56 protein-coding genes (1 of these 56 only partly in view) are annotated in these 57,419 nt (G+C 67.5%); 28 read left to right on the top strand and 28 right to left on the bottom strand.

From position 1 onward, the window contains the following. Positions 1-75: 75 nt before the first annotated feature. The gene (locus tag NRB20_RS24280) at positions 76-570 is read right to left on the bottom strand and encodes a MarR family winged helix-turn-helix transcriptional regulator (protein WP_319945329.1); all 495 of its coding nucleotides are present in this window, start codon (positions 568-570) and stop codon (positions 76-78) included. An 82-nt stretch (positions 571-652) separates the two neighbouring features. Between NRB20_RS24280 and NRB20_RS24275 the strand changes: the two genes are divergently transcribed. The 7 genes from NRB20_RS24275 to pcaC all read left to right on the top strand — a co-directional run bounded on the left by NRB20_RS24275 (position 653) and on the right by pcaC (position 8,479). After that, on the top strand, positions 653-1,405 hold the full coding sequence (locus NRB20_RS24275; protein ID WP_153412892.1) for an IclR family transcriptional regulator: 753 nt from the start codon (positions 653-655) through the stop codon (positions 1,403-1,405). A gap of 113 nt (positions 1,406-1,518) precedes the next feature. Next, positions 1,519-2,979 (top strand): aldehyde dehydrogenase family protein, encoded by a 1,461-nt coding sequence (locus NRB20_RS24270; RefSeq protein ID WP_153412890.1) that lies wholly within the window; start codon positions 1,519-1,521, stop codon positions 2,977-2,979. A gap of 125 nt (positions 2,980-3,104) precedes the next feature. Further along, on the top strand, positions 3,105-4,280 hold the full coding sequence (locus NRB20_RS24265; protein ID WP_153412888.1) for a 4-hydroxybenzoate 3-monooxygenase: 1,176 nt from the start codon (positions 3,105-3,107) through the stop codon (positions 4,278-4,280). Continuing rightward, positions 4,277-4,993 carry a protocatechuate 3,4-dioxygenase subunit beta gene (gene pcaH / locus NRB20_RS24260; protein ID WP_153412885.1) on the top strand — a complete coding sequence of 239 codons (717 nt, stop codon included), beginning with the start codon at positions 4,277-4,279 and terminating at the stop codon, positions 4,991-4,993. The genes NRB20_RS24265 and pcaH overlap by 4 nt, the downstream gene beginning before the upstream one ends. Further along, positions 4,986-5,555, top strand: a complete 570-nt coding sequence (gene pcaG, locus NRB20_RS24255) for a protocatechuate 3,4-dioxygenase subunit alpha (RefSeq protein ID WP_153412883.1) — start codon at positions 4,986-4,988, stop codon at positions 5,553-5,555. Before pcaH ends, pcaG begins: the two co-directional genes overlap by 8 nt. An 81-nt stretch (positions 5,556-5,636) precedes the next feature. Then, positions 5,637-8,099: a 3-carboxy-cis,cis-muconate cycloisomerase gene (gene pcaB / locus NRB20_RS38370; protein ID WP_319945328.1), complete on the top strand. Its 2,463-nt coding sequence runs from the start codon at positions 5,637-5,639 to the stop codon at positions 8,097-8,099. After that, positions 8,096-8,479 carry a 4-carboxymuconolactone decarboxylase gene (pcaC, locus tag NRB20_RS39360; protein WP_319945327.1) on the top strand — a complete coding sequence of 128 codons (384 nt, stop codon included), beginning with the start codon at positions 8,096-8,098 and terminating at the stop codon, positions 8,477-8,479. The genes pcaB and pcaC overlap by 4 nt, the downstream gene beginning before the upstream one ends. Positions 8,480-8,486: 7 nt before the next feature. On the opposite strand, the gene NRB20_RS24240 is transcribed toward pcaC, so the two are convergent. After that, on the bottom strand, positions 8,487-9,230 hold the full coding sequence (locus NRB20_RS24240; protein ID WP_153412881.1) for an SDR family oxidoreductase: 744 nt from the start codon (positions 9,228-9,230) through the stop codon (positions 8,487-8,489). A 149-nt stretch (positions 9,231-9,379) separates the two neighbouring features. Between NRB20_RS24240 and NRB20_RS24235 the strand changes: the two genes are divergently transcribed. Then, positions 9,380-9,952, top strand: a complete 573-nt coding sequence (locus NRB20_RS24235; RefSeq protein WP_227833836.1) for a TetR/AcrR family transcriptional regulator — start codon at positions 9,380-9,382, stop codon at positions 9,950-9,952. Between the two features lie 269 nt (positions 9,953-10,221). Beyond that, on the top strand, positions 10,222-11,784 hold the full coding sequence (locus NRB20_RS24230; RefSeq protein ID WP_153412877.1) for a mucoidy inhibitor MuiA family protein: 1,563 nt from the start codon (positions 10,222-10,224) through the stop codon (positions 11,782-11,784). On the opposite strand, the gene NRB20_RS24225 is transcribed toward NRB20_RS24230, so the two are convergent. Then, positions 11,785-13,278 carry an amidase gene (locus tag NRB20_RS24225; RefSeq protein WP_153412875.1) on the bottom strand — a complete coding sequence of 498 codons (1,494 nt, stop codon included), beginning with the start codon at positions 13,276-13,278 and terminating at the stop codon, positions 11,785-11,787. Between the two features lie 1,182 nt (positions 13,279-14,460). On the opposite strand from NRB20_RS24225, the gene NRB20_RS24220 reads away from it, so the two are divergent. The 5 genes from NRB20_RS24220 to NRB20_RS24200 all read left to right on the top strand — a co-directional run bounded on the left by NRB20_RS24220 (position 14,461) and on the right by NRB20_RS24200 (position 19,708). Beyond that, positions 14,461-15,702: a CoA transferase gene (locus NRB20_RS24220; RefSeq protein WP_153412873.1), complete on the top strand. Its 1,242-nt coding sequence runs from the start codon at positions 14,461-14,463 to the stop codon at positions 15,700-15,702. 157 nt (positions 15,703-15,859) lie between these two features. Beyond that, positions 15,860-17,014, top strand: a complete 1,155-nt coding sequence (locus NRB20_RS24215) for an acyl-CoA dehydrogenase family protein (protein WP_319945368.1) — start codon at positions 15,860-15,862, stop codon at positions 17,012-17,014. A 60-nt stretch (positions 17,015-17,074) separates the two neighbouring features. Next, entirely contained in the window at positions 17,075-17,821 is a 747-nt protein-coding gene (gene fabG / locus NRB20_RS24210) for a 3-oxoacyl-ACP reductase FabG (protein WP_153412871.1), read from the top strand. Further along, a complete protein-coding gene (locus tag NRB20_RS24205; protein ID WP_153412869.1) occupies positions 17,821-18,690 on the top strand; it encodes an FAS1-like dehydratase domain-containing protein in 870 nt (289 codons plus the stop codon). The genes fabG and NRB20_RS24205 overlap by 1 nt, the downstream gene beginning before the upstream one ends. Positions 18,691-18,805: 115 nt before the next feature. Further along, complete coding sequence (locus NRB20_RS24200; RefSeq protein ID WP_153412867.1) at positions 18,806-19,708, top strand: aminoglycoside phosphotransferase family protein; 903 nt, start codon at positions 18,806-18,808, stop codon at positions 19,706-19,708. A 60-nt stretch (positions 19,709-19,768) separates the two neighbouring features. Here NRB20_RS24200 and NRB20_RS24195 read toward each other — a convergent pair whose 3' ends face one another. The 4 genes from NRB20_RS24195 to NRB20_RS24180 form a co-directional block, all read right to left on the bottom strand. Continuing rightward, complete coding sequence (locus tag NRB20_RS24195) at positions 19,769-20,206, bottom strand: hypothetical protein (protein ID WP_153412866.1); 438 nt, start codon at positions 20,204-20,206, stop codon at positions 19,769-19,771. Positions 20,207-20,208: 2 nt separating this feature from the next. Beyond that, positions 20,209-20,415 carry a DUF397 domain-containing protein gene (locus NRB20_RS24190; RefSeq protein ID WP_153412864.1) on the bottom strand — a complete coding sequence of 69 codons (207 nt, stop codon included), beginning with the start codon at positions 20,413-20,415 and terminating at the stop codon, positions 20,209-20,211. After that, positions 20,405-21,379, bottom strand: coding sequence for a helix-turn-helix domain-containing protein (locus tag NRB20_RS24185; RefSeq protein ID WP_153412862.1), 975 nt, complete (start codon positions 21,377-21,379; stop codon positions 20,405-20,407). Before NRB20_RS24185 ends, NRB20_RS24190 begins: the two co-directional genes overlap by 11 nt. A gap of 376 nt (positions 21,380-21,755) precedes the next feature. Next, complete coding sequence (locus NRB20_RS24180) at positions 21,756-22,652, bottom strand: LysR family transcriptional regulator (protein ID WP_153412860.1); 897 nt, start codon at positions 22,650-22,652, stop codon at positions 21,756-21,758. 132 nt (positions 22,653-22,784) lie between these two features. On the opposite strand from NRB20_RS24180, the gene NRB20_RS24175 reads away from it, so the two are divergent. After that, entirely contained in the window at positions 22,785-23,831 is a 1,047-nt protein-coding gene (locus tag NRB20_RS24175) for an alpha/beta fold hydrolase (RefSeq protein ID WP_319945326.1), read from the top strand. A 17-nt stretch (positions 23,832-23,848) separates the two neighbouring features. Here the strand turns inward: NRB20_RS24175 and NRB20_RS24170 are convergent, their stop codons facing one another. After that, positions 23,849-24,619, bottom strand: coding sequence for an AAA family ATPase (locus NRB20_RS24170; RefSeq protein WP_153412856.1), 771 nt, complete (start codon positions 24,617-24,619; stop codon positions 23,849-23,851). Between the two features lie 117 nt (positions 24,620-24,736). On the opposite strand from NRB20_RS24170, the gene NRB20_RS24165 reads away from it, so the two are divergent. From NRB20_RS24165 to NRB20_RS24145, 5 genes are all read left to right on the top strand, one after another. Next, entirely contained in the window at positions 24,737-25,180 is a 444-nt protein-coding gene (locus NRB20_RS24165; RefSeq protein ID WP_153412854.1) for a MarR family winged helix-turn-helix transcriptional regulator, read from the top strand. Further along, positions 25,177-26,871, top strand: coding sequence for an MFS transporter (locus tag NRB20_RS24160; protein ID WP_153412853.1), 1,695 nt, complete (start codon positions 25,177-25,179; stop codon positions 26,869-26,871). Before NRB20_RS24165 ends, NRB20_RS24160 begins: the two co-directional genes overlap by 4 nt. An 80-nt stretch (positions 26,872-26,951) precedes the next feature. After that, positions 26,952-27,926 carry an isopenicillin N synthase family dioxygenase gene (locus tag NRB20_RS24155; protein ID WP_153412851.1) on the top strand — a complete coding sequence of 325 codons (975 nt, stop codon included), beginning with the start codon at positions 26,952-26,954 and terminating at the stop codon, positions 27,924-27,926. Between the two features lie 88 nt (positions 27,927-28,014). Beyond that, entirely contained in the window at positions 28,015-28,947 is a 933-nt protein-coding gene (locus NRB20_RS24150; RefSeq protein WP_153412849.1) for a LysR family transcriptional regulator, read from the top strand. A gap of 153 nt (positions 28,948-29,100) precedes the next feature. Next, on the top strand, positions 29,101-29,583 hold the full coding sequence (locus NRB20_RS24145) for an acyl-CoA dehydrogenase family protein (RefSeq protein WP_227833818.1): 483 nt from the start codon (positions 29,101-29,103) through the stop codon (positions 29,581-29,583). A 64-nt stretch (positions 29,584-29,647) separates the two neighbouring features. On the opposite strand, the gene NRB20_RS24140 is transcribed toward NRB20_RS24145, so the two are convergent. Next, positions 29,648-30,208, bottom strand: a complete 561-nt coding sequence (locus tag NRB20_RS24140; RefSeq protein WP_153412847.1) for a cupin domain-containing protein — start codon at positions 30,206-30,208, stop codon at positions 29,648-29,650. A 180-nt stretch (positions 30,209-30,388) separates the two neighbouring features. Here NRB20_RS24140 and NRB20_RS24135 point away from each other — a divergent pair, with 180 nt between their 5' ends. Next, complete coding sequence (locus NRB20_RS24135) at positions 30,389-31,300, top strand: sigma-70 family RNA polymerase sigma factor (RefSeq protein ID WP_319945325.1); 912 nt, start codon at positions 30,389-30,391, stop codon at positions 31,298-31,300. Positions 31,301-31,394: 94 nt separating this feature from the next. On the opposite strand, the gene NRB20_RS24130 is transcribed toward NRB20_RS24135, so the two are convergent. From NRB20_RS24130 to NRB20_RS24110, 5 genes are read right to left on the bottom strand one after another with little or no spacing between them, the layout of a single operon-like run. Further along, positions 31,395-32,864, bottom strand: a complete 1,470-nt coding sequence (locus tag NRB20_RS24130; RefSeq protein WP_153412845.1) for an aldehyde dehydrogenase family protein — start codon at positions 32,862-32,864, stop codon at positions 31,395-31,397. Positions 32,865-32,913: 49 nt separating this feature from the next. Next, complete coding sequence (gene hmgA / locus NRB20_RS24125) at positions 32,914-34,218, bottom strand: homogentisate 1,2-dioxygenase (protein ID WP_153412843.1); 1,305 nt, start codon at positions 34,216-34,218, stop codon at positions 32,914-32,916. Continuing rightward, positions 34,215-35,285: a hypothetical protein gene (locus tag NRB20_RS24120; protein ID WP_319945324.1), complete on the bottom strand. Its 1,071-nt coding sequence runs from the start codon at positions 35,283-35,285 to the stop codon at positions 34,215-34,217. The genes hmgA and NRB20_RS24120 overlap by 4 nt, the downstream gene beginning before the upstream one ends. A 37-nt stretch (positions 35,286-35,322) precedes the next feature. Then, on the bottom strand, positions 35,323-36,600 hold the full coding sequence (locus NRB20_RS24115; RefSeq protein WP_153412841.1) for an oxygenase MpaB family protein: 1,278 nt from the start codon (positions 36,598-36,600) through the stop codon (positions 35,323-35,325). Between the two features lie 60 nt (positions 36,601-36,660). Next, the gene (locus tag NRB20_RS24110; protein ID WP_227833817.1) at positions 36,661-37,809 is read right to left on the bottom strand and encodes an alpha/beta hydrolase; all 1,149 of its coding nucleotides are present in this window, start codon (positions 37,807-37,809) and stop codon (positions 36,661-36,663) included. 129 nt (positions 37,810-37,938) lie between these two features. On the opposite strand from NRB20_RS24110, the gene NRB20_RS24105 reads away from it, so the two are divergent. From NRB20_RS24105 to NRB20_RS24090, 4 genes are all read left to right on the top strand, one after another. Beyond that, complete coding sequence (locus tag NRB20_RS24105; RefSeq protein WP_153412839.1) at positions 37,939-38,652, top strand: hypothetical protein; 714 nt, start codon at positions 37,939-37,941, stop codon at positions 38,650-38,652. Next, on the top strand, positions 38,649-39,281 hold the full coding sequence (locus NRB20_RS24100; RefSeq protein WP_153412837.1) for a hypothetical protein: 633 nt from the start codon (positions 38,649-38,651) through the stop codon (positions 39,279-39,281). Before NRB20_RS24105 ends, NRB20_RS24100 begins: the two co-directional genes overlap by 4 nt. A 52-nt stretch (positions 39,282-39,333) precedes the next feature. Beyond that, positions 39,334-39,597, top strand: a complete 264-nt coding sequence (locus tag NRB20_RS24095; RefSeq protein WP_153412835.1) for a hypothetical protein — start codon at positions 39,334-39,336, stop codon at positions 39,595-39,597. A gap of 74 nt (positions 39,598-39,671) precedes the next feature. After that, on the top strand, positions 39,672-40,340 hold the full coding sequence (locus NRB20_RS24090) for a phosphate signaling complex PhoU family protein (protein ID WP_153412833.1): 669 nt from the start codon (positions 39,672-39,674) through the stop codon (positions 40,338-40,340). A 302-nt stretch (positions 40,341-40,642) separates the two neighbouring features. On the opposite strand, the gene NRB20_RS24085 is transcribed toward NRB20_RS24090, so the two are convergent. From NRB20_RS24085 to NRB20_RS24045, 9 genes are read right to left on the bottom strand one after another with little or no spacing between them, the layout of a single operon-like run. Continuing rightward, positions 40,643-41,989, bottom strand: coding sequence for an MCE family protein (locus NRB20_RS24085; RefSeq protein ID WP_153412831.1), 1,347 nt, complete (start codon positions 41,987-41,989; stop codon positions 40,643-40,645). Further along, a complete protein-coding gene (locus tag NRB20_RS24080) occupies positions 41,986-43,113 on the bottom strand; it encodes an MCE family protein (protein ID WP_227833816.1) in 1,128 nt (375 codons plus the stop codon). The genes NRB20_RS24085 and NRB20_RS24080 overlap by 4 nt, the downstream gene beginning before the upstream one ends. Beyond that, positions 43,110-44,342, bottom strand: coding sequence for an MCE family protein (locus tag NRB20_RS24075; RefSeq protein ID WP_194289988.1), 1,233 nt, complete (start codon positions 44,340-44,342; stop codon positions 43,110-43,112). Before NRB20_RS24075 ends, NRB20_RS24080 begins: the two co-directional genes overlap by 4 nt. Continuing rightward, positions 44,339-45,370 carry an MCE family protein gene (locus NRB20_RS24070; RefSeq protein ID WP_153412828.1) on the bottom strand — a complete coding sequence of 344 codons (1,032 nt, stop codon included), beginning with the start codon at positions 45,368-45,370 and terminating at the stop codon, positions 44,339-44,341. Before NRB20_RS24070 ends, NRB20_RS24075 begins: the two co-directional genes overlap by 4 nt. After that, positions 45,367-46,404, bottom strand: coding sequence for an MCE family protein (locus NRB20_RS24065; RefSeq protein ID WP_153412826.1), 1,038 nt, complete (start codon positions 46,402-46,404; stop codon positions 45,367-45,369). Before NRB20_RS24065 ends, NRB20_RS24070 begins: the two co-directional genes overlap by 4 nt. After that, entirely contained in the window at positions 46,401-47,573 is a 1,173-nt protein-coding gene (locus NRB20_RS24060; protein ID WP_153412824.1) for an MCE family protein, read from the bottom strand. The genes NRB20_RS24065 and NRB20_RS24060 overlap by 4 nt, the downstream gene beginning before the upstream one ends. Before the next feature lies 1 nt (position 47,574). Next, on the bottom strand, positions 47,575-48,423 hold the full coding sequence (locus tag NRB20_RS24055; protein WP_153412822.1) for an ABC transporter permease: 849 nt from the start codon (positions 48,421-48,423) through the stop codon (positions 47,575-47,577). Further along, entirely contained in the window at positions 48,420-49,244 is an 825-nt protein-coding gene (locus NRB20_RS24050; RefSeq protein ID WP_153412820.1) for an MlaE family ABC transporter permease, read from the bottom strand. Before NRB20_RS24050 ends, NRB20_RS24055 begins: the two co-directional genes overlap by 4 nt. Then, positions 49,244-51,043, bottom strand: coding sequence for a multicopper oxidase family protein (locus tag NRB20_RS24045; RefSeq protein ID WP_153412818.1), 1,800 nt, complete (start codon positions 51,041-51,043; stop codon positions 49,244-49,246). The genes NRB20_RS24050 and NRB20_RS24045 overlap by 1 nt, the downstream gene beginning before the upstream one ends. Before the next feature lie 199 nt (positions 51,044-51,242). Between NRB20_RS24045 and NRB20_RS24040 the strand changes: the two genes are divergently transcribed. Further along, positions 51,243-51,902 (top strand): TetR/AcrR family transcriptional regulator, encoded by a 660-nt coding sequence (locus tag NRB20_RS24040; protein WP_319945323.1) that lies wholly within the window; start codon positions 51,243-51,245, stop codon positions 51,900-51,902. A 58-nt stretch (positions 51,903-51,960) separates the two neighbouring features. Further along, on the top strand, positions 51,961-52,605 hold the full coding sequence (locus NRB20_RS24035) for a dihydrofolate reductase family protein (protein ID WP_153412816.1): 645 nt from the start codon (positions 51,961-51,963) through the stop codon (positions 52,603-52,605). A gap of 42 nt (positions 52,606-52,647) precedes the next feature. Here the strand turns inward: NRB20_RS24035 and NRB20_RS24030 are convergent, their stop codons facing one another. The 4 genes from NRB20_RS24030 to NRB20_RS24015 all read right to left on the bottom strand — a co-directional run bounded on the left by NRB20_RS24030 (position 52,648) and on the right by NRB20_RS24015 (position 55,804). Continuing rightward, entirely contained in the window at positions 52,648-53,007 is a 360-nt protein-coding gene (locus NRB20_RS24030; protein WP_153412814.1) for a hypothetical protein, read from the bottom strand. A gap of 147 nt (positions 53,008-53,154) precedes the next feature. After that, positions 53,155-53,337, bottom strand: coding sequence for a hypothetical protein (locus tag NRB20_RS24025; protein ID WP_153412812.1), 183 nt, complete (start codon positions 53,335-53,337; stop codon positions 53,155-53,157). Between the two features lie 114 nt (positions 53,338-53,451). After that, complete coding sequence (locus tag NRB20_RS24020; RefSeq protein ID WP_153412810.1) at positions 53,452-54,174, bottom strand: nucleotidyltransferase domain-containing protein; 723 nt, start codon at positions 54,172-54,174, stop codon at positions 53,452-53,454. 1,015 nt (positions 54,175-55,189) lie between these two features. Beyond that, positions 55,190-55,804, bottom strand: coding sequence for a hypothetical protein (locus NRB20_RS24015; RefSeq protein ID WP_153412808.1), 615 nt, complete (start codon positions 55,802-55,804; stop codon positions 55,190-55,192). A gap of 61 nt (positions 55,805-55,865) precedes the next feature. Here NRB20_RS24015 and NRB20_RS24010 point away from each other — a divergent pair, with 61 nt between their 5' ends. Next, a complete protein-coding gene (locus NRB20_RS24010) occupies positions 55,866-56,252 on the top strand; it encodes a hypothetical protein (RefSeq protein WP_153412806.1) in 387 nt (128 codons plus the stop codon). Between the two features lie 308 nt (positions 56,253-56,560). On the opposite strand, the gene NRB20_RS24005 is transcribed toward NRB20_RS24010, so the two are convergent. Beyond that, on the bottom strand, positions 56,561-57,419 hold the final stretch of the coding sequence (locus tag NRB20_RS24005) for a non-ribosomal peptide synthetase (RefSeq protein WP_153412804.1). It continues 17,417 nt past the right edge of the window; only the last 859 of its 18,276 coding nucleotides appear in the window; its start codon lies beyond the right edge, outside the window; it ends in the stop codon at positions 56,561-56,563.

The raw sequence follows: 57,419 nt of genomic DNA, 5'->3' as shown, positions 1-57,419 counted from the left end.
GCCACCTCGAACATTCCGGACAGGCGAGGTCACCGACCGTTGAACAGCACGGTCACCTCCCGACAAGCGCGTCGCCTACTCGTCGATAGCCGAGGTAGCCGAGATGCCCCGGGAGGCGGCCTCGGCGGTCAGCGCGGACACGCCCTGCCGAAGCGCGGCACGAAATTCCGTCCCCCGGCGTGTGGTCATCTCGGCGAGCAACCCGGATTCGATCTCCGCGATGTGCGGCGCGACCTGGTCGAGCAGTTCACGCCCCCGCTCGGTCAGCGACGCGACCAGCACCCGGCGGTTGCCCGGATCGCGATCCCGGCTGATCAGCCCGCGATCCTCCAGCGCGCGCACCATGACGTGCATGGTCTGCGGGCGCAGGAACGCGCGGCGGGCCAGTTGCGCCGAGGACAGCCGACCGCGCCGTTCGAGCACCGTCAACGCCGTGTACTGCAAGGTGGTCAGCCCGAGCGGGCGCAGCGCGTCGTCCATCACCGCCCGTACGGCCAGCTCCAGCTGTTTGATCAGGTACAGCGTCGAGGGCGGGGCGGCCGCGTCGGGATCGTCGTTGGCTGCGGTCACGGAGGTCATCTTCGCATCGCGGCGCGGCGGCTAGGGTGTCCCGTATGGCGCGGGAGCCGATCGACCGGGTCGCGGGCGGCTGATGGCCAGGTCACCCAGCGGCGAATCCGTACTGTCCCGGGCGGTGCGGATCTTCGAGGCGTTCGACGCCGACACCCCCGCCATCGGTGTCTCCGAACTCGCGCGACGCACCGGTCTACCGATCGCGACCACCTCGCGCCTGGTCAACGAGCTGATCGGTTACGGCTGGCTGCGGCGCGACGCCGATCGCCGCATCCGCATCGGCGTGCGGATCTGGGAACTGGTCTCGCGCGCCTCCCCCACCCTGGGCCTGCGCGAGATGGCGATGCCGTTCATGCAGGATCTGCACGCGGTGATCGGCAATCACGTGCAACTGGCGGTCCTGCAGGACAGCGAGGTGCTCTACATCGAACGCCTCTCCGCGCCCGGTTCGGTCCGCAATCTGAGCCGTTACGCCGGACGGCTGCCCCTGCACGCCTCGGCCCCGGGCCTGGTGCTGCTCGCGAACGGCCCACTGGAACTTCAGGATTCGATCCTGACCCGGCCACTCGATCGGTTCACCCCGAACACCGTCACCGATCCGAAAGCATTGCGCGCCTTCCTCGGTGAGATCCGCCGCACCGGAATCGCCTTCTGCCCAGGACATCTCGACGCGACCACCACCTCCATCGCCGCACCCGTGCGCACGGTGCGCGGACTCGTCGTCGCCGCGCTCGCCACGATCGTCCCCAACGACGACGCGGCCCGCAGCATCGCTCCCGCCGTGCAGGCCACCGCGCGCGGCATCTCCCGCGCCCTGGGCGCGGATCGCTGAATCTCATCCATTCAATGGGAATGTGGTAGTGGCACGGGACACACCCTCGCCATGCTGTCACCAATGACCAGGCCAAACCCGGCGGCGGGTGGCGGCGACAGAATCGAGAAACCATGCCCATCACTCGTGATCTGCTCATCGGCGGCACGGACCGGCCCGCCCGCGGCGGCCGGACCACCACCGTGACGACGCCACACACCGGAGCCGTCCACGCCACCGTCGCCGCGGCCGAACCCGACGACGTGACCGCCGCGATCACGGCCGCCGACAACGCATTTCGCGACTGGGCCGCACTGAGCCCCTTCGAACGACGCGCGATCTTCCTGCGTGCCGCCGATCTGCTGGAGGCCAGGACCGAGCAGGCCGTGCAGACCATGGCCGGGGAGGTCGGCGCGGCCGCCGGGTGGGCCGGATTCAACGTGTGGCTCGCCGCGAACACCCTACGCGAGGCCGCCGCCGCGATCACCGCCCCGCGCGGCGAGGTACTCACCACCCAGCAGCCCGGCATTCTGGGCCTGGCGGTGCGGCAACCGGTCGGCGTCGTCGCGGCCTTCGCGCCCTGGAACGCCCCGATCATCCTGGGCATCCGCGCGCTGGCCGCACCGCTCGCCGCCGGGAACACCGTGGTCCTCAAGCCGAGCGAATTCGCCCCGCTGGCCAGCGGACTGTTCCTGGCCGACGTGCTGCGCGAGGCCGGACTGCCCGACGGCGTGTTGAACGTGATCACCAACGATCCCGCCGACGCACCCGTCATCGCCGAGACCCTGATCGCCGACGACCGCGTCCGCGCGGTGAACTTCACCGGCTCCACCGCCGTCGGCCGCATCATCGGAACCCTTGCCGCACAACACCTCAAGCCCGCCGTGCTCGAACTCGGCGGCAAGAATTCGGTGATCGTGCTGGCCGACGCGGATGTGGACTACGCGGTCACCGCGGCGGCATTCGCGATGTGCAACAACGTCGGTCAGATCTGTATGTCGGCGGATCGGCTGCTCGTGCACGAGTCTCTCGCGGAGGAGTTCACCGACAAACTCGCCGCCGCGGTCGAGGCACTGCCCGCGGGCGATCCGGCCGATCCGACGACCGTGATCGGGCCGCTGATGAGCCCGGCGGCCGCGTCCCGGGTGGCCGCGCTGGTCGCCGACGCGGTCACCGACGGCGCGAAACTCGTTGCGGGAGGCGGTGATCCGAACGGTGCGCACTATCCGGCGACGCTGCTCACCGATGTCCCCGCCCACGCGCGGCTCCACCACACCGAATCCTTCGGCCCGGTCTGCGCGATCGACACCTTCGAGACCGACGACGAGGCCGTCGACAAGGCGAACGACACCGAGAACGGCCTGTCCGCGGGCGTGATCACCGAGGACACCTCGCACGGCCTGCGGGTGGCCGCCCGGCTGCGCACCGGCATCGTGCACATCAACGATCAGACCGTCATGGACGAACCGCAGGCCCCGTTCGGCGGCTTCAAGAGTTCGGGCTACGGACGTTTCGGCGGACGCTGGGGTATCGAATCCTTCTCCAACACAAGGTGGCTCACCATGGCCACCGACCACGCCCGGTTCCCGTTCTGAGCCGTGCGCACCACCCGTACCCCCGCACCCCGGCGACGGATCCGCCGCCGGCGAACCAGTCAGGAATCGATCATCCTCAGCAATTCCCCTGCCCGGCACCATATTTCGAAGCGAAAGGACGATTCATGCGCACTCGCGTAGCGATCATCGGCGCTGGACCCGCCGGACTGTTCCTGGCGCAGCTGCTCGACGCGGCCGGAATCGAATCCGTACTCGTGGAGCGGCGCAGCGCCGAATACGTGAAATCCCGTATCCGCGCGGGCATTCTGGAGTCGGCGTCGGTGCGGCTGCTGCGCGAGGCCGGGGTCGGGGATCGGATCGCGCGGGACGGGATCGAACATCGCGGCATCCATCTGCAATGGCCGGGCGAGCGGCGGCATCTGGATTTCGTGGATCTGACCGGGAAATCGGTGTGGGTGTACGGGCAGACCGAGGTGACAAAGGATCTGATGGCCGCGCGGGAGCGGGCGGGGCAGGCGGCGTTCTACGAGGTGTCCGATGTCGAATTGCACGATGTCGAGTCCGATTCTCCCGCAGTGACTTTCACCGATGCCGAGGGGCGGGCGCAGCGGATCGACGCCGAGATCATCGCGGGCTGCGACGGATCACACGGTCCCAGTAGGCATTCCGTCCCGCGGCAGCATCGCCGCACGCTCGAGCGCACCTACCCGTTCGCCTGGCTCGGCATCCGCGCCGACGTCGCCCCCTCCACCGACGAGCTGATCTACGCCTGGCATCCGGACGGTTTCGCGCTGCACAGCATGCGCTCACCCACCGTGAGCCGCTTCTACCTGCAAGTTCGCCCCGACGAGGACCTCGCCGACTGGAGTGACGACCGGATCTGGGACGCGCTGTCCACCCGCTTGGGCCTGGACGGCTGGACGCTGCACCCCGGCCCGATCACCGAACGCAGCGTGCTGCCCATGCGCAGCGTGGTCACCTCCCCGATGCGCCACGGACGCCTGTTCCTGGCCGGCGATGCCGCCCACACCGTGCCGCCGACCGGCGCGAAGGGGCTCAATCTCGCCATCGCCGATGTCGCGCTGCTGTCCCGTGCCATCGCCGAATGGCTCGGCGCCGGTGATACCCGGCTCGCGGACGCCTACTCCGACACCGCGTTGCGCCGGGTGTGGCGGTGCACCCACTTCTCGTGGTGGATGACCACGATGCTGCACCGGCACGGCGACGAGTTCGATGCCGGGCTGCAACTCACACAGTTACAGCGCGTCGCCCAATCTTCCGCCGCCGCAACCGAACTCGCCGAGAACTATTCCGGAATCCCCATCGAAGGACTGCCATGACCACCCCGCTCACCGGCTACCGGCCCGACCCGCCCGGCACCCATCCCCCGCTGGACTCCCCCGAGTACCGCTCGACCGCGCTGCGGCATCCCGATCAAGCGCTGATCCTGTTGCCGCACACGCTGACCGAGATCACCGGCCCGGTGCTGGGACACGACGCGGTGCGTCCCGGGGAACACGATCTGACCTTCCAGCATCGCGGCGAGCCGATCGGGCAGCGCATCGTCGTGTTCGGGCGGCTGCTCGACGGGGACGGCCGCCCGATCCCCGATTCGCTGATCGAGATCTGGCAGGCCAATGCCGCGGGCCGCTACCGGCACATCGGCGACCGCTGGGACGCGCCGCTGGATCCCAATTTCGACGGTGTGGGGCGCACGCTGACCGACAAATTCGGCCGCTACGAGTTCGTCACCATCCAGCCCGGCGCGTATCCGTGGGGTAATCACCACAATGCGTGGCGGCCCGCGCACATCCACTTCTCGGTCTTCGGGCGGGCGTTCACCCAGCGCCTGGTCACCCAGATGTATTTCCCCGGCGATCCACTCTTCCACCAGGATCCGATCTTCAACTCGACTCCGGAAGACGCACGGCCCCGGCTGATTTCGCGTTTCAGCCTGGAACGCACCCGGCCGAACTGGGCGCTGGCCTTCGAGTTCGACATCGTACTGCGCGGGCGCGAGCAGACCCCGTTCGAGGAGCCCCACCATGACTGAATCCACCACCGAACTACCCACCACCCCGTCGCAGACCGTGGGGCCCTTCCTCACCATCGGCCTGGACTGGGGTCGCGCCGGAACCCTGGTCGTCCCCGAGGGCACGCCCGGGGCGTTCTGGATCCGGGGCGAGATCTTCGACGGTCACGGCGATCGGATTCCCGACGCTCTCGTGGAGACCTGGCAGGCCGCGCCGGACGGGCGTTTCGATCACCCCGAGGATCCGCGCGGACGCCACCCGGGCTGGCGCGGGCTGGGCCGCAGCGACACGCGTCTCGGCGAGTTCGCCATCCACACAGTGCTTCCCGGCCCGGTGCCCACGCGCGACAGTCGGCCGCAGGCTCCGCACATCGATGTGTCGGTCTTCGCGCGTGGCATGCTGCACCGCGTCGTCACCCGGATCTATTTCCCGGATACTGCCGAGGCCAATGCCGCGGACCCAATCCTGTCCACCGTGCCGGAGGATCGTCGAAACACTTTGTACGCCACCCATTCCCCCGACGGCTATCGCTTCGACATCCGTTTGCAGGGCCCCGGGGAAACGGTCTTCTTCGATGTGTGATCGGGTGGAGAACTCCGGACTCACCGGTTCGATCACCCGGGCGAGCCGGTCTGCCCACGAGCGCGGGAACAGGAGCTGACGGTGTCCGAACTCTTCGATCCGATTCTCGCGGCCGGGCCGGTGCAGGCGGCGGTCTCCGATGTGGCGTGGTTGCAGGCCATGTTGGATGCCGAGGCGGCGCTGGCGCGCGCGGAAGCCGAGGCGCGAGTGATACCCGCGAAACACGCGAAGCGGATCGCCGACGCCTGTGCCGCGGAATTCTACGATGCTGTCGAAATTGGTAGGGCTGCAACAGGTATCGGCAACCCGGTGGGACCGCTGGTGAAGGCGCTCACCGCTCGGGTGGCCGAATCGGATGCCGCCGCTGCCGGGTCGGTGCATCGAGGAGCGACGAGTCAGGACATTCTCGATACCGCCGCCATGCTCGTCGCGCGCACAGCACTGCGAGAACTGCTCGGGCAGTTGGAGTCCTGCGCGGACCGGCTGGCGCTGTTGGTCGCCGATCACGCGTGCACACCGCAGGTCGGGCGCTCGCTGTTGCAGCAGGCGGTACCGATCACCTTCGGATTCACCGCGGCGGGTTGGCTCTCGGCCATCGACAGCGCGTCGGAGCGAGTCAGCGAGGTCCGCGACCATCTGGCCGTCCAATTGGGCGGCGCGGCAGGAACTCTCGCCTCCCTCGACACCGCCGGACCCGACGTACTGGCCGCCTTCGCCCGGCACACCGGCCTGGCCGAGCCCGTCCTGCCCTGGCACACCGACCGCACCCGGATCGCCGACCTCACCGGGGCCTTGGCCACGACCTGCGGCACGGTCGCCAAGATCGCCCGGGACATCACGCTGCTGGCGCAGACCGAGGTCGGCGAGGTCGAGGAGGTCGCCGAGGGCATCGGCGGATCATCCACCATGCCGCACAAGCGCAACCCGATCGCCGCCGTCCTTGCCACGGCCGCGGCCGCGCAGGCCCCCGGACTCGCGGCGACCCTGTATTCCACTGCCGCACAGGAGTATCAACGCGCCGCCGGTTCCTGGCACGCCGAATGGCACCCCCTCACCGAACTGCTGCGCACCACCGGCACCGCCGTCCACTGGCTCGACACCAGCCTCACCCGGCTGCGACCACACCCCCGCCGAATGCGCGAGAACCTCACGGCCACAGGCGGACTCCTGATGGCCGAACGCATCACCACCGCCCTCACCCCCGCGATCGGACGCCTCGCCGCCCACGAGGCCGTCACCGAATGCGCCCGACGGCACACTGCCACGGGAGCCGACTTCACCCAACTCCTCACCGATCACCCTGTCCTGCAACAGCATCTGGACCGTCGCCGCATCCAGTCACTCCTCGCCCCCACCGGATATCTGGGCAGCGCAACGACATTCATAGATCGCGCCCTGGCTGCCCATCGCCGACGACCGGTCAATTCCCCGGCACGTGCCACCGACGAACACCGCCACGTCGATCACACAGCCGACACCGCCCGGCAACGCGGCATCTCCGCAACCACACCGGAGGTCGCCGACCGCATCCCAGTACGCCGGACAATTACCGACCAGCCCGGACCGCCAACGGAACCTGCCGAGATCTCCCACCGCGCCGATACCTCCACGCGGTCTAGCGAGGCGCATCACCGCAGCGATCCAGTGGCCGACCAGCCCGGACCGCCAACGCAACCTACCGAGATCTCCTACCGCGCCGATACCTCCACGCGCTCGAGCGAGGCGCATCACCACGGCGATCCAGTGACCGAACGGCCCGCAACCCCCCTCGATCCCGTCGCCGTCCACTACCGCACAGATGGCCCTGCCGACGGCGTGCCAATTCTGCTCGCGAACTCGATCGGCAGTGACTCGAGCATCTGGGACGACTACGTTAATCCATTGGTGGACAACGGTTTCTGCGTGATCCGACACGATATGCGCGGCCACGGCGACTCGCCGGTTCCGGCAGGCCCGTATCGAATCGAGGACCTGGGCGCAGACGCACTCGACCTGCTCGACCGTCTCGGCGCGGAGCAAGCACACATCGTCGGCATCTCGCTAGGCGGCATGCTGGGTCTGTGGCTCGCACGGCAGCATCCGACGCGAGTCCGGTCGCTGACGGTGTGCTGTAGTTCGGCCCACCCCGGGAACAGGCAGATGTGGATCGAACGCGCCGCCCAGGCCCGCGCCGACGGGATGGAGGCCATTGCCGACGGCAGCCTCACCCGCTGGTTCACTCCCGCCTGGCGCATGACCCACCCGCACCGCGCCCGCGCCCTGCGCGCCCTCACCGCCGACACTCCACCCGAGGGCTACGCCGCATGCTGCGAACTGCTGTCGGAATTCGATCTGACACCGGATCTTTCGGAGATCACCACCCCGACCCTGGTGATCTCCGGAGCCGACGACAACGCCCTGCCGCCCGAACACGGCAGGCTCATCGCCGACGGAATCCCACGGGCACGATTCGAAATCGTCGACAGGGCAGCACATCTGGGCACCGTGGAACAAGCCCCGCAGTTTCTGGAACTGATCCGCAACCACCTCCGGGAGAACTCGTGAACCTCGACAACGCCGGAAACACCGTCCGCCGCGAGGTGCTCGGCGACGAGCACGTCGACCGCGCCATCGCCCGCACCACCGAATTCACCCGCCCGTTCCAGGAGTACATCACCGAGGCCGCCTGGGGTGCGATCTGGACCCGTGCGGGCCTGGACCGTCGCACCCGCAGCGCGATCACCCTGGCCGTCCTCACCGCACTGGGCTGTGAGGGCGAGATCGCGATGCATGTGCACGGCGCACTGCGCAACGGCCTGACCCGCGAGGAGATCGCCGAGGTGCTGCTGCACACCGGCGTCTACGCGGGCGTGCCCAAGGCGAACGCGGCCTTCGCCATCGCCTCGGCGGCCCTGAACGACAGCGCCACAACCGAATCCGAGTAAGGAGACCTCAGCCGATGCCACCGTTGGCGTAGATGACCTGACCGTTCACCCAACGTCCGGGACCGGCGAGGAACGCGACGGATTCGGCGATGTCCTCGGGCGTGCCCAGCCGCTCCAGCGGCGGCGCGGCGGCCAGCCGATCGATCTGCTCCTCGGTCTTGCCGTCCAGGAACAGCGCGGTCGCGGTGGGACCCGGAGCCACCACGTTCACCGTGACGTCGCGGCCGCGCATCTCCCGCGCCAGGATCAAGGTCATGGCCTCGACCGCGCCCTTCGTCGCGGCGTAGGCGGCATAGGTCGGCGGCTGCAACCGCGTGATCGAGGTCGAGAAGTTGATCAGCGCGCCACCCGGCCGCAGCCTGCGCGCCGCGAGCTGCGAGACCACGAAGGTGCCGCGCACATTGACCCGATGCATCCGGTCGAACGCGTCCAGATCCATCTCCGCGACCGGTGCGAGCAGCATGATCCCGGCGGTGTTGACCACCACGTCGACCCCGCCGAACCGCTCCTGCACGGTATCGAACAGCTGCCCCATCTCGGCGGGATCCGCCACATCGCCCGGTAGCGCGATCGCGACACCGCCTGCGGCAGTGATGGATTCGACGACCTGGTCCGCCTTCGCCGCGCCGCCCGCGTAGTGCACGACGACCTTCATTCCGTCGGCGGCCAGCCGCTGCGCCGCCGCCCCACCGATCCCACCGGAACCGCCGGTCACGATGGCGACCCGTTCCGTTGCCTGCCCTGTAGTCATGGCCTTCTCCTTGGAGAGTATGTGAACATCTCGTACACTAATGAAATATGAACGAGTTGTCCATATACTTACAGGGGTTGCGGACCCACCTCAGCGGACCACACCCACAACAGTTCGGAGCACCCGTGCCACAACCCGACACACCCCGCCTGCCCCCCGGCCGCGGCCGCCGCCCCGCCCACGAGGTACGCAGCGCGACCCTGGCTGCGGCCTCGGATCTGCTGTTCTCCCAAGGCATTCGGAGCATCACCTTCGAGAAGGTCGCCGCCCGCGCCGGGGCCAGCAAGGTCACCCTCTACAAATGGTGGCCCTCCCCCGGAGCCCTGGCATTCGAGGCGTACTTCGCCGCCGTCGAGGACACCCTCGCCTTCTCCGACACCGGCGACATCCGCCGCGACCTGACCACGCAACTGCACGCGTTCGTCGACCTGCTGGACCGCAACGGCTCGGTCATCGCCGAGATCATCGGGGCCGCACAGACCGATCCCGGCCTGGCCGCCGCCCTGTCCGAGCAGTACATCCGCCCCCGCCGCAACCTCGCCGTCGAACGCCTCACCATCGCCCGCGCCGCCGGTCAGATCCGCCACACCGCCGACCTCGAAGCCATCGTCGACCAACTCTGGGGCGCGTGCTACCACCGCCTCCTACTCCCCACCGAACCCCTGACCATCGAGTTCGCAGATGCTCTGATCGCCAATCTGTTCCCCGGCATCGCGCCGTAGGCTCGAACCGGGCGACACCACCCGACAGCGGAACAGCGTGCGGGTCGACGCATCACAGATCGGGGATACGAACCCGACCGAGGGTCCACCAGTCGCAGTCGGCATCCTTCGCAGAGTCGGTCCGAATGCGACAGTTAACTGTAAAATCCACGGCCTCAAGGGATTTCGCACATCCCACCGAGGCGGCACGGAACGGACAACGACATCGCCCGCCGCTCACCGGGACGAAGCGGCAACCGATGAACTTCCGCACGCGGTAGCCTCGCGGCATGAGCATGGTGGATGCCCCGATCGTGGCGGTGACCGTGTATCCGGGGCAGGCGCGGATCACCCGGCGCACGACCGTCATCGTGGAGGCCGGGGAGCAGTCGGTGGAGGTCGGCGGGCTGCCGTTGGGGCTGGTCCGGGATTCGGTGCGGGTGAGTGGGCGGGGTGCGGCCGCGGTGCTGGGGGTCGATGTGGGGGTGCGGCGCCATCCGCGTTCGCCGGACGCGGTGGTCCGGGAACTCGAACAGCGTGCCGAGCAGATCCGGGCGCAACTCGCGGAACTCACCGATGCCCGCACGGTCGAGGACGGCCGGGCCGAACTGCTCAACAACCTCGGCCGACGCTCCGGCAGCGCCTTCGCCAAGGCCCTGGCGACGGGTGAGATCGAGCCGGATCGGGTTGCGGGACTGAGTGATTCGCTCGCACAGCAGCTCGGCGAGACACTCGCACGACAGCGCGAACTACAGCGTCGGCACGAACTCCGCACCGAGGATCTCGCCGCCGCCGAACGCGAACTGGCCGAACATCACCGCAAGCGCACCCCGGACCGACAGCAGGTCGCGGTGTCCCTGGACGTGCACGAAGCGGGTGAGCTGGAGCTCGAACTCTCCTACGTCGTCGACGACGCCCGCTGGATCTCCACCTACGACATCCGGCTGCGCGACGACCGCCTCACCCTCGGCTGGTACGCGGAGATCACCCAGAACACCGGCGAGGACTGGCCGCAGTGCGAACTGGCCCTCTCCACCGCCCGCCCGGCCGTCTCGGCGCGGCTGCCCGAACCCGAGCCCTGGTTCCTGGACCGCCTGCGCCCACCACCACCGCCGAATCCGATGGCTTACGGTGGCGCGCCGGATGCCGCGCCGTCCGCACCCGGAATGATGCCGCGCGCCAAGGTTTTACGCGCCGCCATGGCCGAACCTGCCCCGCCCGCAGTCGAACACGGCGCTGCGGCGACCACTTACCGTCCGCCGCAACGCATCGCGGTCCCCAGTGACGCGACCGCGCACCGCACCACCGTGGCCACGCTGGATCTGGATGCCACTCTCGATCACATCACCGCACCCGCGCAGAGCCAGGAAGTGTATCTGCGGGCGACCGCGGTGAACACCTCCGAGCACACGCTGCGCCCGGGCCGGGCCTCGGTGTTCCACGACTCCGAATTCGTCGGCACGACCGGACTCGAGATCTGGGCCCCGGGCGAGGAGATCGAGCTGAATCTCGGTGTGGACGAACGGATTCGGGCCGAACGCGAACTCGTGCGCCGCACCGCCGGAAAGGGTGTGATCGGCAGCGTGACCCGGCGCGAGGTCCGCTATCGCATCACCGTGGGCAACTACGGCCGCCGCGCCACCACCGTCACCGTGCTGGACCGGCTCCCGGTCTCGCGCGACGAGGGCATCACGGTCCGCGACATCACCTGCCGCCCCGATCCGGAGCAGCGCACCGACCTGGGCGAGGTGACCTGGCGGGTACCACTGGAACCCGAAGCGACAGCGGAGATTTCGCTCGGCTTCCGGGTCGACACCGCCAAGGGCGTCGAACTTCAGGGCTGGCGCGAGTAGCTACCCGAGAAGTCCGGCCTCGTCCGGGTGACGGTCGAACCACGGTCGCGCCGTTTCGATTTCGGCGGCGAGTTGCAGTAACAGGTACTCGCTGCCGGGCCGCCCGACGAACTGTGTACCCAGTGGCAGGCCACCGGCGGTCCAGTGCGTCGGCACACTCATCGCGGGGCGGCCGGTGATGTTGGCCAGCTGCGTGAAGGGCACCGCGGCCAGGTTCGCGGTGACCAGATCGCGATAGAATCCGGTGCGGGACAACACCTTCCCCACACCCAGCCGTAACAGCGGCGGCAACGCGGTATCGGCTATCGCCGGCGTGCGGTGCTGGCCGATGCGCAGCGGCGGCTCGGCCAGCGACGGCGTGAGCAACAGATCGTAGGTCTCGTGGAATTCGGCCAGCGCCCGCGTGTATCCGGTCCAACGCGCATGCGCGAGCAGCAGTTCCGGCGAGGACACCGCCCGCCCCACCGCCGCGAGCACCTGGGTGTCGATATCGAAATCGGCTGTGCTGGCACCGGTTTCGCGGCACGCCTCGGCGAGTTCCGCGGCACACCAGGCGGTCCACACCGTCATGAAGTCCATACCCAGACGCCGACCGTCGATCTCGGGCGCGGCCGGTTCCACGGTGTGCCCCAACGATTCCAGCAGCGCGGCGGCATCCTCGACCGCACGCACCGCCTCGGCATCCACCGCCGTCCCCTGCGGCGACGTGTGCGTGAACCCGATCCGCAAACGGCGCACCGGATCGGTCACCGCATCGAGATACGGCCGCTCGGCACGCGGTACCGCATAGGGCGCACCGGGATCCAAGGGACTGAGGATGTCGAACATCACCGCCGTATCACGCACGCTGCGCGACAGCACGCCCTCACTCACCGCCCCGAACAGCGGATCACCCAGCACCGGACCACTCGGAATCAACCCACGCCCGGCCTTGAGCCCGAACAACCCCGTGCAGGCCGCGGGAATCCGGATCGAACCGCCCCCGTCACTGGCACCCGCCACCGGCGCGATCCCCGCCGCCACCGCCGCGGCCGACCCACCCGACGACCCGCCGGGCGTGCGATCGGTATCCCACGGATTGCGGGTCGCACCGAACGTCCGCGTCTCGGTGATGCCCTTACTCCCGAATTCCGGCGTCGTGGTCTTCCCGAATATCACCAACCCCGCGTCCAGCCACCGCCGCACCGCGATGCTGTGCTCCCGCGCCGGCACCGACCGCAACGGCCCCGTCCCCGCCGAAGTCGGAAATCCGGCGTAATCCTGCGCCAGATCCTTGATCAGAAACGGCACCCCCGCCAGCGGCCCCGCCACCTCCCGCCGAGCCAACTCCTGCCCGTTCTCCTCCATCAGCAAACTCACCGCGTTGATCGCCGGATCAACCCGCGCACACCGCTCCACCGCCAACTCCAACAGCTCCCCCGCATGCACCTCCCCCCGAGCAACCAACCCCGCCAACCCCACCGCATCGTATGCCCGATATTCGTCGTACCGCATCACCATCTCCTCATCAGCGGCCCCCACCCCAAGGAACCCACCGCACAGTCTGCCCGCCCGCCCCGTCCCCCACCCAGTGGGCCGACCACAGCGACACGGCCCCCGCAGACTAACCGCCACTCCCACATCCGAGGCAGCAATCGAGCATCCCGAATCACAGCCACCATCGCCCCAACGCTGTCCCGCCCAGCAGAGACAGGGAACACGCAGGCAGAAGCAATATCAGCGACTTCCACCCCTAAGACGCCAACGCACACAGTGCCCTCATACGCCTCCGGCTGCGCCCGAGTGGCCACGGCTGCACCCGCAATCACAGCCCGCAACCGCCAACGCCCACAATCGAGACAGCAATCGGACGGCAGTATTTCGTCCGCCATCGACTCGACAGCCCGGCGAACGCTGGATCCCGCCCAGCGGAGACCAGGCACACGGAGGCAGCGGCGATATCGGCGGCTTCCGCCCGAGGAGACCAACGCGCACAGTGTTACCACTCCCCGGAGCGCGCCCGAGTGGCCCCACATGACGACGCCGCGACCGCAGCCTGACTACCAGCGCCTGGTGATCCGGGCGGCAATGGAGCATCACGCACCGCATCCGCCATCGACTCGCCCCACGCTGAATCCTGCCCTCTACCGCGTCTCGCCCGGCACTGCATCTCGCCTCACGCCGCATCTCGCCTCACGCTGCATCTCGCCTCACGCCGCGTCCCGCCGCACGCTGCATCTCGCCTCACACTGCGTCCCGCCCGACGCTGGGTCCCACCGCACGCTGCGTCCCGCCCCACGCTGGGGCCTGCTCCGCGCTGAATTCCGGGCGGTGGAGGCGAGGAACGCGGAGGTAGAGGCGATTTCCTTGAGTGGCGGGCGGGTGGCGGACAGGGTGCGTTCAGCGGGGTAGCCGTCCTTTTCGCCGAACACTTCCTCGGATTCGCACTGTCTGTCATGGGTCTGAGCGAATCCGCCGGAGCGCACACGGCGATGCTGATCGGTCCGGGTTCCACGCCGGAGCAGACGTGAGAAAAGGGCACTGCAACTCTCCGCGTCACCCGTTCAGGTCTCCCCGCAGCGCGTCTGCGACCTGCGGATTTCCGCGAGATGCATTGCCCTGCCGAGCAATTCGGCATAACATTCAGCAGCGAATGATCGTGTGCCTTCGCACAACCGGAATACCGGGGAGGTTGTATTGGTCACCGACGACCCCGCTCTACGCCCGTTGGCAGGTCTGCGCGTGCTGGAGTTCGCCAGTTTCGTCGCGGGGCCCTCGGGCGGGATGACGCTGGGGCAGCTCGGGGCCGATGTGATTCGGCTGGATCCGATCGGCGGGGCGGCCGATTACGGGCGGTGGCCGCTGTCGCAGCGCACGGGGCGCAGCCTGTACTGGACGGCGTTGAACAAGGGCAAGCGGTCGATCTCGATCGATGTGCGGTCGGCGGAGGGGCGTGAGCTGATCGTCGCGCTGGCCACCGCGCCGGGGCCCGACGCGGGCATCGTGGTGGACAACAATGTCGGGCGTTCGTGGCTGTCGTACGAGGCGTTGAGCAAGCGGCGCGCGGATCTGATCCAGGTGCACATCGACGGTTACGCCGATGGTCGCGCCGCGGTCGACTACACGGTGAATCCCGATGTGGGCGTGGCGAATATGACCGGTCCGGCCGATTCCGCGGCACCGGTCAACCATGTGCTGCCCGCCTGGGATCTGCTCGCCGGTATGACCGCGACGACCGGGCTGCTGGCCGCCCTGCACCGCCGCGCCCGCACGGGTGAGGGTGCGTTCCTGCGCATCGCCCTCGCCGACGTGGCGTACGCGTCGGTCGCGAATCTGGGCTGGCTGGCCGAGGCCGACGAGTTGGGCACCGCCCGGCCCCGGCACGGCAACCACGTCTACGGCAGTTTCGGCGTCGACTTCGAGACATCGGATCAGGCCCGGGTCATGGTGGTCGCGCTGACGGTCCGGCACTGGGACGCGCTGCGCACTGTCACCGACACCGGCAAGGTGTTCGACGCACTCGAGGAGACCCTCGGGGCGGATTTCCGGGCCGAGGCCGACCGCTACCGTTATCGCGAAATCATCACTGCCACACTGCGTCCGTGGTTCGCCGCCCGGCCGTTCGCCGAGGTCGATCGGGTGCTGAGCGAGGCCGGTGTGCTGTACAGCCGCTTCCGGACCGTGCACGAGGTGGTCACCGCGTATCGCGCCGAGGGCGGCCCGGAGATTCTCGGCGAGGTGGACCAGCCGGGTATCGGACCGGTGTTGTCGGCGCGGTCGCCGCTGCGTGCGGGCGCGGAGTACGGCGAGTACGCGACCGCACCGGATCTGGGCGAGCACACCGACGAGGTGCTGGCGCAGGTACTCGGGCTCGCCGACACCGAACTGGGCCGCCTGCACGATGCGGGCGTCATCGCGGGATCGGCGCGATCACACTGAGCGGCAAGCGAATTCGAGTACGGACCGGCCGATGCGACGCACCCGCGCGGATCGCACCTTCGGCACGTCCGGCCGGACCGCACCGCCGACGGCCGCCGCATTCGGATTTCTGTAAAGTTGCCAACCCGAGCGGAAGACGGTGAGCGCAGTGCCCGAAGTGGACCCCGAGGATTTCAGCGCGATTCTCGCCCAGGTACGTGAATTCATCCGGACCCGGGTCGTCCCGCGCGAGCAGGAGATCATGGCCGCCGACGCCATCCCCGCCGACCTGCGCAAACAGACCGCCGAGATGGGCTTGTTCGGATACGCCATCCCGCAGGAATGGGGCGGACTGGGCCTGGACCTGACGCAGGACGTCGAACTGGCCATGGAATTCGGCTACACCTCACTGGCGCTGCGATCGATGTTCGGCACCAACAACGGGATTGCCGGACAGGTGCTGGTCGGCTTCGGCACCGACGAACAGAAGCAACTGTGGCTCGAACGGATCGCCTCCGGCGCGGTGGTGGCCTCCTTCGCCCTCACCGAGCCGGGCGCGGGTTCGAATCCGGCGGGCCTGCGCACCAAGGCTTTTCGCGACGGCGACGACTGGGTGATCGACGGGCAGAAGCGGTTCATCACCAATGCCCCGCTCGCGGATCTGTTCGTGGTGTTCGCCCGCACCCGCCCGGCCGACGAATCCGGGCCGGGCATCGCGGTCTTCCTGGTCCCGGCCGACACGCCCGGCGTGCAGGTCGGAACCAAGGACCGCAAGATGGGTCAGGAGGGCGCGTGGACCTCCGACGTGGTGTTCTCCGATGTGCGGGTGCCCGCGAGCGCACTGGTCGGCGGCTCGGAGGAGGTCGGTTATCGCGCGGCGATGACCTCGCTGGCACGCGGCCGCGTACATATCGCGGCATTGGCGGTCGGCGCGGCACAGCGGGCCCTGGACGAATCGGTCGCCTACGCCGCGTCGGCGACGCAGGGCGGGCAGCCGATCGGCGAATTCCAGCTGGTGCAGGCGATGCTCGCCGATCAGCAGACCGGTGTGATGGCCGGACGGGCGCTGGTGCGCGAGACGGCGCGACGGTATGTCAGCGGCGAGGATCGACGTCTCGGCCCCTCGGCGGCCAAACTGTTCTGCACCGAAATGGCAGGCAAGACAGCCGATCTCGCGGTGCAGATCCACGGCGGCACCGGATATATGCGGGACGTTCCGGTCGAGCGGATCTACCGCGACGTGCGGCTGCTGCGCCTGTACGAGGGCACCAGCGAGATCCAGCGCCTGATCATCGGCGGCGGGCTGATCCGCGACGCCGGAAAACGCGCATGACCCGCGACGACCCGCCCCGCCCCTGACGACCTGCCCCGCATCCGAGAAACGGAGTTCGATATGCCCGGACCACTGCTGGAGAACAGGGTCGCCGTCGTCACCGGCGCGGCCCAGGGAATCGGCTATGCGATAGCGGAGCGGTTCCTCGCCGAGGGCGCGCGAATCGTGTTGGGCGACTTGGATTCCGACACCGTGACCAAGGCCGCCGCGGCGCTGGGCGGGCCCGACACCGCGATCGGCGTGCGCTGCGACGTCACGAACGCCGAGGACGTCGACGCGCTGCTGCAAGCCGCGCTGGACACCTACGGCGGCCTCGACGTCATGGTCAACAACGCCGGCATCACCCGCGACGCGACCATGCGCACCATGACCGAGGACCAGTTCGACCAGGTGATCTCGGTGCATCTCAAGGGCACCTGGAACGGCACCCGCAAGGCCGCGGCCATCATGCGCGAACGCAAGCGCGGCGCGATCGTGAACCTGTCCTCGCTGTCGGGCAAGGTCGGCATGATCGGCCAGACGAACTATTCCGCGGCCAAGGCCGGAATCGTCGGACTGTCCAAGGCGGCCGCGAAAGAGGTTGCGCACCATGGTGTTCGGATCAACGCGATCCAGCCCGGCCTGATCCGCACCGCCATGACCGAGGCGATGCCGGAGAAGGCGTGGGCCGGGAAGATGGCCGAGATCCCGATGGGCCGCGCGGGCGAGGTGGACGAGATCGCTTCGGTGGCACTGTTTCTCGCCTCCGACCTGTCCTCGTATATGACCGGCACCGTACTCGAGGTCACCGGCGGAAGGCTCATGTGATGGCCGAATGGGAACCGCACACCGTCACCACGGTCGAGACGATCGATCCGGGCCCGGTCACCGCGCTGGCCTCCCTGTTCGACGACGGCCTGCCCGCGCCCGGTCCCGGTGACGAGCTGCCGCCGATGTGGCACTGGGTCGCGCTGCCGCGCTGGCCCGTCTCCGGCGAGATCAGCTCGGACGGGCATCCCGCCAAGGGCACCTTCCTGCCGCCGATCGATCTACCTCGGCGCATGTTCGCCGGTGGAGAAGTGCACTGGCACAGCGATATTCGCGTTGGCGAGACAATCCGCCGCATCGCCCGCGTCGACTCGGTGACCGAAAAGTCCGGCCGCTCGGGCAAACTCGTCGTGGTGGTGGTCTCCATCCGCCTCTACCGCGACGACGGCGAACTCGCCCTCACCGAACGCCAAGACCTCATCTACCGCGAAGCCGGAACCCCCGGCACCACCGAGGCCCCCGTAGCCGACGCCGCGGCCCTCACCCCCGTCGGCGCTCCCCTACACCGAACAGCCGAAACCACTTGGGATTTCGCCACCGATCCCACCCTTCTCATGCGCTTCTCCGCGGCCACCGCCAACCCCCACCGCATCCACTACGACTGGCCCTACGCCACCCGCGTCGAGGGCTACCCCGCCCTCGTCGTCCACGGCCCCCTCATCACCCTCGCCGCCACCGAAGTCCACCGCCTCGCCCCCTGGCCCGGCCGCCCGGTCCGCCTCACCCATCGCAACCGCGCTCCCCTGTTCTGCGCCCAACCCGCCCAATTTCAGGCCCACCCCGAAAAGAACAGCGTCACAATCGATCTGCTCGGCCCCGGTACCGATCCCACAAGCCCGAACGCAACCATCCAGATCGATCTCCGCTGAGCCCGAACCATCTCGCCCAATACCGACACGCGAACGACGACACACTGTGATTGCTGCGGCTGCGAACTCAACGACGCTCATGGCTACGGCGTCCCAGGGCACGTAGGGTCGTGGAATGATCGAAGTCCCAGAGGAATTCGTTCGGATCAAGTCCGAGAACGAGGGTGAGCGGGGCCGGGGTTGGGTGGCGACGCTGCCGGGGTTGGTGGACGAGTTGCTGGAGAAGTGGGCGTGCGTGCCTGCGGGGGCGGTGATGTACGGGCAGGTCGGGATTGTCGTGCCGGTGCGGCGCCGGGACGGGTCGGACGCGGTGATCAAGGTGTCGTTTCCGCATCCGGTGAATGTGTACGATCCGGATGCGTATGCGGCCTGGGGCGGCAACGGTGCGACTCGGCTGTTCGCGCGGGACGACGAAAAATTCGCCATGCTGCTCGAGCAAGCATCGCAACGTACCCTCGCCACAGTCACCGATCATGAACAGGCCCTTGCCATTCAAGGCCGACTCACCCGCCGCCTGTCGGTACCGGCCCCACCCGGACTCCCGCGACTGTCCGACCGCACCGCTCTCTGGCAGCACGAGATACTCACCACCGCACAATCTTTCGGCAACCCGATCCCCACTGACGTACTCGAGTCCGTCATCACCACCCTGCGCGAACTCGGCCCCGACCAACCCGACCTACTGGTCCACGGCGACCTACACGACGCCAACATCCTGGCCGCCGACCGCGAACCCTGGCTCGCGATCGACCCCAAAACCTGGGTAGGCGACCCCGCCCACGACGCCCTCAACGTCATCCGCAGCCCCCGCTACCTCGCCGAACTCACCTCCCCGAACCTCCGCGCCCCCATCCTGCACCACCTCCACATCTATTGCGACGCAGCCGAACTCGACTTCAACCACACCCGCCGCTGGACCCAACTGGGAGCCGTCCGCGAGGCAATGTGGGGCTACCGCCACGGCGAACCAAACTGGCTCATCCAAGCCACCATCCGCCTCGCCGAAGCCCTCGCCTGAACCTCGATCCAGCGCGAGTTCCCGCTGCCGCACTTTCACAGCGAACGCTCTTCTACCGCATCAGCATTCGGCGCGGATGAACACGCGGCGGGTGTTCTCGCCGCTGTTGTGGACGACCACCCACCGCGCTGGGTAGCCGGGCGGGGGTGAGTGCTCGTTGCCGCTGTTCTGTTGGAGCACCGAGGACTCTTCGAGACCGCGCCAATACTTCTGTCGCCAGTCCGCGGGGACTCCCGGCTCGAAACTGCCCAGCTCGGAACGGGATTCGAACTCCGATAGCTCTCCTACGGGCATATCGACCACCACTTCCCAAGTTTGCGAGCGGAAGTGGCTGTCATCGATGTGGGAGATCAACTTCGCGGTGCCGGGGATGGCGAAACGACCACACGTCGACACGCTCTTCAGAATCGCCGATGGTGAAGCCTCGCAACCGATTAGCGATACGACGAGGAGGCACAACCCGGCCGCTCCGAAGCAACGGATATGCATCCCCGCCATGGTCAGGAGTGGTTGAGATCGCCGTCCTGTGTGGACGCGATGAAGGCGTCCCAGTCGGCGGGTGCGAAAGTCAGTGCTGGGCCGGTCGGGGTCTTCGAGTCTCGGATGCCGACCCTGCCCTGCTCGAGCCACGCCACCTCGACACAGTTCGCGCTGGTCTCGCTGTGTGTGCTCTTGAACCACTTCGTTGTTGATAGATCATCGTTCATTGCGCTCGTGCTCCTTCGCCACCTGCCGCAACAGGATTCTGCTTTCCACCTCACCCAGGCAAGTAGCTTGGATGGCCGCAGCAAGTTCACGATACCGTCGTATCTCGTCTGGTTTCTCGATATAGACATCCGGTGCAGCACCGCCATCGATGAAAACCACTGGAGGCTCGACGGGCTCGCCCATCGGATTGCGGTCGAAGTCCATGATCATGAACGAGCTGTGCGGGATTCCCCACGTCTGACCGGCACTGAACGGCTGGATCCGGATCGTGATGTTCGGCCGCTTGGACCGCTCGGCCAATTCACGCAGTGCCGCAGACATCGTGCGCGATCCGCCGACTACACGGTAGAGAGCCGAAATATGCAGTACCGCATCCAATTCGATCGGGCTGGTCCTGCGCATGATCAGCGCCTGCCGCTTCATTCGGAACTCCACGCGACGATCGATTTCCTCCTTGCTGGAGAACAAGGGAGACGCGCCGATAACCGCTCGCGCATAGTCCGCAGTCTGCAAAAGCCCTGGGATGCACTGCTCTTGGCAGGTCGTCAATCGCCGCGCCGCAGACTCCAGCCCGAGATACATATTGAACGCACTGCTGAACATCCCACCGTAGATGTGGTGCCAACTGTTCGCCCGCGCCTGTGCAGCGAGATCGACTGCGGCATCGGTCTCTTCGGGACTCACGTCGTACAACGCGCACAACGCCTGGACAACTGGCTGACTGATCTTCTGCACCTGCCCGGTCTCGATACGCTGCAACACAGCCCTGGACAGGTCAGCTTGCTTCGCCGCGCGGGCGATCGTGAATCCGGTGGCATCCCGACTATCGCGCAGGAACCGTCCGAGCTGACGCCGCGGAAGCGTCGACGCGGGACCGCCGTCGTCGGCGAGATCCGCACTGTCGGCCACGTTTTCGCTGCTCATCCTGTCTTCGGTATTGGCCGTGTCCTCGGTGTTGGTCACAGGATCCTCCTGAAAATCGAGTAACGCCGAATGGGAAATGGAGCCGGTTCGACTCCGAAAGCGAGTTCTTTCCTGGCACTTCCCGGCAATCGCAGCAGAGTTCTCATTCCTGCCGATCCCGATTGAGAACCGATGCTGTGCTGACACCAGCACCCGACACCGCCGACCCACCGAATCGAGCCGCGATGCCCCGAACAATTCACACCGAAACCCCAGATCGCAATGCGCTCTCTACCAGCGCATACCTGGTTCGTCCGGTGCGGCGATACCCGACTATAACCGAATCATGTTGCAATAATCCATAATTCGAGAACTGGAACGTTCCACTATGTTCGACACAATCCGACCAACCGAAATGCGAACTGCCGCCGAAACATCAATCCTGCTGTCGGGCAGCAGCATCGAGCAGAGTATCCGCCAGACGTGTTGCGGCCGGTGTCATCTGGTCGGGAGGCGGGGCGGCCAGGTAGACGCGCCAGAGGATCTGGTCGGTGAGTTCGACCGGCCGGAGCGAGGGGAAGCGGCGGGCCTCGGACAAGGGCATGAATGCGGTGCCGAGGCCGTTGGCGACGAGTTCGGCGATGGCGGCGTATCCGGCGGGGACCTCGTATCGGGTCTGCGGGCGCGCACCGGCGACGTGGAATGCCTCGTCCATCAGGCGGCGCAGGCCGAATTCCGGTGGGAAGCCGACGAGTTCCTCCTCGGCGAGTCCGGCCACGTCGAGGCGGGCGCGGTCGGCGAGGGGGTGGTCGGGGCGGCAGACGAAGACCATCGGCTCCTCGAACAGCAGGCGTAGATCCAGTTGCGGCGGAAAACGATTCGGCTTCGAGACCAGGGCCAGATCCAGCGAACCCTCCACCAGCGCGGACAGGTAGGCCGAGGCACCGGCCTGGCTCAGCCGCAACCGCAGCCGCACGAACGGATGCGCCCGATGGAATTCGCCGAGCGCACCCGCCACATCCAACGGCCCGTACGAGATGAGCGCCCCGAAATCGACTGTGCCGGATAATGTTCCACGGAACTCCACCACCGATTCCGCGGCCGCGCGAGTCGCCCGCAACACCTCGTAGGCGTGCCCCCGGAAACGCTCCCCCGCCGCGGTGAGCCGGATCTGCTGCCGCGACCGATCGAACAGCCGCACCCCCAATTCCCGCTCGAGCTTCGCGATCGACGCCGACAGCGCCGACTGCACCACATGCGCACGCTCGGTGGCGCGCGAGAAGCTCATCTCCTCCGCAACCGCGAGGAAGTGCTCGACCTGCCGTAACTCCATCAGCTCAGGTTATCAATTCGATTGATGACTCGGATCAGACGCAATCGTTGGACTCGATCACGCCAGGTGGGGTGTGATGAGTTCCAACAGCGCCGACCACGGCGCACCCACCACCCGGAAGGAAGATCGACCGTGACCGGTTTCAGCCGAAGGGATTTCGCCCGCTTCACCAGTGTCGCGGCGGGCACGGCAGCGCTGGTGGCCTGCGGAACCTCCGCCCGGCACAGCGGCGCCACCCCCACCGCCACCGGTACGGCCCCGGCCGCGCCGCAGCACACGCTCGGCCCGATCAAGCAGGTGAACGCCGGGGTCCTGAACATCGGTTATGCGGAGGCGGGTCCGGCCGACGGCACACCGGTCATCCTGCTGCACGGCTGGCCGTACGACATCCACGCGTACGCCGACGTCTCGGCCCTGCTGGCCGCACAGGGCATGCGGGTGATCGTCCCGTATCTGCGCGGCTACGGCTCCACCCGGTTCCTGTCCCCGACCGCGATGCGCAACGGCCAGCAGGCAGCGGTCGCCCGCGACGTCATCGCCCTGATGGACGCGCTGAACATCCCGTCCGCGATCCTCGGCGGCTACGACTGGGGCGCTCGCACCGCCGATATCGTGGCCGCCCTCTGGCCGCAGCGCTGCACGGCACTGGTCGCGGTCAGCGGCTATCTCATCACCAATGTCGCCGCCCAGGCCGAACCACTCCCGCCCACAGCCGAATACGGCTGGTGGTACCAGTACTACTTCAGCACCCAGCGTGGCGAACTCGGATATCGCAAGTACACCAAGGACTTCAACCGCCAGATCTGGCAAATCGCCTCCCCCGATTGGCATTTCGCCGACTCCACCTACGATCTGACCGCCGCCTCCTTCGACAACCCCGACCACGTCGACATCGTCATCCACAACTACCGCTGGCGCTTGGGCCTGGCCCCCGGCGAGCCCCAGTACGACGACGACGAACGCCGCCTGGCCGCCAAACCCGTCATCACCGTCCCCACCATCACCCTCAGCAGCGATTTCGACGGCCCCGCCAAGTCAGGCACCGCCTACCGGCCCCTCTTCACCGGCCCCTACGACCACCGCGTCCTCAACGGCATCGGCCACAACGTCCCCCAGGAAGCCCCCACCGAATTCGCCACGGCCATAACCGATGTCGCCAAGCTGAGCGCCCACCGCTGACGGCCGGACCTGCGAAATCACATGAGGTGGCGTAGGTACCGGTTCGGATCCGCTAGGAAATCCCTGGTCAACCGGACCGGCAGGGCGTTGTCGTAGGAGACGGCGCCGATCGTCCCGTCCTCGGCGAACTCGTAGATGGTGGCACCGGGTAACGCCAGCAGAATCGGCGAGTGGGTGGCCACGACGATCTGACACCGCTGGTCGACGAGTTCGGCCAGGCGGGTCAGGACGGCCAGGCACCCTTGCGGCGACAGCGCGGCCTCGGGCTCGTCCAGCAGGTACAGCCCGCGCGGGTGGAAGCGGTGCACCATCAGGTCCACGAAGGATTCACCGTGCGAACGATGGTGCGGCGACACCCCGCCGAACGCCGCCACCTGCACCGGCCCGAGCCGCTCGGTCTCGGTGGCCACGTTGTAGTACGTCTCGGCGCGCAGGAAGAACCGGGTCCGCGGCTTGTCGAGACCCCATCTGAGCGTCAGGTGCTGCCCCAGCGAGGATTCGGTGGATCGGGTCGCGAACCGGTAGTTCTGGCTCCCTCCTTCGGGGTTCATACCCGCAGCGACGGCGATCGCCTCGAGCACCGTCGATTTGCCACTTCCGTTCTCCCCCACCAGGAATGTGACGCCTCCCGACAGCGACAGCGGTCCGTGCCGCGCCAGGTAACGCACCGCGGGCAGACTGAACGGATATCGACCGGGGTCCGGCACGGCCGCGATCCGAACGTCACGGATATAGCCGTTCGTGACCGGGGATACGCCCTCGCTCGGCCGGTCGGCGTCGTGGTTCATCGCTTTCGCAGCCTACCGACGCACGGCGGGCGAGTCGCTCACCACACGAACCCGCCCCCACCAGGATTTTCGCGGGAAAATTCTTCAACCCATATTTATCAGTCTATTGTTAGCATCATGGACGAGGGAGACGGCGCGGAGTTGTGCGGCGGGGCCGCTCGGCTGCGACTCGCGGTCGGACGGATCACGCGGCGGCTGCGACAGGGGCATGCGACGGGCGAGCTGACGCTGTCGGAGGCGTCGGTGCTGGCCCGGCTGGATCGGCAGGGGCCCGCGACACCGGGGGCGTTGGCCGAGTTGGAGCGGGTGCGGCCGCAGGCCATGGGGACGACGCTGGCCGCGTTGGAGGATCGCGGACTGGTCGCCCGGCGGCCCGACGCGCAGGACGGCCGCCGGGTGGTGATGTCGGCGACCGCCACCGGGCGCGGCATCCTGGACGATCGGCGTTCCGAGTCCACTCAGCGCATCAGTCAGGTACTCACCGCGGAGTTCACCACCGATGAGCGCCGCCGGTTGCTCGATGCGATCCCGCTGTTGGAGAGGCTTGCCGAAAGACTATGAGCACCACCGAATTACAGCGACCAGAAGTCGGCGGCCGGTACAAGTGGGTGGCGTTGTCGAACACCACCCTCGGTGTGCTCATCGCCTCGCTGGACGCCTCCATCGTCATCATCTCGCTCCCCGCGATCTTCCGGGGCATCGGCCTGGATCCGCTGGCGGCTGGCAATATCGGCTACCTGCTCTGGATGATCCTGGGCTACCTGCTGGTCTCGGCCGTCATGGTCGTCACGCTCGGCCGGTTCGGCGACATGTTCGGGCGGGTGCGGATCTACAACGCGGGGTTCGTGGTCTTCTCGCTCGCCTCACTGGCCCTGTCGATGGATCCGATGCACGGGTCCGGCGGGGCGATGTGGTTGATCGGGTGGCGGATGGTGCAGGCATTCGGCGGGGCCATGCTCACCGGTAATTCGGCGGCCATTCTGACCGACGCGTTTCCGGCCCGGCAGCGCGGAATGGCGTTGGGCGTCAACCAGATCACCGCGTTGGCCGGTCAGTTCCTGGGGCTGCTCGCCGGCGGTGTGCTGGCGGCGATCGACTGGCATGCGGTGTTCTGGGTGAGCGTTCCGGTCGGGATCGTGGGCACAGTGTGGTCGTATCGGAGTCTGCGGGAGATCGGCGCGCGGCAGCCCGCGCGGGTGGACTGGGCCGGTACCGCGACGTTCACCATCGGCACCAGCGTCATCCTGGCGGCCATCACCTACGGCATCCAGCCGTACGGGCGGCATGCGACCGGTTGGAGCAATCCGTGGGTGATCGCGGCGTTGACGACCGGGGTGGTGCTGCTGGGCGCGTTCTGCGTCATCGAGACCCGGGTGCGGCAGCCGATGTTCCAGCTCGGACTGTTCCGCATTCGCGCCTTCGCGGCGGGAAACCTTGCCGCGCTGCTGGTTTCGATCGCCCGCGGCGGCCTGCAATTCATGTTGATCATCTGGTTGCAGGGGATCTGGCTGCCGCTGCACGGCTACTCCTACGAGTCGACGCCGCTGTGGGCCGGGATCTACATGCTGCCGCTGACCGCCGGCTTCCTGCTCGCCGGGCCGCTGTGCGGATATCTGTCCGATCGTTACGGCGCAAGGCTTTTCGCGACCACCGGACTGCTCATCGTGGCCGCGTCGTTCCTCGGGTTGATCGCGTTGCCGGTGGTGTTCCCGTATCCGTTGTTCGCGCTGCTGATTCTGGCCAGCGGTTTCGGGCAGGGCATGTTCTCCGCGCCGAACACCTCCTCGATCATGAGCAGCGTGCCCGCCGCGCGACGCGGGGTGGCCTCGGGAATGCGTGCCACACTTCAGAATTCGGGTACCGCGCTGTCGATCGGGGTGTTCTTCTCGCTGATGATCAGCGGCCTGGCCTCGGGTCTGCCGCACGCGCTGTCGAGCGGGCTGCAATCGCACGGTGTGCCCGCGGGCACCGCCGATCAACTCGCCGCGTTGCCGCCGGTCAGCAGCCTGTTCTCGGCGTTCCTGGGTAACAACCCGATCGCGCACCTGCTCGGACCCGGCGTGTTGAACAGCCTGCCCCCGGCGAGCGCCGACGCGCTGACCGGGACGACGTTCTTCCCACAGCTGGTCTCCGGCCCGTTCCACCACGGTCTGGTGATCGTCTTCACCACCGCGGCGATCATGGCGCTGATCAGCGCGCTGGCCTCCCTGCTGCGCGGACGCCCGCCCGCCGCCCCGCACACCGCCGAATGAGGTCTGAAGAGTTTCTGTAATCGCGTATACAAGGCGCGCAGACGCGTGCGCGGGCCAGGCAGATCGGCGACAGTGGGCCTATGCTTCCTGTTCTCGATCTCGCCGACGCCGACACCGCGGAATTCCGCACGGCGCTGCTGGCCGCGACGCACGAGGCCGGATTCTTCTATCTGACCGGTCATGGTGTGCCGCAAGGGCAGATCGACGGGTTGCTCGCGGTGGCGCGGCGCTTCTTCGCGCTGCCGCAGAAGGCGAAACAGGAGATCAGCCAGTTGCGCAGTCCGCAGTTCCGCGGGTACTCGCGGCTGGGGGGCGAGCTCACCAATGGCGCGGTCGATTGGCGGGAGCAGGTCGATATCGGGCCCGAACGTCCCGTGGTGCCCGACGCGCAGGGCTACTGGCGGTTGCAGGGGCCGAATCTGTGGCCCACCGCGCTGCCGGAATTCCGTGTGGCACTGCGGGATTGGGATGACACCTTGGCGGCGGTCGGGCGGCGACTGTTGCGGCACTGGGCTGCCGCGCTGGGTGCGCGCGAGGATCTGTTCGACGCCGCGTTCGCCGATCGACCCGCGACGCTGATCAAGGTCGTGCGTTATCCGGGCAATGCCGACAACCCGCAGGGCGTTGGCGCGCACAAGGATTCGGGTGTGCTGACGCTGCTGCTGGTCGAACCGGAATCCCGGGGACTCCAGGTGGAGATCGAACCCGATCGCTGGCTCGATGTGCCACCGCTGCCTGGCGCTTTCATCGTCAACATCGGCGAGCTGCTCGAGGTCGCCACGAACGGATATCTGCGCGCGACCAGGCACCGGGTGATCGCGCCCGAACCCGGCACGGACCGCGTTTCGATCCCGTACTTCCTCAATCCCGGGCTCGACGCCCGCATCCCGATCGTGGACCTACCGCCCGAACTGGCGCCACACGCGCGTGGCGTTGAGACCGATCCGGACAACCCGATCTTCGACAGTTACGGCGAGAACGCCTGGAAGTCGCGGACCCGCGCACATCCGGATGTGGCGGCGCTGCACCACGGGATCGCGGGACCGGCGTACTGAGAATTGCTGGGACGCGTCCTCGAGGGTGGAAATTCTCGCGCTGATTACAACGATGGGCACGGCGGCGCGCGCGTCGTAGCGTGAGCGCATGTTCGATGTTCGCCGCCTGCGCGTGCTCGACGAGGTGGTTCGCTGCGGCTCACTCAGTGCCGCCGCGACCTCGCTCAGTTACACCACTTCGGCTATCTCCCAACAGGTTTCGGCGCTGGAACGAGAGCTGGGGGTGCCGCTGCTGGTGCGGGGGCCGATGGGCGCGCGGCCGACTCCGGCCGGGACCGAACTGCTCGCGCATGCCGGTGCGATCCTGACCGCGGTGAGCGCGGCGGAGCGAGCGGTGGCCGCGTTCGCGCCGGGTGGTTCGAGCGGGGTGCGGGTGGCCTCGTTCGCGAGTGCGGCGGCGATGATTCTGCCGCGCGCGCTGATGCGTTTCCGTACCGCGTTTCCCGGGGTGCCGGTGGAGCTGATCACCGCCGATCCCGACGACGGGGTCGCGCTGCTGGGGGACGGTAAGGCCGATCTGGCGCTGATCACCGAGGTGCCTGGGGAGCGGCCGCTGTATCCCGAGGTGGTCGCGATGCCGGTGTACGAGGACGAATTCTATGTGGTGCTGCCGCAACGACATCGGTTCGCCGGGGCCGCCGACGTTCCGCTCACCGCGTTGGCGCGGGAGCAGTGGATCATCAGCTCCGCGACCGGGCGCTGTCCCGATACCCGGGTGTTCCGCGGTGCGTGCCGACGCGCCGGATTCGTACCCACGGTGGCGTTCCGTTCCGAGGACTACGCGACCGTTCAGGGCATGGTCGGGGCGGGCATGGGCGTCTCGCTCGTCCCCTCTCTCGCCGTCTCCGCGACCCGGGAGGACGTCGCGATACGGCGTGTCGCCGGCCGCCGCCCGGCCCGCCGCATCGCCCTGGCCACCGCCACCACCCCGGCCCCTGGTTCGCCCCTCGCCGCATTCGCCGGACTGATCCGCACCGAAGGCACGCGGCTGCGCGATCAGGAACGCCTACAGCATTGCTGAACGCCCCTACAACATCCCTGCACACCCGTGTCGTCGACGGCCCGCCCGGCCTACGGTCGAACTCGACCAGAAGACCGAGAGTGATTCGCGCACAAGCAATTCCACCACTGAAAGCACAGCCCCAGGAAGTTCTGAAGACAGGAGCACAGTCACATGTCGAGTACCGAGATCGAGACTCCGCCACTGCTCGGCAGTGCCGAGGAAGCGTTGGCGGCGGCTGATGCGGTGGCGGCCCAGGTAGTGCGGGGCGCGGTGCGGCGGGAGTTGGAGGATGTGCCGCCGTTGGAGGAATTGCGGCTGGTGGCGGTGTCGGGACTGTTGGGGATCGGGGTGCCGAGCGAACACGGCGGACCGGATCTACCGTTGTCCGTGGTGGTGGAGGTGTTGCGGCGGCTCTCGCGGGCCGATTCGGCGGTCGGGCAGTTGCTGCTGTCACATTATGTTCTCGGACAAGGAATTCGGGGTCTGGGTCATACCGCACCGGCACCGCGGCTGTACGCGGACATTCTCGGCGGGGCACAATTGGGGAACGCCACCGCCGAACGTGGTACGCGGACTGCGGCCGAGCGAGTGCGGTCTCGGCCGTCACTCCCCCGGAGCAGCTCGAGGCGGTTCTCACCGCCTGGCAGGAGTTGAATACTGCTGTGCCACTGGCAATTTGACTGCGACACAGTGACTCCGAGGACGATGGGCGGCCGGATCACTCCTCCGGCTGGCTCTTGAAGACGTTGCTGGACAGGAATTCTTCCCTTTGGTCCTGCGGATTCAGCAGGGGGCGGGGGTCCGTGCCGCGTGCCTGTCGCCAGAGTGGGCTGTCGACGAAGTGGTTGTCGAATCTGTCCTGGGTGCTGAGGATTTCGGACGGGGCGGCCTGGCCTTTGCGGATTCGGTCGCCGAGGCGGAAGTAGTCGAAGCGTTCGATGCCGGGGGTGAAGATCACCAGGACGTCGGCGGGTGAATCGTCGGGGGCCGCCCATGCGTGTGTCATACCGGCGGGTACGAGCAGGAAATCTCCTTCGGAGATGTCGAGGATTTCCTGGCCGGCGAGCACTCGCAGTTGTCCGGCGAGCATGAAGAACAGTTCGGCCGAACCGGTGTGGAAGTGCGGCGGTGGGCCGTCGGTGCCCGCGGGGAGGTAAGCGCGGTTGCCGCTCAGGACGCCGCCGGTGGTGTCGTGGTCGGCGTAGAGACGCACGCCCATGGTGTCCAGGCGTTCGGCCTCGTCGTGGCGGACCAGTAGGGCGCGCTCGTCTGTCTTCATCGGAAATTCTCCTGCCGTCGGGCCGGGAACCGTTCTCCCGGATCACCACCACAGAGCCGCCTCGCACCCGATGCGTGACATCATGGGGTCAGATGTGATGCGCGACACATTTGCCGATCCCGCGTCACGCAACGCGGCGCACAACCCTCTTCGGTGAGGACGGGCGAGGAGAGGAATGTCGTGACGTACCGAGCACCGCACCGGGCCGACGACGAGGTCACCGAACGGTTTCTGAGCTATCGCGAACTGCTGTTCTCGGTGGTCTACAACATGCTGGGCAGCGTCGCGGACACCGAGGACGTGCTCCAGGAGGTGTGGCTGGCGTGGGCGGCGCGGCATCGCGACCCCGCCGCGCCGCCGATCGACAACGCCCGCGCCTACCTGGTCCGCGCCGCGGCGAATCAGGCGCTCGCCCGCCGGATCGAGGTGAGCCGCCGCCGTGAGACCTACGTCGGCCCGTGGCTGCCCGAGCCGATCGTCGCCGAGGCGGACGACGCCGCGAGCGCACTGGTGCGCAAGGAATCGCTGTCCACGGCGGTGCTGGTCGTGCTGGAGTCGCTGAGCCCGCTCGAGCGCGCGGTGTTCGTCCTGCACGACGTATTCGGCTTCCCGCACACCGAGATCGGCGACATCCTGGGCCGCACCCCCGCGGCCGTCCGCCAGACCGCGGCCCGTGCCCGCCGCCACCTGCACCGCCCGCAACCGCGCCGCCCCGCCGATCCGGAGGTCCGGACCCGGGTCACCGAGCGTTTCGCCGAGGCCGTTCTCGGTGGCGATATCCCGGCCCTGCTCGAGGTGCTGGCACCCGAGGTCACGCTGTGGACCGACAGCGGCGGTCGCGGTCCCGCGCGCAGCCTGCGGCCGGTGCACGGCCGGGACGCGGTGGCGGCGATCTTCACGGCCGTGGCCGCGGACCTGCCGTCCGGCGGCGTGGACATCCGCTACCGCTGGGTCGCCGGAGATCCGTGTGCCCTGGTGTTCTCCGGCGACAGTCCCCTCGCGGCCGTGGTGATCGAGCCCGATGCGGACGGCTCACGTATCGCCGCGATCTACTCGATCACGAACCCGGACAAACTCACCGGAGTCCGCTGAGAGCTGGAATCGGCCTGCGCTGCAACACTTCCGCAGCACAGACCGACTCCACGCACAACTCACACCTGTCGAGCCGGGAACCCAGCAGACTCGACTACAGCCCGATGTGAACCGTCTTCTCCTCGGTGTCCGCCTCGATCCCGCTGCGGCCGAGTTCGCGGCCGATGCCGCTGCCCGCACGACCACCCCATGGCAGCGCGGGATCCGGTACGCCCCAACCATTCACCCACACCGTGCCCACACGCAGTTGCTCGGTGACGGTGAGCGCGCGGGACAGGTCGCGGGTGTGGATCATGGCATTGAGGCCGTATTTGGTGGTGTTGGCGAGGTGGACGGCCTCCTCGGTGGTGGAGAAACCGATCACCGTGGCGACAGGACCGAAGATCTCCTCGCGGGCGATGGTCAGATCGTTGGTGCCGCGAAAGACGGTGGGCTGCATGAAGTATCCGGGCTGATCCAGGCGATTGCCGCCGGTGATCAGGTCCGCGCCTTCGTCCCGGCCGATGTCGACGTAACGCAGGATCTGGTCGAGCTGCCGGGCGTTCACGATGGTGCCCATGGTGCTGTCGGCGTCGAACGGATCACCCGGACGCGCCTGTTCCGCGGCCGCGACGAGCCCGTCCACCACCTGGTCCAGGATCGATTCGTGCACCAGCACCCGGGTTCCGGCCGCACAGACCTGACCCTGGTGATAGAAGTTGCCCATCGCGATCCAGGGCATCGCCTGTTCGAGGTCGCCGTCGGCGAAGATCAGTTGCGGCGCTTTACCTCCCAGCTCGAGCGTCACCTTGCGGAAGGTGTCCCCGGCCAGGCTCTGGATCTGGCGGCCCACTCGCGGGCTGCCGGTGAAGGAGATCTTGTCGATACCCGCGTGTCCGGCCAGCGCCGCACCCGCGACCTCACCGAGGCCGGGTACGACATTCACCACGCCGTCCGGAATGCCCGCTGCCGCAAGCAGTTCCGCGAGGCGCATGGTGGACAGCGAGGCGTCCTCGGCCGGTTTCACCACCGCGGTGCACCCGGCCGCCAGCGCCGGCGCGAGTTTCCACGCCGCGATGAGCACCGGGTTGTTCCACGGCGTGATCGCTCCCAGCACACCCAGCGGCTGCCGCAGGGTGTACCCGAATCGCTTCTGCGGACCGAAATCCGGTAGCAGCGCGGTGGTTCCGGTGACCTTGTCCGCCCATCCCGCGAAGTGCCGGAAAGCCTGTGCGGCACAGGGGATGTCACCGGCGACCGAATCGTGGAACAGTTTGCCCATCTCGATCGCCTCCAGGGCGGCGAGATTCTCCGCGTCCTGTTCGATCAGATCCGCCGCGCGCGTGAGGATCCGGCCGCGCTCGGCGCCGGACATGCGCGACCACTCCCCCTCCTCGAACTGGGTGCGGGCGGTGGCGACGGCGTCGTCCACGTCCTCGGGCTGGGCCGCGGCGATCGACAGCACCAGATCCCCGGTGGCCGGATTGTGGGATTCGTAGGTCTTTCGTTCCCGGGCCTCGAGGCTGCGGCCCCCGATGCGCAGCGTCGGATCGGGCAGTTCGTAGGTGGGACGGGTGGCGGTCATCTGGTGCTCCGGGGTTGCAGAGATAGAAAATGTTGTGGCAGTGAGTGATTCAGCTGAGCGGCTGGAAATGGCGACGCAGGCCCGCCCAGGACGCGTCGTAATCGCGCTGTCGATGCGGGGCCTCGAACGCGTGGTCGGTGACGATCAACGGCCACCGCGTTTCGAACATGAACGGCAGCGAGCCCTCCAGCTTCTGCGGCACGAGTTCGGCGGCACTGGCGTTCTCGAAGGTCTCGCGGTCCGGCCCGTGCGCGGCCCACATGTTGTGCAGACTCGCACCGCCCGGCACGAACCCCTCCGCCTTCGAATCGTGCACGCCGCGAACCAGTCCCATGAACTCGGTCATCACATTGCGATGGAAGTGCGGCGGCCGGAACGTGTGCTCGGGCACCATCCAGCGCGGCGGGAACGCGACGAAATCCACATTCGCCTGACCGGGCGTATCCGACGGCGAGGTCAGCACCGTGTACAGCGAGGGATCGGGATGGTCGTAGCCGACGGTGCCGAAGGCGTTGAAATCCGCCAGATCGTACAGATACGGCGCGTGCGACCCGTGCCAGGCGACCACGTCCAGGGGCGAGTGATCGTATTCGGCGGACCACAGATTCCCGCCGAACTTCTGCACCACCTCGACCCGATCCTCGATATCCTCGTACGCCGCAACCGGATAGCGGAAGTGCCGGGCGTGCGCCAGCGCGTTCGCGCCCAGCGGGCCGAGTTCGGGCAGCGTGAACGCACTGCCGTAGTTCTCGCAGATATACCCCGCCGCAACGGAATCGGTGATCTCGACCCGAAACCGCACCGAGCGCGGCACCACCGCGATCTGCCCGGGCGCGACGAGCAATCGGCCGAATTCGGTGTGCAGCAGGATATCCCCGTCCTGCGGGACGATCAGCAACTCACCGTCGGCATTGCCGAAGTACCGTTTCGACATCGACGCGGTCGCGCAGTACAGGTGGATCGCGATGCCCTGCCGTTGCAGCACATCGCCGTTCGCCGCGACGGTGTAGACACTGTCCAGGAAGTCGACCCCGGACCCGTTGCGCGGCATGGGATCCCAGCGCAACCGGTTCGGATCGGCCACACCCGGGAGCGGCGCGCTGTGGAACGTGCGGTTCCCGACGCGCTGGAACGGCGGATGCGCGGCCGAGGGCCGGATCCGGTACAGCCAGCTGCGCCGGTTCACCGTCCGCGGTTCGGTGAACGCGGTCCCCGACATCTGCTCGGCATACAAACCGTAGGGCGCACGCTGCGGGGAGTTCTGCCCGCGCGGCAGCGCACCCTCGATCGCCTCGGTCTGATGCTGATTGCCGAACCCGCTCAGATACACCGGATCCGCACTCGCAGCACTCATTTCAGCGCCACCAGCTCGTGCAGCGTGGTCCCGGTCCGCACGTCGGTGGCCCCGCCCTCGTGCAAGGTCAGCTCGAACGCGGACTGGAACCGGAAATACGCCGGATGCCCGATCGCCCGATACACCAGCGGTTTGATCAGCCGCGACCGCACGATCGGGAAGTCGTCGATGATGTCGTGCGCGTGGATGACCGATTCGACCGTCAGCCGCAATTCCAGCCGATCGGGCACCCGCAGCTCGATCCACTCCGGGTATTCCCGGCCCGCGACCGGATGAAATCGCTTGGGGCCCTCGGTGAGTACGGTCTCACCGGTCGAGAGCACGACCTCGCCGTTGCGCGCCAGCATCAGCGGCGCGATCTCGTGCGAGCCGCGCCGCGGCTGGGTCAGCACGTCGGCGAACAGCAGCGAGTACTCGTCGTCGTAGAGCCTGCCCCAGTGCCAGCGGTCGATGATCTTCTTCATATCGCCGACGCCCCAGTTGTGGTCGGCGTAGCCGCGCCCGTCGGCGTTCAGGACCGTATCGTCGATCCGCACGGTCCCGGTGACGCGGGCGCGGGGCCCACCGACCGCCCAGCCGAAGGAGTTCTGCGCGTCGAACCGCGTCTCCCCCTGCCCCGGCATCCAGCTCGGCAGTTCGTTGTGGAACCGCAGGTCGAACACGAGGCCGTCCTCGGCCAGATGCACGTGGTGCACCGGCAGGCCGTCGTCCCGGAATTCGGTGTGCGCGTGGTTGTCTCCGATCCGCACATCGAAGAAGTCGGTGCCGAAACTCGCAGCGTCGCGCGGATACCGCTTGGCCACCTGCCGCCGCGATCCGTCGGGACCGTAGACGATCAGCTCGACCCACGGCTTGGCCCCGGGCAGATCCTCGGGGCGGCGTTTGGTGAGGAAGCCGACCACCACGTGCCCGGTGTCCAGGCGGGCGTCGAAATACCAGTGCTCGAAGGCCAATTTGCTCGGCGAGGGATGTAATGCGTTGTGCCGCGGCTCGACCACGGTCAGCTCACCGTCCCGGCGGCCCGGGCCGTTCCACGCCTCGATGATGTCGGTAGTACTCGTGGTCACAGTGCTCACGGTCACTTTCGTTGGAAGAGAACGGGATTCATCGACGCAGTGCGCCGCTGGCGTCGAATTTCGCCTCGCGGCCCTGCATCTGGGCCCGGTACCAGTTCTCGCGGTGCCACAGCATCACCTTCTCGTGCTGTCGCGCGAAGGCCGGGCTCACCCGGCGGACCAGTTCCATGGCGGTGATCAGCGGGAAGCGGGCGATCGGGATGAGGATCCACGGAAACGCCGGCGGCATATGGTATTTGCGACGCGTGCCGGGCGCCATGTACATCGCCGAATACACCGAGTTGATCCGGAAGTTGTACATCTCGCGCAGCCGGGTCAGGCCGCGGTGCCCGTCGCGCGGGGCGAAGGCGGACGGATACGACTCGATCAGCTCCGCGCCGTGCTTGCCCGCGTCGTACGAACGCGACGCGATCGTCATCGCCAGCACCCGCAGCGAATCGGTCACCGTCTCCGGATACCAGCCCACCCGCACGCCGAGCAGATAGCCCATGTACTTCTGGAAGTGCAGCAGCGCACGGATTTCCGAGGGCGTGGTCTGATATCCCAACGCCCACAACCCGAGTCCGGGCGTCACGCTACCGGCCAGCAGCGTCAGCAGCTGATAGGTCTGGCTGATCGGCAGACCCCACCGCTCCATATCCCATTCGGGATGTTCGGCGACGCGCGCCCGCACCGAGACGTGCATGATGCGCACCTTCAACGCCGTCGCCCGACCCTGCGCACCGAGGGTGAGCAGGCCGCCGGGCTGGGACACGTCCATCCAGAAGCGGCAGGTCTCCAGGAACCGGCGCAGCGCGCTGTCCCCGGCATAACCACCGGCCAGCGACAGCGGGGTCGCCACGGCCGACTCGGTGTACATCTCCAGGGTCTCCGCACCGGCGAAGCTGAAAAGCATTGTGCCCCAACGTCGCCAGATGGCCGCGCCCTGTTCGACCAGTTCGGGGCGCACCCAGTCCGGGACGGTTTCGAACTCGGCGAACAGCTCGCGCATGGCGTCGGGCGCGTCGGGCACCGTGGCGATGCCGGTCGACAGCGCCTGATTGAGCATCTCGCGGCCGCGCACGGCCCCGGTCTCCCCGTGCATGACCTCCGCGACGAAACGTTCGGCGACCGGATCGCCGCTGAACAGATCCTCGCTCAGGATGCGCGCCTGCTCGTCGGTCGGGAACAGCGCACGGCGGGTGACCGACGCGAAGATCCGTTCGAGCCGCTGCACACCGGGCGTGCGCCGCGCCTCCCAGTATCGGAAGGCGCTCGGGCAGCGCGTCGGCTCACCGGCCCGTGCGGGCTGGGCCTGCACTGTCATCTGGTCCTCCTCGGAATTGGCTGTAACTTTTCTGGCTGGAATATCTTGGGCTGCTCGGTATTACGAGTTGAGTACGCGTTCGTCGAGCCAGGCGCGCAACCGGCGCACGATCGTCGGAATCCCCTCGGGCTGGTCGACCAGATAATGGTTGAGATCGGCCATCTCGATCAGTTCCGCGCCGGGATCCGCACTGGCGGCATGCATTTCGCGCGAATCGCTCACGAAGGCGGCCTGATCGCCGCGCAGGCACATCACCACCGTCGGCGCCTTCACCGAGGTGAGGTCCGTAAGTGCGTCCGCGCGTGAATGATTCACGCTCCACGAACTGAGCCAGCTACGCGCGGTGACGAACCGGGCCAACCCACCCGCCCCCTGATTGGCCACGCTCGGGTCGCCGTACATACTGCCCGGCTTCCGGTCGCTGGGGTCCAGCGTCGGGTCCACGAAACGCGGATCGGCGATGGTGCGGTGCACGACGCGTCCGGGATCCGCGCCGGGCCGATCCTTCGACAGTTCCAGCTGTTCCAACGCCCAGGCGTCGATGCGCTCGATCCGGCGATGCTGGGCCGCGCGGTATTCACGCACCCACTCCCGGTCCAGCGGCAGCGTGCGGGCCGGGTCGTAGAGGTCCAGGGCCGGATCGGTGCGATACGGATCGGATTCGTCCACCACGGCCGGATCGATCCAGTTCAGCAGCACCCGCGCGCGTCCGGCATGCGCGCCGACCAGCATCACCCCGTCCGCCGGAATCGAATCCCGAAGCGCCACAGCCTCACCCGTGGGCGTCTGCGTGATGGTCGGATTCTCCGCCTGCCCCTGATAGAACGACACCAGCGGCCCGCCACCGCTGAAACCCAGCAGCACCACATGCCGGAAACCGTGATGTTCCTTCAACCACCGCACGCCCGTGCCCAGATCCTCGGCGGCACGCTCCATCAGCAGCGCGGGCTCGTTGGACGAGTAGCGGGTGTTCATGGCCATGATCGGGATCCCGGCCGAGGCGAACGCGTCGAGCAGGAAATGCGACAGGAAATTCGACGCGGGATGCGCCATCAGCACCACGAGATCACGCGAGAAGCCCTGGGGCGTCACGAGATTGCCGTGCAGGGTCGGATAGTGACGGCTCAGTCCGGAGTGGATCTCCACCTTCCCGTCCTGCGCCGGGCGATACGGCATGCGCTGGAAGTGTTCTTCGACAGCTCCGGCCAACGTCGGCCTCCTGATCTGTGTCCCACCGAAAAATAACGATGCACGTCGGTGCGATCCGCATCGCAATCGCGGACCGTACTTTATAGTACGCACAGACGGTACACCAGAGTATGTATTGGAGAGTCGAGGATGGCGGACAACGACGCCGACGAGCCGACGCACGCCGAGCCCTCGGACGAAGCGGACGCTGTCGCCGAGTCATCCACGCAGGCCCAGCCTGCGGATGCCGTACCGAGCGAGCGATCCGCGAAGACATTGTCTCCGGAAACAGCGGATGCGGCAGCACGAACGCCGGACACCGCGGCGCGAACATCGGAGCCCGCGGGCACGACCGAGTCCGGCCCCGAGCCGAGGCCGATACTCGGTAAGCGAATGCTCGCGTGGGCCGCGACCGCCGTCGTCATCGTGGCACTGGCGGCCGTCACCACAACGCTCGTCCTGCAACACCGCACCGCGACCCGCGAACAGGCCGACCGCGCCGCCTACCTCCAGGCAGCACGCCAGGCGGTCGTCGACCTGACCACCATCTCCTCCGGCAGCGCCGACGCGGATATCGCCCGCATCCTCGCCGCCTCCACCGGCACCTTTCACGACGACTTCGGTTCCCGCTCAACCGCTTTCACCTCGGTCGTCAAGCAGGCGCACGTCTCGACCACCGGAACCGTCACCGCGGCGGGCATCGAATCGATGTCCGGTGACGACGCGAAGGTCCTGGTGGCCGCCACCTCCAAAGTCACCAATTCCACCGGCGCGAACAACGAACCGCGCATCTGGCGACTCCGGGTGATCCTGCACCGAACCGATGGCCACATCCTGGTCTCGAACGTGGACTTCGTCCCATGACGAGCCGTATCGAAGGGAACGCCGTGGAGGCGGAACCGGCCACCGACAATTCGACCACCGATAACGCAGGCAGCCAGGACAATTCGGAGCCCGTGCGCGAAACGGCCTCGCCCCTGGGCGAATCCGGCACCGATATAGCGCCCACCTCGCGCCGAGGGATGCTCCGCCACTGGCCTGCCGCACTCGTCGTGGTAGCACTCGTGATCACGACGGTCTGGTCGATCCTGCAATACCGCCACGACACCGAACTCACCGCCGCCGACCGCGAAGTCGGCCCCGCCGCGGCCGATGCGGCCGCCGCCGTGCTGTCCTACAAACCCGCCACCGTCGCCGCGGACCTGGCTCGCGCGCACTCCCACCTCACCGGTGACTTCGCCGGTTATTTCGAGAAACTCGGCACCGACGTGGTGATCCCGGCGGCCAACGGGCGGCACATGAGTTCCACCGCGACAGTGACTGCCACATCCGTCGTTTCGGCCGATTCCGGGCACGCGGTGGCGCTGGTGTTCGTCAATCAGACGACCACCGCGGACGATCTGGCACAGCCCACCACCATGTCCAGCAGCCTGCGTCTCGAGCTGGTCAAGGTAGGTGAACATTGGCTGGTCAGTAAGCTGGACACCGTATGAACTTCGCAATCCCGCACGCCGCGTTCGGTTTCGAGGTCTATGGTGTTCCGTTATGGCGACCAGAGATGTCACTGTGACAGTGACCGTGGACAGCTTCGAATGGGATTCGCTGTGCGACGCCGCGGTGTGCGCGGGTATGACCGTTCCGGACTACGTGGCCTGGAACGTGCGTCAGATCGCGCAGCGGTCGCGGCCCAAGGGTGTCGCGGTCCCCGGGAAGCGCGGCGCGCGTGAGGAGGCCGGCGAGACCGCCGCGTGGACCGAAACCTTCTCCCAGCGCCTACAGAATCGCAACGAACAGTTCCGCAACGACTGAACTGCAGCATGATCCGGACACGCCGTCGCCCGGGTCGGTGACACGCGGCGCGCCCGAATGCGATTGAATCGGGTATGCGCAGCGATTACCACGACAACCTGCGGCAGCTCGCACAGCTGCAACACCAGATCTGCCTACAGGACCGGACCGCGATCGCCGATGCGACCCAGGCCCTGGTCACGGCCGATATCGAACTGGCCGAGGCCGCGATCGATTCCGCGGCCCGCGTCGACACCATGACGCAGCAGGCCGAGCAGGAGTCGATCCGATTACTCACGCTGCAAGCGCCCGTGGCGAGCGAATTGCGGCAGGTGGTCACCGCCATCCAGTTGATCGGCAATCTCCAGCGGATGGGCGCGCTGGCGGGTCATGTCGCGGTCAGCGCGCGCCGTCGGCATCCGGACTTCGTTGTCGCGGATCCGGTGCGGCCGTTGATCACCCGCATGGGCGCGGCGGCGGTCGCGATCGCCACCAGCGCCGCCGAGGTCCTCGAATCCGGCAATCCGGACTCCGCGGCCGCGCTCGACGCCCAGGACGACGCCATGGACCGCCTGCACGAGGAGCTGCTGGGTCTGGTGCTGAACCCCGACTGGGGCTACGGGGTCACCGCCGCGGTGGATCTCACGCTGCTGGGCCGCTACTACGAGCGTTTCGCGGACAACGCCGTGGAAGTCGGCCGCCGCACCATCTTCCTGGCCACCGGCGAGACCGCCGAGACCTGGACGCCGCCCTGCCCGGAATGAATCGGGCCACTGCCGTCGATTCGGATCGCCCGCACCTCGAATCACATTCCACCGCGCTGTAAATCGGATGCCGCATCCGGCACCGCGTGGATGATCGACTTCCATGACGAGCGGCGCGAAGCGGATGCTTCACCTGAATTTCCTTGGCACAGAGCGGTATCAGCGTCGATACCGCCGGGCGTAGGTACTCGATTCCTACGACGGTGGGGCCAGCAACGTGAGCAACGGGAGTGGCCCTACTGAATTTCCTTGACACAGACCGGCATCAGCGTCGACACCCCCGGCCGTAGATACTCGATTTCCTACGGCGGTGGGGCCAGCAACGTGGGCAGCGGGAGTGGCCTTCCTGAATTGCCTTGGCGTAGAGCGGGATCGGCGTAGAGCTTGCCGTCGTTGCCTACGTAAGTGCCGTCAGTTGGCGTGTAGGTGGTGACGGCGGCGGCCGGGTGGGCGAGCGTGGGTGACTGTGTGGTGGTGCCCGATGGGTTGCGGCAGAGTTGGACCGTGGCGGCGCGGCGGCCCGGGAATTCCATGCAGGGGAGATTGCGTGCGCCGCGGACGGCTCGCGGATCGTTCTGTGCGACTTTGCAATACAGGTTCGGTCGGGTCGCCGGGGTGTCGGTTTGCGTGGGTGAGCGGCGTTCGTTCGGGGGAAGGAAGCCCTCGATGCAGGGGGGCGGGTCGTTGAGTTGATTGGCGAAGAAGGTGTTCTGGCCGGGGTCGTCGACGTTGGGCAGACCGGCGGACTGGGTGGCGGCGATCAGGGGCGGGTAGAGCACCAGGATCTGTTCCAGCGACGGGTTATACACGGCCGCAACCTGTTCCACGGTGACCAGATTGGACAGCAGCAGCGGCAGGGTGGGGCGCAACCGGGTGAACAGGGCGGTGACCTGGTCGGCGGCGGGACCCGCCGCGGTGATGACGCCGCGCAGGTCGCCGTCGCTCGCGCGCAGTGTTCCGGTCAGCGCGGCCAGCGAGGATGCCCACCGGCGGATCTGGTCGCCGGTGACGGTCTGGGTGTCCAGCAGCGGTCCGAGCTGATCGATCAGGGTCGCCGCCGGGCCGTCGACCCCGGCCGCGGCGTGGGCCAGTTGGTGCAGGGCATCCACCAGCTCGCGCAGCTGCGGGCCGAGACCGTTTACGGCGGTGAAGGATTCGTCCAGGACGGTGCGCAGGTTGCCGGGGCCGATCGCCTGTAGTGAGGATTCGATCCGGTCCAGGATGCGGCCCACATCGGCGGGGGTGGAGGTGCGGTCGGCGTGGATCACCGCGCCGCCGGTCAGGTACGGCCCCGCCGCGCGGCGCGGGACCAGGTCGACATATTGCTCCCCGACCGCGGACATACTCCGGACCGCCGCGTCCAGATCGGCGGGCACCTCGACCGAGGATTTCAGCGAAAGTGTGGCGCGCGCACCGGAATCGGTGGTCGTCAACGCGGTCACCTTGCCGATGGTGACGCCGCGATAGCTGACATCGGCGTTGGTGTACAGGCCGCCGCCGTCGTGCAGTTCGACGCCGATCGTGTAGCGCCCGATACCCATTCGCTGCGGCAACTGCGCGTAGACGGTCGCGGCCGTCACTAGTGACACCACCGCGATGACCGCGAACACCCACAGTTTGCGCGGCAGCGGCCGCGGCCGGCGGCTCATCGCGGACCGCCGGGCGTCAGCAGGTTCGGCAGCGGGACGGGTGCGGTCTGGACCGGCCCGGGCGCGGTGTGCCCGATGATGGCCTCGAGTCCGGTCAGCATGCCCTGCAACGGAGTTCCCAGCAGCAGCGCGTTGTCCAACGTACTCAGTCGCAGATCCAAGGTGACCTCACCGTTGGCGTAATCCCCACGCACCGCGTTGGCGTAGGTGTCGATCGGGAACGGGTAGGTGAGCAGATACCGCAGCGACTCGGTCAGGGAGCTGCCCGAGTTCGCGAGCGAGGCCAGAACCGGTTGCAGGTCACGCAATTCGGCGGTGATGTCGTCGCGGGTGTTGCCGATCAACGCATTCGCCGTGCGGCCCAGATCGCCCAGGCCGGTGAGCGCGCGCGTCAGCTCGACCCGCCGATCCCGGATCACCGTCAACGCCGGTTCCAGATGCGTTATGGCCGTGGCTATCTCGTCGTGATGGGCGGCCAGGCGAGTACTGAGGGCATCGATTCCGGCGATGGCGTCGACGATGTCCTGTTTCTGCGCGTCCAGGCCGCGCATCAGCGTGTCGAGTTTGGTGAGCAGCGCGCGGACCGCATCCTCGCGACCGGACAGCGCCGCATTCAATTCGGTGCTGATATCGCGGATCTGGGCCAGTCCGCCGCCGCTGAGCACCAGCGACATCGAGGACAGCGTCTGCTCGGTGGTCGGAAAACTCCCGGCGTGCGCGAGCGGGATCAGCGAACCGTCGTGCAAAGTTCCGCGCGCGGCTTCGGTTGCCGGAGCGGCGAGTTCGATGTGTGTGCTGCCGAGCAGACTGGTCTGCCCGACCTTCGCGGTGGCGTTCTCCGGCAGCCGCACCCCGCGTTCGAGCCGCACGGTCACCAGCGCATGCTGCCCCTCGAGCGCGATATCGGTGACCGAACCGACCGTCACATCGTTCACCAGCACCGGCGAATTCCGTTGAATGGTCGAAACATCCGGCATCTGAATACGCACCGCGTACGACCCCTCCCCGTGCCCCACGGTCCCGGGCAACGGCAGCGAGTTCAAACCGCGCCAACCACAACCACTTCCGCAGGAGACGACCAGTCCCAGCACGACCACCAGCGTGGCGATTCGGCGCACGGTCATCGCGTACCTCCCGGGACGAGCAGTTGCGACAGCGGCGCGGGGGCGGCGGCGCGGGGTGCGAGACCTGGTGGGCTGTAGACGACTTGGCCCGGCAACGCAGGTACGCCACGGGTCGGGTTGACGCCGATGGGCGGGTAGTCCGTGCGGAGCAGGTTCAGCAGCGGGCCGAGGTATTGGGCGCACAGTTTCGCGCCCTGTTGGGCGTCGGTCTGTTCGGCGGCGGCCAGTGCCGAGCAGACGAAGTTGACCGGGTTGGCGAAGTTGCTCAGGGCCAGTGCCGAGACGACGGCGTTGTGGGCGGGCTGGTAGATGCCGTCCAGGTTGGCCAGGGCGTTCGGCGCGACGTGCAGCACTTGGGCCAGGCCGTCGCGCTGCTGGGCGAGGGTGGCCGCGACCGAGGACAGCGAATCGGCGGTGGCGCCCAACCGATCCCGGTTGTCCGCGACGAATCTCGTCACCTCACCGAGCGCACCGTCCAGGCCGCTCAGCGCGTTACCCAGATCGGCGCGATTGTCCGCGAGCAGCGTCGACACCGTGGCCAGGCGATTGTTGATCGAAACGATCTGCTGCCCGCTCTGGGACAGCGCGCTGACGAAGATCTGGAGGTTCGCGACGATCGAGACCAGATCACCGCGTCCCTGCGACAGCGTTTTCATCGCATCGGACAACGTGGCCAGCGTCTGATGCAGATTCGCCCCCTCACCTCGGAGATTGGCCGCGGCGGTGTCCACGACCTGTCCGATCGGGCCGCGCGGATCGGTATCGGTCGGGCCCAGCGCGGTGGCCAGCCGCTGGAGCTGCACCTTGATCTGATCCCACTCGACCGGAATCGCGGTGCGGCCCAACGGAATCGTCGCACCGTCGCGCAGCGTCGGCCCGGCGGTGTAGGCGGGCGCGAGCTGAATGAATCTGGAGGACACCAGATTCGGCGACATGATCACGGCCTTCGCGGCGGCGGGGATCGGCTGCCCGGTGTCGACGTGGAAGCGGACCCGCACGCGGTCCCCTGCCGGTTCGATCGCATCGATCCCGCCGACGGTGACACCCATGACCTTCACCTCGTCACCGGTGTACAACCCTGTGACAGAGGTGAATTCGGCGGTGAACTCGTTTCGCGTGAACTGCGGGGCTACCACGTACGACACCACCGCGAGCACGATCAGTATTGCCACCACCGCGACCCACATCAACGGTGAGCGTCGCCGGACCGCCCGGGTAACCGAATTCATCGTCCCCCCTGGGGAATTGCGGGAGCGGCCGGGGCGGGTGCGCCCAGCGCGGCGTCGACGTACGGGGCGATGAGCTGCCCGGGGATCAGGTTCTGGATGTAGGAGTTGAAGAACGGGCCGCTGGCCACGGCCTCACCCAGTTCGGTCATGTACGGGCCGAGGCGGGCGATGGCGGTGCTGATGTTGGCGTTATTCTTGCTCAACACGGCGAGCACGGCATTGACCTTGTCGAGCGTCGGCCCGAGCTGCGCCTGATTGTCACGCACCAGACCACTGAGCTGCGTGGCCAATTTCGACACGTTGCCGAACAACGTCGCCACCGCGTCCCGACGGCTTTGCAGTTCTCCCAGCACGGTATTCGCGTCGATGACGAGCGTGTCGAGCTGACCGCTGCGCTGCGCCAGCACCGTGGTCACCCGACCGGCGTGCTCGAGCAGATCACGCAACTGCTGATCGCGTTCGGCGATGGTGGCCGAGAGCCGCCCGACACCGTCCACGGCCGCGCGCAGATCGGCGGGCGTCTGCTGCAAGGTTCCGGCCAGCACCTGCATGGCCTTGCTCAGTTGCGCGGTGTCGATATTGCCCGCGGTGTCGTTCAGGTCGGTGAGCGCGTCGTTGAGGTTGTACGGCGAGGTGGTGTGGTCGAGTCCGATCGTGCTGCCCGGCCGCAGGATGCCCCGCCCGGACGGTTGCAGCCGCAGATGCCGCGCTCCCAGCACGGTCGCGGTGACGATCCGCGCGCTGGTGTCGCCGCCGAGTCGCACCCCGCAGCCCAGATCGAAGTCGACGGCCACCGCGGCGTGGTCGATGGCGATGTGACGCACTGTGCCGCAGTCGACTCCGGCCACCTCGACCACGTCACCGGTGTGCAGGCCGCCGCTGTCGGTGAACAGCGCGCGATAGCCGCTGTTGTTGCTCAGGAACGGCAGCGCGCCGATGTTCAGGGTGGCCAGCACCACCAGCCCGATCAGCACCGTGCCGAGTAGTCCGGCGCGAAAGACGTTGCGGGTCTCGTTGTTTCGTGTCATTTCGGCGCGCACCGCCCTGTGGTCTGCCCGATCAGCGGGGTGGTGAAATCCTGGCCGCCGGGTCCGTCGAGTTTGATCCGCAGACCGCACAGGTAGTAGTTGAAGAAGTTGCCGTACGCGCCGAGCCTGGTCAATGCGGCGTAGGTGTCCGGCAGTCGGCCCAGGATGCTGTCGAGGGTGCCGGATCCGGCGTCGAGTTGGGTTGCGGTGCGGCGCAATTGGTTCACGGTGCCCGCGAGGGCCGGGCGGTCCTGGGCCAGCAGACTCGCCAGCGACGCGGTCGAGGCGTCGATGTGGGTGAGCGCCCGACCCCACGCCTGGTCGTCCTGGGCCAGGCCGGTGGCGATCTGCTGCGCGGTGTCCAGGGCCGAGGACAGTTCGGCGCTGTGCTTGTCGACGCTGCCCAGCACCGTGTCCAGATTGCTCACCACGCGGCCGATCACCTCGTCGCGATCGGCGAGTGTGCTGGTCAGCGACGCGGCGTGCACGAGCAGCGACTGCACGGTGCCGCCCTGGCCCTGCAGTACCGCGATCAGTTCCCCGGACAGGTTGTTGATCTGCACCGGATCGAGGCCGCGGAACAGCGGCTGGAAGCTGCCGATCAGCAGATCCAGATCCAGCGCCGGTTGGGTGTGGTCCAGGCCGATCGTGTAGCCCGCTGCCTCGGGCACGGGATCGCCTGGGCCGTCCTGTAATTCGAGGTATCGGTCACCGACCAGGTTCTGGTAGCGCACGATTGCCCGCGTGGCGCGCGTAATCCGGTAATTGCCATCGACATCCAGCGCGACCTGCCCGCGATAGCCGCCATCCGAGCCCACGGCGTCGACGCCGACCGCGGCCACCCGTCCGACCTCCACCCCGGCCACCCGGACGAAATCGCCCTTCTGCAAACCGGATACGTCGCTGAACTCGGCGTGGTACCGGGTGTGCGCGTCGAATCGGTACTGGCCGAACACGATCACCAGGGCGACCACGATCAGCAGCATGACCGCGGCGAACAGTCCGGTCTTCACGGTCGTCGCGGTGCGGCTCATCGCGTACCTCCCTTCGCGGCGTAGAGCAGATTCAGCAGGGAGCCGGGGACCAGTTGCGGTGCGGTGCCCGCACTCCGGAACGGGTCCACTCCGGTATCGGCCACGATGGCCGGGGTCGGGACCTGACTCATCGTCACCTTCGGCAGTGCGCCGCACCGGGGTCCGCCGCTCGCGCGCACCACCGGCAGATTCGCCGGATACGTGTACGGGCTGGTGCCGAGCAGGAACGTCGAGCGCAGCAGCATGGTCGCGCCGTTGCCGCCGGACACGGGTTCGGCGAGTTTGCGGGCCTCGTCCGCGCCTTGCAGGAAGCAGGTGAATTCGGGCGAATATCTGCCCAGCAGTGTGGTTGTCGGGCGCAGCAGGCCGATCGCGGAGATCAGCGGCTCGGTGTTCTGCGTCAGCACCTGATCGGCCGTGCCGGACATGCCGATCATCGACAGCAGGGCCGAATCGAGGGTGTCGTTGGTGGCCACCAGGGTGTCTGCGGTGGTGGAGGCGTTGGTGAGAGTCGCGGACAGGTCGTCCGCGGCGTCGGCGTAGACGGTGGCGGCGTCGGCGGTCGACCGGAAGTCGTGCCGCAGCTGCGGAAGTCGCGGATTCACCGTTGCCAGTACGGCATTCGCGTCGTCGATGGCGCTGCCCAGATCCGCGCCCTGCCCGCGCAGTGCCAGGGCGAGCGCCGAGAGCGTGGTGTTCAGTTTCTCCGGCGCGACGGCTTGCAGTATGGCGGTGAGTGATTCGAAGACCGAGTCGATCTCCACGGTCACCGAACCCGCGCGAATGGTCGTCCCGGCGCGGATGGGTCCGGCGGACTCGTCGCGGGGATCGGTCAGGGTGATGTACTTCTCCCCGAAGATGGTGGTGGAGGTGATGTCCGCGCCCGAGCCCGCCGGAACCTGTTGCGCCGCACCATGATCCAGCCGCACATCGACCACCGCACCAGCCGATCCCTGTTCGACCCGCGCCACCCGGCCGACCTCCACGCCGTGCCGTTTGACCAGCGCGCCGGTCCGCAGCGCCAGTCCCGCGCGACCGGATTCGATGGTGATGTCCACCGCCGGGCGGAACGCGCCCCGATACGCGGCATAGGTCACCGCGAGCACGCCCGCGAGTGCGAGCGCCAACACGAGCGCCGCGAATTTCCTGGCCAGTGAGTGCCGGTTCATCTCACCCCGCCAGATGTAGTTGCCGGGCGCTGCCGTACAGCGCGAGGGAGATCAGCAGCGTCACCGTCACCACGCAGATCAGCGACAGGCGTACCGCGCGTCCAGTGGCCACGCCGACCCCGGCCGGGCCGCCCACGGTGTGGAATCCGTAGTAGGTGTGCACCAGCATCACCACCACGGCCATCGCGATGGCCTGCGCGAACGACCACAGCACGTCGTCCGGGTTGAGGAAGGTGCCGAAATAGTGGTCGTAGACCCCGGCGGACTGGCCCAGCACCAGCACCGTGGTGATCCGGCTCGACAGGAACGCCGCCACCACACTCAGCGCGTACAGCGGCACGACCACGATCAGCCCCGCCAGCAGCCGGGTGCCGACCAGATAGGGCACCGAGCGGATCGCCATCGCGTCCAGCGCGTCGATCTCCTCGCTGATCCGCATCGCGCCCAGCTCGGCGGTGGTGCCCGCGCCGATGGTGGCCGCCAGCCCGACGCCCGCGGTCACCGGCGCGACCACCCGCACGTTGACGTACGCCGAGAGGAATCCGGTGAACGCCTCCACCCCGACGCCGCCGAGCGCGTGATACCCCTGCACCGCCACGGTCGCCCCGGCGAAGAAGGTCAGGAATCCCATGATCACCACGCTGCCGCCGACCAGCGCGAGAATGCCTGTGCCCAAACTGATCTCGGAGATCAGCCGCAACGTCTCGTCCCGGTACGCGCGCGCGGCCCGCCCCACCGACAGCACCGAGCGCAGATAGAACAGCACCTGATCGCCGACGAGGTCGACCGTGCGCCCGACCGCGCCCGCCCGGCGGCGCAGCGAGCCGATCGCATCACTCGCGCTGATCATCGCCGCCCACTTCCCAGCGCCAGGCCGACCGAGGTCAGCACCAGATTCGCGACGAACAGCGCGATCGCCGCGAACACGACGGTCTCGTTGACCGCGTTACCGACGCTCTTGGGCCCGCCGGTGACCGACAGCCCGCGATAGCACGCGACCAGCCCCGCGATCCCGCCCGACACCGCCGCCTTGAACTCGGACAACGCCAGATCCCCCGATCCGACCAGCAGCGTCACGCTCGACGCGTACGCACCCGGTGACACGTTCTGCAAATACACCGAGAAGAAGAACCCGCCGATCAACCCGATCGCACACACCGCGCCGTTCAGCAGCACCGCGACCACCGTCGAGGCCAGCACCCGGGGCAGCACCAACCGCTGCACCGGATCGATCCCCAGCACCTCGATCGCGGAGATCTCCTCCCGGATCACCCGCGACCCGATATCCGACGCCATCGCCGTGGCCCCCGCCCCCGCGACGACCAGCACTGTCACCAGCGGCCCGATCTGCGTCACCGCACCCAATCCCGCGCCCGCCCCGGACAGATCACTCGCCCCGATCTCCCCGAGCAGCGAGTTCAACGTGAACACCACCAGCACCGTGAACGGAATCGACATCATCACCGTCGGCAACAACGACACCCGCGCCAGAAACCAGCACTGCTCCACGAACTCCCCCCACGGAAACCGCCCCCGCCCCAACGCCCGCGCGGTATCCAACGCCAGCAGATAGAACTCCCCCAGGGCACTCACCGCACCCCGAACCCCGCTCGCCGCCTTCCCTACCCCCGCTTGCGCTCGAATCGGCAACTGCCGCAACCGCTTGGTCATCAGCGCACCGTCCGATAGCGCAGCATCATCTCGTGGTCTTCATGGTCCAAGAGGTGGCAGTGCCAGACGTAGCCCTGTAGTTCGGCGTGCGACATGGCGCTGTGGGACATGGGATGTGTTGTGGCCATATCGGTTCCGGTGAGGGCGGCGGGGAAGGTGGCGTCGGGGTCGAAGCCGAGTTCCGCTGCCGTCGGGAAGCGGACGATGAGGCAGGTGACGGTGCCGCCCTCTACGCGGACGGTGTCCTTCCATCCGGATTCCCACGCGGCGGGCGGTTGTGCGGGACCGGCGAGGAAGTTCTCCGCCGAGGGGGTCCACTTCACGCCGACGGGTGGTTGCGGGTTGGCGAGCTGATAGTCGATGGTGCGCAACGGAGTTCGGCTCAGGATGCGGAAGTTGACCAGGTGGATGTGGATGGGGTGGGGGTCGGGGGTGATGTTGATGATGTTCCACTGCTCGACCGTGCCCTGGCGGGGCATCTCGATCTCGGGGTCGTCGAAGGTGAGGTTGTTCAGCACCATGATCGCCGGTGGCATGCGTACCGCGTAGGGCTGACTCACGGTGAGGTTCCGCACCACGGTCGGCTGCTCCAGCGGAGGCAGCGCGGCGGGCAGGCCCGAACCGCCCCGAAGTCGTTGCGGCACAGTGCCGGTGAATCCGCGTCGGCTCGCCGCGCGGAACCGGCAGAACAGCGGCATCGCGACCTCACCGAGGATCGCGGCCTGGAACACCGGGGCCTCGTCGTTGCGCAACTCGACGGTCTCCCCCGGCGCGAGTCCGGAGAAGTCGACCAGCAGATCCACCCGCTCCGCGGGCTCGAGCAGCAGATTCCGCACGGGCACAGGCTGATCCAGCAGACCGTGGTCGTTGCCGATCACCCAGAACCGCATCCGGTTGCCGAAGAACAGATTCCACAGACTGAACGAGGCGGCGTTGAGCACCCGGAACCGATACAACCCGCGCGCGACCTCGAGCTCCGGCCACACCGCACCGTTCACGAGCCCGACGTCACCGACGCCGCCGCCCTCCCAGAGCCCCTGCGGCACAACGACAGTCGAACGCAGACTCTGATGCCCGTCGGCGGTGAACAACTTCTCCTGCAACACCAGCGGCAGCTCGAACTCCCCCGCGGGCAGTCCGAGCGGATTACCGGGCGCGCCGGTGTCGAATTCGTCGCGCAGCAACATCATTCCGGCGAGCCCGGCATAGACGTTCGCGCGCGTGATGCCCATCGCATGGTCGTGATACCAGAGGTTCGTGGCGTACTGACGCAGCGGAAAGTGGTGTGTCAGAGCCTGTCCGGGGAAGACGAGTCGTTCGGGATGCCCGTCGCTGTCCGGCGGCGTCACCCCGCCGTGCAGATGGAACGAACACGGCGGTGAGGTCCGGTAGCGCTCGGACACCCCGTGCACGGTGGTGTCCATATCCGCCGCGAACGGGTGCGTGCCGATCCGGTTGCCGAATCGCAGGGTCAGCGGCTCGTCCACGCGATGTTCGATGGTCGGGCCCAGATAGTCCATGCCGCCGTAGCCGAGCGCGGGCGAGGGACCCAGGTCGCGGTGGAAGCGATGCGTCGTCGTGGCGGCGTTCAGCGTCAGATCGGTACCGCGCAGCACCGGCATCCGGGGCATCTCGTCGACGAACGGCCGCAGCGGCGGGGAGTGGAACAGCAACGGACTCGGTGGCAGCGCGGGCGGGTCGGCGGCGGCGAGATCCACTGTGCGGCAGTACATTCCCGCGGCGACCATACCGACTCCGGCACGACGTAAGAATCCCCGGCGGCCGATCGGTCCGTCCATCGCTGGTCCTCCTCGGAGGGCCTCATCACCCATCCTGCTGATCATACTTTTTGGTATAGTCCACGGTACTGCGGTGAATGGTACACAGCCGGCACCGTCGGGCGAGCAGAATCGGAGAACCCGTGAATTCAGCCCCCTCACCTGCATCGGGAGCCGTCCCCGCAACCAGCGGGCCGCACACTGACCTAGCATCGAATACGTGAGCGCAGCAGATAACCCCGTGGACGGGGACCAACCGGAATCCGGTGCGCGACCGCGGCGATCGAAGAAGGCGCAGGCCCAACGCGGCAGTCGCAGCCGCAGTCCGCGACTGTCCTACGACGACTGGGTCGACGGCGCGCTGACGTTACTGGCCCGAGAAGGCGTGGCCGCCATCAAGATTCCGCTGTTGTGCAGCGAACTGGGCGTCACCAAGGGCAGCTTCTACTGGCATTTCGACGATATCCAGCAGCTGATGGAGGCGATGGCCGACCGCTGGGCCGCCGTGCAGAGCGACGCGGTGCGCGCGCTGGGTGCTATCGATTCCATTCCCGTCGAGGAACGCATCGAGCAGATGGCCACGCTGCTGGTCGATCCGAGCACCTGGATCGTGGAGGCCACGGTCCGCGAATGGGCGCGCAACGACGCCAAGGTGGCCGGTGCGGTGCAGGCACTCGAGCGCAAGGTCTTCGACATCGTCGAGCAGACCATGCTCGAACTCGGCTTCGACACCCCCGACGCCCGGCTGCGCGCGGGCGCGATGGTCTACCTCGGCATCGGCCTGATCCACGGCCGCGACAGCCTCCCCATCCCCACCGCGCAGGAGGCCCACGCCGTCATCGACCTACTCACCACGCCGACGCAGAAACCCGCGAAGTGAGCGTCCGGCTCCGGGTAGATTCCGACCCGAATCGCAGATCGCAACCGGAAGGGTTTTCATGGCACAGCGGGTACGCGTACAGAACTTCACCCTGTCCAGCGACGGTTACGGCGCGGGCGAGGGGCAGAGTCTCGAGCGGCCGTTCGGTCACGCCGATCCGAGCAAGCTGATGTCGTGGGCGGGTGCGACCGCGCACTGGCCCAATCGCACCGAGCCGGGCGGCAGTTACGGCCTGGATGATCACTGCGCCCGCGACTTCACCAACAATATCGGCGCGGAGATCATGGGGCGCAACAAGTTCGGACCGCAGCGCGGGCCGTGGGAGAACTACGACTGGCAGGGCTGGTGGGGCGACGAACCCCCGTTCCACACACCGGTTTTCGTGCTCACCCATCATGTGCGGCCGTCGTTCACGTTGGGCGAGACCAGCTTTCACTTCCTGGACGCCACGCCGAAGGAAGCGCTGGAGCGGGCGTTCGCCGCGGCCGACGGGAAGGATGTGCGGATCGGCGGCGGGGTGCACACCGTGCGGGAATTCCTCGACGCCGATCTCATCGACGAAATGCACATCGCGGTGGGGCAGGTCGAACTCGGCCGCGGCGAGCGATTCTGGACCGGCCCCGAGCAGCTCACGGACCGTTTCCATCTGGAGCGGATCCCCAGTCCGAGCGGGATGGTGCACCACTTCCTCTGGCGCCGTTGACAAGTGGGTCCGTCGCCGACACGAGCCGACGACGGACCGTACTCACAGTGCGCTGCCGGTGGACAGGCCGCCGTACCCGTACGGCGAGTACATGCCGCCGTATCCGTAGGGCGAATACATACCCCCGGGGTTCCAGCCACCGCCGCCCCACGGATTGCGCCCCCAACCGTGATGGCCCCAGCCGCCCGGACGCGGCCAGCCGGGGCGGCTCCAGCCCGGTCGACCCCAGCCCCCGTGAACGGGATCTGCCGAGGTGGTGGCCGACGATTCCGGGGTCAACGGCACGCCGGGTGAGGCGAGCGCCGGGCCCGCGACCGCGATCGGCGTCGCGACGATGACGAGCGCGACGGCGGCACGCGACAACGTGCGCCGCGCACCCATCGGAACGAGATTTCGGGACATGCGAACTCCTAACGTGCACAACGTATTCGGATCCGCCCTCGCCCGAGACCACGCCCACCCACCGGATCCGACTCTTAACGCCATTCAATGTACCGTCATTCAACGGCACGTTCAATAGGTAACGTACGGATCCGGTGACTTATCCCCTCAGCTCGCCCAGTCGGCGATCCGCGACGCGGCCCGGAAGTGCAGCGCGGGCACCGCGTAACGCGCCTCGGGCACGGCGTAGAGCGCGTCCACCGCCGCCCGCTGATCGGCGAATCCCGCTGCGTACGCGGCGATTTCCGCCTCCGATGCGGGCAGTTGCGCCGCGTCGAGCAGGGTTTTCATGATCCCCTCCCCCAACACAACCGCCGCTACACCCGCCGATCCGCCACAACGATCGCCGAACTCGACCACCGCTCGCCATTCGTGCGGTAATCCCTCACGCCACCGAACACTGGCTCAGCCAGGCCCATTCGCCCGGTACCCCTCGAACAACCGGCCACCGACCCGGTCCAGAACCGCAGTGACGATGTCCACCATCGACCGGATTTCGCCGAGTGCGACGGCGCGCATTCCGTCTGCCAGTGCACTGGCGAACGTCGTGCCGCCGAGTTCGTCGAAGTGGGCCACTTCGCGATGCAGCCATTTGCCGCCGCCGCTCCAGTGCCCGGCGGCGGTGAGCAGTAGATGCGATGTCGCCTGCCACAGCGTGACCGCGATCGCAAGGCGCTCGTTCACATCCTGGGCGCCCGCGAGATCGTCGAGGAGATCGGTGACACCGTAGCGCATCGCTTGTAACTCTTTGTCGCTCAATGCCTTCGGACCAGCAGACAGTTCCCTCACACAATCCTCTCGAAGACGCTCCCCGCTGCCATCCGCATCCAGCAGGATCCGGGAGCGGCCGATCAGGCGTGCTGTTGCCGGGCGGCGAGCGGCCTGGTCCGCAGCGCGGAAATGTGCGATCGAATTCTCACTCTGCACGAAGAGTTCCACTGGCCATCCCTTGTGCCGCAGCGATTCACGGTAGGGGGCAGGTGGCCCTGCGAGTAGTACGGTGATATCGAGATCCGAAGTGGCAGTGGCTGTTCCGATCACAACACTGCCTCCCAGCCAGGCGGCCCGCGTATCCGGGAACCTGTCGAGCACCAGTTGCCGAGCGATACCGAAGGCTGCGGGGGTCATCCTGCCATCGTCACATACGGTCGAATATCGCGAATCTGCGATGCCACTGCGAGATTCGCAGTTCTGGCGACATGCGCCTGCGAACGAACCTCAGTGCCGACGGTTGATCCTGAATAGCGCGGCAGCAGCGGGTGCACGCGATCCGGGGAGCACGCGGGGCGGTGAGTTGCGGTGGGGGCTGTTGAATTCACAGGGGGAGGAGGTTTGGGGCGGTGATTGGTCCCAGAGGTGGTGGTTCGTGTGGAAATGGGGGTGGGGGCGGGTTATGTTGGGGGCGGACGGGGCGAATGGGTGCAGAATTCGCCCTTTCCGTTTGGATACCGTTGTTGCGCTGGGGATCTCGGCCGGTGGCCATCGACTGCCGGTCTGTATGGCGGGTCGGTTGCGCGGTTGTGCCTCTTGTGTCGTTCGGGGGCTACAGCGGGTGCGGAGGGGCCGGGGTGGTGGTGCCCATCCACTTCACCTCGGTCCGCTCCGAGTGGATCGGGGGCGGGGGCACTGAGTGGGGCTTTCCCGGGGAAAGTGGATTCATTCGGTATGGAAACATTCTCGGGTGGGTGTCGCATTGGCGTGGGGGTTCACCAAAATAATTCTGGCGCAATAATTTTCGTTATCGCCTTCGGATACCGGATGAACGGTGGGGTCTACGGGCATCCGGGGAATCGAACGCTCGGTGGAAATTATCGACTCCGCGGATCCGGGGCGGGCAACCCGGACGATTATTTCTCGCAATCTGCGGGATACCCGTGCTGGTCGGGCATAAACTATCGGATCAGAGTGTATGACGAGAAATTGAGGTCGGGGAACTGGAAGAGCAATAAGAAGACAGCGCGCCCAGGAGGTATGGAATGTCGGAAACTGATCTTCGGCGGATATCCGGCCTGATATTGGCCACTAGTATGGTTCCGGTCGCGGTTGTTCTCGGGGCCGGTCAGGCCGGGGCTGCGCCCGCCGCGTCGGGGCATCCGCCCGCTGCGCCACCGGCGGTGGCACCGTCGCCGCTCGCACCTGCCGCTCACACTTCGCCCGCGCCGCAACCGGCCCAGGTCACGGTCCCGGATATGTTGGCCCACATAGTGCCTCCGATCACTCTGCCGGACATCGCCCTCCCGGCCGGTCTGCCGAAAATCACTCTCCCGGCGGAGTTGGCGAATCTGGTTCCCGCACCGAAACCCGCGCCTGCGCAGGCACGACCGGACACGGCTCCCGCAGGCGCCGCACCGAGGCCCGCGGCGCTGCCGAACGCCATTCCTTCGGTAGCCCTGCCGAATATCACTCCCCCGGTCGCGCGGCCGAACACCAGCCAAACGGTGGCCCGACCGAATACGACCCCGTCGGTCGGTCGGGCGAATACCGCAGCCTCGACAATCCGGCCGAACACACCTGCGATCGGCCCATCGAGGAGCACACCTCCGGCAACCGCACCGAATTTCACTCTGCCGATAGCGCTGCCGAACGGGACACTCCCGATAACCCTGCCGAATCTCACACCCTCGGTAGCCTTACCGAACATCTCTCTCCCGAACATCGCATCCCTGGCGGCACTGCCGAATATCGCATCCGTCATCGCGCCTCGGGTCGCATCACCGAATAGCGCGCCGACGCCGACGAATATCGAATCCTCGGTCACGACGCTGGTAAATGTCACGCACCCGAACAACCGGGCCGATGCCATCCCCCGGGTCACCGCAGTGGCGACACCGACGGCAGCCGACCCGACCCAGCCGGTTCAGACGTTCTGCTCCTACATCCCCGCCGATCCCACCCGATGCAGTATGACCGTCGTGGACGCGGGCGTCGGAGCCCTGATCGGCGCGGGTATCGGCGCCGGACTGAGTGCACCGCTGGCGATTCCCGCCGCCCTGGTCGGCGCGGTCGTCGGTCTGGTCGCTGGAATTCCCTTCCTGCCAACAGGTTTGGTTGTCGGCCCGCTGCTCGGTGCGGCGGTCGGCGCGGCAGTGGTCGCGGCCCCCGCCGCCGCACTCGGCGCAGCTGTCGGGGCATCGGTCGGCGTGATCGTCGGCGTCACCGCACCCATCCCGGCGAAGGTCAACGTTCCCAGCAACGTCCAACACTGAAAACAACCGCAGCGCTCCGGCACCCGATCACAGGGGGCCGGAGCGTCGTGTTGATTGCTGATCAAGCAACTGCCCACTCTGCAAGCCGACAAGCGAACTGCACCCAGTCACCCCGGGCGGTCGACCACTACACCGGGTGCACGAAATCCATTGATGATGAACATCTTCCAGCCAATCACCACACTCGCGTCCAGTCGAACCGCCCAACCTCTCCATCGGATTGCACCTGTCGGACACTGACGCAGCTGCGCGAATCACCGCCTTCCAACCGGACGCCCGTCGAGCCGGGAACGGTCACATCAATCGAATCACCGATCCAACTGCTCGTTGAGAACCTCAGCAATCTGAGCGATAGCCGCCGGGTCGGTCATGGACAGGTGGGCAGTGTCGATGTCGATGTTCGAGACGTAACCGTCGATGAAGGGTTGCCATCCCCGGTGACCTGCGGCTTCGGGGCGTCGGTCGCGGGTTGCGGTGAAGAAGACCAGGTCGGTGTCGACGGTCGGAGGCTGCCAGGTGCTGGCGGCTCGGATCGACGAGTTGTAGGCGTCGGTCAGACGTTCGATCGTTTCGGCCTCGATGCCCAGACCGTCGCCTAGATGGTCGCGAATCAGGGCCGCGGCTTCCTCGGCGGTGGCGTCGGGACGCACGAAATCGATGCCGAGAACCGGCCCCAGATTGCTGATCAGCTCACCGGCCATGACCGTCGAGACCGAGGCTTCATCGATACCGTCCGCTTCCGCGTCCAACAGCGCCAGCAGGTCGACTTGCTCACCGGCAGAGCGCATTTCGGCGGCGATGGCATGTGCGATCAGACCGCCCAGCGACCACCCCAGCAGGTGGTACGGGCCGTGCGGCTGGACCGCGCGGATCTCCGCGAAATAGCGTCGGGCGATATCGCCGATCGAGTTCGGCCCCGGCACCTCGCCACCGATCTGCGGCGCCTGGATGCCGTAGATCGGCCGATCGGCCGAAAGGTGTTCGCCCAGTGTGTGATAGCACCACGACAGGCCCGACGCGGGGTGGATGCAGAACAGCGGCGGCCGGGTGCCGGAAGTCCGGATCGGCAGCAGCACATCGAATCCCGAGGCGGACTCGGCCGCGGCACGACCCGAACGCATCGCCGCCTCGAGCCGCCGCGCGAGATCGGCGGGGGTGGGATCGGAC

Source organism: Nocardia macrotermitis (assembly GCF_009604405.1).
GTDB classification, from domain to species: domain Bacteria; phylum Actinomycetota; class Actinomycetes; order Mycobacteriales; family Mycobacteriaceae; genus Nocardia; species Nocardia macrotermitis.
This window is presented reverse-complemented; position numbering and strand designations above follow the sequence as displayed.

Coding starts and splice junctions, on each gene's coding strand:
- NRB20_RS24230 (WP_153412877.1), top strand. CDS start 10,222: ATGAGCATGGTGGATGCCCCGATCGTGGCGGTGACCGTGTATCCGGGG.
- NRB20_RS24160 (WP_153412853.1), top strand. CDS start 25,177: ATGAGCACCACCGAATTACAGCGACCAGAAGTCGGCGGCCGGTACAAG.
- NRB20_RS24130 (WP_153412845.1), bottom strand. CDS start 32,864: ATGACCGCCACCCGTCCCACCTACGAACTGCCCGATCCGACGCTGCGC.
- NRB20_RS24050 (WP_153412820.1), bottom strand. CDS start 49,244: ATGACCAAGCGGTTGCGGCAGTTGCCGATTCGAGCGCAAGCGGGGGTA.
- fabG (WP_153412871.1), top strand. CDS start 17,075: ATGCCCGGACCACTGCTGGAGAACAGGGTCGCCGTCGTCACCGGCGCG.
- NRB20_RS24085 (WP_153412831.1), bottom strand. CDS start 41,989: ATGAGCCGCCGGCCGCGGCCGCTGCCGCGCAAACTGTGGGTGTTCGCG.
- NRB20_RS24170 (WP_153412856.1), bottom strand. CDS start 24,619: ATGAACCACGACGCCGACCGGCCGAGCGAGGGCGTATCCCCGGTCACG.
- NRB20_RS24195 (WP_153412866.1), bottom strand. CDS start 20,206: ATGGCGGGGATGCATATCCGTTGCTTCGGAGCGGCCGGGTTGTGCCTC.
- NRB20_RS24020 (WP_153412810.1), bottom strand. CDS start 54,174: ATGACCCCCGCAGCCTTCGGTATCGCTCGGCAACTGGTGCTCGACAGG.
- hmgA (WP_153412843.1), bottom strand. CDS start 34,218: ATGAGTGCTGCGAGTGCGGATCCGGTGTATCTGAGCGGGTTCGGCAAT.
- NRB20_RS24100 (WP_153412837.1), top strand. CDS start 38,649: ATGACGAGCCGTATCGAAGGGAACGCCGTGGAGGCGGAACCGGCCACC.
- NRB20_RS24140 (WP_153412847.1), bottom strand. CDS start 30,208: ATGAAGACAGACGAGCGCGCCCTACTGGTCCGCCACGACGAGGCCGAA.
- NRB20_RS24240 (WP_153412881.1), bottom strand. CDS start 9,230: ATGACTACAGGGCAGGCAACGGAACGGGTCGCCATCGTGACCGGCGGT.
- NRB20_RS24090 (WP_153412833.1), top strand. CDS start 39,672: ATGCGCAGCGATTACCACGACAACCTGCGGCAGCTCGCACAGCTGCAA.
- NRB20_RS24035 (WP_153412816.1), top strand. CDS start 51,961: ATGGCACAGCGGGTACGCGTACAGAACTTCACCCTGTCCAGCGACGGT.
- NRB20_RS24190 (WP_153412864.1), bottom strand. CDS start 20,415: ATGAACGATGATCTATCAACAACGAAGTGGTTCAAGAGCACACACAGC.
- NRB20_RS24070 (WP_153412828.1), bottom strand. CDS start 45,370: ATGACACGAAACAACGAGACCCGCAACGTCTTTCGCGCCGGACTACTC.
- NRB20_RS24270 (WP_153412890.1), top strand. CDS start 1,519: ATGCCCATCACTCGTGATCTGCTCATCGGCGGCACGGACCGGCCCGCC.
- NRB20_RS24055 (WP_153412822.1), bottom strand. CDS start 48,423: ATGATCAGCGCGAGTGATGCGATCGGCTCGCTGCGCCGCCGGGCGGGC.
- NRB20_RS24145 (WP_227833818.1), top strand. CDS start 29,101: ATGTCGAGTACCGAGATCGAGACTCCGCCACTGCTCGGCAGTGCCGAG.
- NRB20_RS24080 (WP_227833816.1), bottom strand. CDS start 43,113: ATGACCGTGCGCCGAATCGCCACGCTGGTGGTCGTGCTGGGACTGGTC.
- NRB20_RS24075 (WP_194289988.1), bottom strand. CDS start 44,342: ATGAATTCGGTTACCCGGGCGGTCCGGCGACGCTCACCGTTGATGTGG.
- NRB20_RS24205 (WP_153412869.1), top strand. CDS start 17,821: ATGGCCGAATGGGAACCGCACACCGTCACCACGGTCGAGACGATCGAT.
- NRB20_RS24095 (WP_153412835.1), top strand. CDS start 39,334: ATGGCGACCAGAGATGTCACTGTGACAGTGACCGTGGACAGCTTCGAA.
- NRB20_RS24115 (WP_153412841.1), bottom strand. CDS start 36,600: ATGACAGTGCAGGCCCAGCCCGCACGGGCCGGTGAGCCGACGCGCTGC.
- NRB20_RS24025 (WP_153412812.1), bottom strand. CDS start 53,337: ATGAAAACCCTGCTCGACGCGGCGCAACTGCCCGCATCGGAGGCGGAA.
- NRB20_RS24060 (WP_153412824.1), bottom strand. CDS start 47,573: ATGAACCGGCACTCACTGGCCAGGAAATTCGCGGCGCTCGTGTTGGCG.
- NRB20_RS24030 (WP_153412814.1), bottom strand. CDS start 53,007: ATGTCCCGAAATCTCGTTCCGATGGGTGCGCGGCGCACGTTGTCGCGT.
- NRB20_RS24065 (WP_153412826.1), bottom strand. CDS start 46,404: ATGAGCCGCACCGCGACGACCGTGAAGACCGGACTGTTCGCCGCGGTC.
- NRB20_RS24165 (WP_153412854.1), top strand. CDS start 24,737: ATGGACGAGGGAGACGGCGCGGAGTTGTGCGGCGGGGCCGCTCGGCTG.
- NRB20_RS24225 (WP_153412875.1), bottom strand. CDS start 13,278: ATGCGGTACGACGAATATCGGGCATACGATGCGGTGGGGTTGGCGGGG.
- NRB20_RS24105 (WP_153412839.1), top strand. CDS start 37,939: ATGGCGGACAACGACGCCGACGAGCCGACGCACGCCGAGCCCTCGGAC.
- NRB20_RS24275 (WP_153412892.1), top strand. CDS start 653: ATGGCCAGGTCACCCAGCGGCGAATCCGTACTGTCCCGGGCGGTGCGG.
- NRB20_RS24265 (WP_153412888.1), top strand. CDS start 3,105: ATGCGCACTCGCGTAGCGATCATCGGCGCTGGACCCGCCGGACTGTTC.
- NRB20_RS24200 (WP_153412867.1), top strand. CDS start 18,806: ATGATCGAAGTCCCAGAGGAATTCGTTCGGATCAAGTCCGAGAACGAG.
- NRB20_RS24180 (WP_153412860.1), bottom strand. CDS start 22,652: ATGGAGTTACGGCAGGTCGAGCACTTCCTCGCGGTTGCGGAGGAGATG.
- pcaG (WP_153412883.1), top strand. CDS start 4,986: ATGACTGAATCCACCACCGAACTACCCACCACCCCGTCGCAGACCGTG.
- pcaH (WP_153412885.1), top strand. CDS start 4,277: ATGACCACCCCGCTCACCGGCTACCGGCCCGACCCGCCCGGCACCCAT.
- NRB20_RS24150 (WP_153412849.1), top strand. CDS start 28,015: ATGTTCGATGTTCGCCGCCTGCGCGTGCTCGACGAGGTGGTTCGCTGC.
- NRB20_RS24155 (WP_153412851.1), top strand. CDS start 26,952: ATGCTTCCTGTTCTCGATCTCGCCGACGCCGACACCGCGGAATTCCGC.
- NRB20_RS24045 (WP_153412818.1), bottom strand. CDS start 51,043: ATGGACGGACCGATCGGCCGCCGGGGATTCTTACGTCGTGCCGGAGTC.